We start from the raw sequence: 57671 nt of genomic DNA, 5'->3' as shown, positions 1-57671 counted from the left end.
TTTTTAGATCGTACCGGAGATGAAATGCATACCTCAATGGAAATGGGCGCAATGATTCGTAAAAATGATATGAAGTCAACAAAATGGTTGCAAGCTTATGAAACATCTAATGTGTTAACAGGGCTTTCTACCGGTTTTAAAGGGAAGGCGCAAATAGGAAAAGGTATGTGGGCGATGCCTGATTTAATGGCAGCCATGCTCGAACAAAAGGTGGCGCACCCTAAAGCTGGTGCAAATACAGCTTGGGTTCCTTCACCGACTGCAGCTACACTTCATGCCCTTCATTATCATCAAGTAGATGTGGCTAAAGTACAGCAATCATTATCAGTGAAAAAGACTGACTTAAGAGACGAGATACTTGCCATACCAGTGGCAAAGGATACTAATTGGACTGGGGAAGAAATCCAAGCAGAGTTGGATAATAATGCACAAGGGATATTAGGATATGTCGTTAGATGGGTTGATCAAGGCATCGGTTGCTCAAAAGTCCCAGATATCAACAATATTGATTTAATGGAGGACCGAGCGACTTTAAGAATTTCGAGCCAACATATGGCGAATTGGTTGCATCATGGTATTGTATCAAAGGACCAAGTGATGACTACTCTAAAAAGAATGGCGAAAGTAGTGGATGAACAAAATGCGGATGATCCATTGTATTATGCGATGGCACCGAACTTTGAGGAATCTGTTGCTTTTCAAGCTGCATGTGAACTAGTCTTTGAAGGAGTTAAACAACCAAGTGGATATACCGAGCCAATTTTACACCGTCGTAGAATTGAGGCAAAAGCAAAGTTTGCTGTAAAACAGTAATAAAATAATGAATAAAAGAGTGGTTCGTTTGCGGCCACTCTTTCTAAATATAGTAAGAAGAGTGGGACTTGAAATTGTAATTTAAAACTTAAATGATTGTAGTAGGAGGATTTTAAATGAAATTTGTAAGATTTACGATTAATAATCAATTATTACAAGGTATCATTGAAAATGGGGAGATCAAAGAAATCTCAGGTGATATATTCAATAAGTGGGAAGAGACAGGCACCTATTATGATCAAAGTGATGTTAAACTTGTTTCTCCTATTGTTCCCAACCAAATTATCGGAATCGGTGCAAACTTTGTTAGTGATAAACAAGAACTACCAGAGGAACTACCAGCAGTTCCAGTGTTTTTCTTTAAACCGGTATCATCCGTAATCGGTCCGAATGAAGAGATAATCATTCCTAAAGGGATTGATCAAGTTAAATTTGAATCAGAATTGGCAGTAGTGATTGGTAAAGAAACAAAAGATGTCGATGAAGAGGATGTGTTTGATCATATTTTTGGTTATACGATTGGTAATGATGTAACAGCTCCGCAATTTTTCCATCAAGACGGTCATTGGACGGTCGGTAAAGCATTCGATACATTTACTCCTCTTGGGCCAGTTATAGAAACAGGGCTTAAGCTAGAAGATACTCGCATTAGAGCAAATCTAAATGGTCAATTAAAGCAAGATAGCCCACCTGAGTTAATGATTATTTCTATACAAAAGATGATTGCTTTTCTATCGAAGGTAATGACTTTGAGGGCTGGAGATGTTATCCTTACTGGAAGCCCTGTAGGCGCCGAATTGATTGGTGAAGGTGATATAATTGAATGTGAGATTGAATCAATCGGTCAGTTAACAAATACAGTCGTAAGAAGTAAAGCGGAAGTAAAATCATAAATGATTTTTGTAGGTTTTGATTGAGGTGAAGGTATGGAAAGAGATAATATGGTGAAATCGGTAAGTAGAGCGCTTGATATTATTGATATGATCAGTTTAAGAAAGTACGGTATGGGTGTGACTGAAATTGCAAATGAAATGGATATCAATAAAAGCTCCGTACACCGCATATTATCAACTCTTGTGAAGTATGGTTATATCGAGCAAGTAAAAGATTCAGGCAAATATAAAGTAGGTTACAAAATATTAAATATTAGTACTAGGTTGCTTGATTCAATAGATATCCGCTCAGAAGCGAAGCTTTATTTACAGGATTTGGAGCAAAAGACGAATGAAGTCATTCATCTAGTGGTGCCAGATAATGACGAGGTTGTTTATATCGAAAAACTCGATGGGAATGAAGCATTGAGAATGCACTCATCCGTTGGCAAACGTGCGCCAATGCATTGTACATCTGTTGGTAAAGCGATTTTAGCACATCTACCAGTACAAGTAGTCAAAGATATTATACAGAGAAAAGGATTGAAACCTCATACAGAGCATACAATTACAGATGAGATGGCATTGTTAGAAAATTTAAAGATGATTAAGACAAAAGGTTTTGCCCTTGACTTAGAGGAAAATGAAACCGGAATTGTGTGTATAGCTGTCCCAATATTTGACTATCAAAATAATGTATGTGCTGCGATCAGTGTATCCGGTCCATTAATAAGAATGTCACAAGAGCGTTTGCAAGAACTCGCTCCCTTTATGGTTGATATTGGAAAAAGTGTTTCTGTACGCTTAGGGTATTTAGATGAATAGTCTCTTTCAGTTAATAAAAACGCTCCCTTATAAAAAAAAGGGAGCGTTTTTACTTTTTTTAAGTCTAGTATCGCACGCTATTCCTCATCTGTTAATCAATCATTCTACTTATTAAAAACTTTAATTATACATAAAAAATATCAATTTATAATTTTCAAAATATTGTTGTAATTGCATAATAAATAAGTATAATTAATATATATAACATTTGTTGTATAACAAAAAAATTTAGTTATATAACAACAAAGAGAATAAGGGGGAGTGTTTGTGAGTACAGGCGTTTTAGCAGTTATTTCTTTATTACCGATTATTGCTGTTGCCATTTTTCTTGTAGGACTTAAATGGCCGGCAAGTAAAGCCATGCCGATTTCCTTTCTAATTGCTGCCGCATTAGCATTATTTGTATGGAAGGTTCCATTCAATACTGTAGCTGCAGCAAGTGTAAATGGTTTAGTTGTGGCCATTACACTGTTATATATTATCTTTGGTGCAATATTATTATTGAATACTGTACAAGAAAGTGGAGCCATGAGAACCATTCGCCAAGGCTTCATAGATATTTCACCAGACCGTAGAATTCAAGTGATCATTATTGCTTGGCTCTTTGGCTCATTTATTGAAGGGGCATCAGGCTTTGGTACACCTGCTGCGGTAGCAGTTCCATTAATGGTTGGTTTAGGATTTCCTGCAATGGCAGCTGTTGTGGCTGGCATGGTCATTCAAAGTACACCTGTTACTTTTGGAGCTGTGGGTACACCTGTATTAGTAGGTGTACAAACAGGTTTATCTGCTAACCAAAGTATAACTGACAATCTCTTAAATGTTGTAACTACGATTGGTGGTCATGCCGCAATCTTGCATATGATTGCCGGTACCTTTATTCCATTATTTGTTGTTGCTTTAATGACTCGCTTTTTTGGTAAAAATAAATCTTTTGCAGAAGGAATTAAAGTATGGAAATTTGCACTGTTTGCAGCTTTTGCAATGACGATTCCATACGTGATTGTTGCAAATACACTTGGACCAGAATTCCCATCTATGACAGGGGGACTAGTTGGTTTACTGATAGTTGTACTTGCAGCTAGAAAAGGTTTTCTCCTTCCGAAAGATGAATCGTGGGATTTTGAAGAGAAATCAAAATGGGATCCTGAGTGGACAGGTAGAATAGAAGTACAATTAAATAACAATGGGAAAACAATGGGGTTACTAAAAGCATGGTCACCGTATATCCTAGTGGGAGTCTTTTTAGTTTTAACGAGATTGAAAACGCTTCCTTTAAAAGAGTGGTTACAATCTATTGTTATTAAATTGGAAAATATATTCGGCTCAAGTATTACTGCAAGCTTTGAGATTCTTTATTCACCTGGAACAGTTCTTATTTTAGTATCAATTATTACATTTTTCATCCATGGAATGAATTTTAGCTCCTATAAAAAAGCATGGAGTAGTTCGGCAAAAACAACAGCTGCAGCATCTGTTGCACTTGTATTCACTGTTCCAATGGTTCAAGTATTCATCAATACTGGGGGTGGAGCCGCAGGTTATGAACAAATGCCAATCGAATTAGCAAATGGGGCAGCGGCATTAGCTGGAGAATTCTGGCCATTTTTTGCTACCTTTATTGGTGGGATTGGTGCATTTATCGCTGGTAGTAATACGGTTAGTAATATGATGTTTTCCCTTTTCCAGTATGATGTCGGTAGCCAAATTGGGGTGAACCCAAGCTGGATTGTAGCTTTACAAGCAGTTGGTGGAGCAGCGGGTAACATGATCTGTGTCCATAATGTTGTTGCTGCTTCTGCCGTAGTAGGACTCGTCGGTAAAGAGGGAGAAGTTATTCGTAAAACACTCTTGCCATTTGTTTATTACGCTTTATTTGCAGGTGCTATAGGGTACTCTATTGTATGGTATTCAAGTAAAGGCTTATTTAACCTCGGTACACTGATTGCTGTTCTTATCATTTTGGCTGCATTTTATATTATAGCCACGAACAATAAAAGGCTTAATACGTTGCATCAATATAATCAAACAATTTCAAAGTAATAACAAAAAAGTAACCGCACTATATTTAGCGGTTACTTTTTTGTTAAAATTACCAGAAAAATAAGGGAAGAAAGACTAAGGCAGCAATAGCACCTAAAGCAATCCCTGCGCCGAATCCCCAGCCCCAACCGCCGCGACCGCAACCACCTCTGCGGTATCCGCTTGCATAACCGTAACCACCATAATTTTTGTTCATTGGACGTAAATACACTCTGTCGTTAGATACTCTTTCAATAATCCCACGATGAATTCTACCATCATTCATTTTGATTTCTACAGGCTTTCCTATTCCGTTAGAACAGCGATGATAATAACCACTCATTAAAATAACACCTCCGGGAAATAAAATGCTTTCTCTCCTTATGGTATGTCCACCTTTCTTTTTTGAATAGGTGCATGTCTTATATGAAGAGCGGAGTTTTTATCCAGTGTCAACAACTAGAACATTAGAATAATATAGATAGTATAAAAGGAGGGGAACAATGAAATATTCTTATGAAGATGCTTTAGCCTATTTTCAAGTCCCATTTGCTCACCCTGGAGGGAAACAACTTACGAGTGAGTTATTATTTAATGAGTCTATTACGACAGAAACGACTATTCTCGATGCGGGCTGTGGAACAGGAAGCACATCTTATCTTTTAAGTGATTTATATGGTGCGAGAATAGAAGCAATAGACAAACATTCAGAAATGGTAAAGGCCGCAACTAGAAAGGCGAGCATGTTAACAAAACCCTTTCACGTATCGTTAGGTAATGTGGAGAAGTTATCTTTTTCTAATCAACAATTTGATCTGATCCTATCTGAATCAGTTATCGCCTTTACTAACGTGGCAAGTACTTTAAAGGAATTTGCACGTGTATTAAAAGACAAAGGGAGACTCTATTTAATAGAGATGACAAAAGAATCATCAATGACTAGTGAAATGGAAGAAGAAATGAAGGCGTTTTATCAATTAGAAAAACTGTTAAGTGAAAAAGATTGGACGAAGGCTTTAGACACTGCCGGCTTTAAAAAGGTCGAAGTTTTAAAAGCAAGTACGATTGCAGAGATGATTGCAGAAGGAGTGAAGATGGGAGACGATAGTTCCCATCAACATATCAAGTTATTAAAAGAAGATTTATCACAAGTGTTAATTGATCATTACCAACTTAACTTACAATTAAGTAACCATCTAGGTTATCGAGTGATACGAGCGATGAAAACGTAGCTCACATTTGATCGAGGGTAAGATTTAACTTTTGATAGATTGCTAATAATTGTTTAATTTCTTCATTTGTGAGCTGTGCAAATGTATTTTTTTGCAGTTGATGTCCGTCTTCAGCTGCTTTTTTTAACACTTCTAAGCCTTCATCAGTGATTTCTAAATATGAAATTCTTTTATCATTTAAATCAGGTATTCGTTTAATATAATCCCGTTTAGATAACTTCTGAATAAGATGCGAAATAGAGGATGGTGCGATACCGAGGCTTTCTGCCAAATCGATAGGTTTCATTTTTCCATCGCGCTTTAAATGACTAAGCAGAAGAATATGAGAAATACCTAATCCCTCATTAAAAGATTGATTCCATTTAATAATCATGCGGTTGGTTACTTGTTCCATCGCATGAATAAGTTCAAAAACAGTTTGATTATTCATTTTATGCCAGGTCCTTCCCTACGTTTCATACAGTAATCATATCAAAAAAAATAATGATGCAACAAACGTTAGTATCTTTACGATGTTTTTTCCAATAATCGGATATTATCTGTCGAAATCAACTTCACGGAATCCATTTCATAATTACATATTGCTTATGTCTGAGATTGATATTAATAATATTCGAAAAAATAAGAAAAATATAATAAAATATAGAAAAGGAGGAAAAGCAAAGATGAATGATACATATATAACAGAGGAGCATGAACTTTTTAGAAAGTCCTTACGGAAATTTTTAGATAAAGAAGCTTATCCCTATTATTCACAATGGGAAAAAGATGGTATGATTCCTAGAGCTTTCTGGAGAAAAATGGGTGAGCAAGGCTTCTTGTGCCCAAACATCGACGAGGAATATGGTGGAAGTGGTGTTGATTTTGGCTACTCTGTCATTATAAATGAAGAATTAGAAAGGGTCGGATCCGGAACGATTGGTATCGGTCTTCATAATGATATTGTTATACCTTATATCACAACATATGGTACTGAAGAACAAAAGAAACGGTGGTTACCAAAGTGTGCGACAGGGGAATTCATTTCGGCGATTGCCATGACTGAGCCTGGCGCAGGTTCTGATTTGGCATCGATTAGGACGACAGCTATTAAAGTTGATGACCATTATGTACTGAATGGCGAAAAAACCTTCATTACAAATGGAATGAATGCAGATTTGGTCATTGTGGCTGTAAAAACAGATACGAAGGTGAATCCTCCATATAGAGGAATTAGCTTAGTTATAGTAGAGAAAGGAATGAAAGGGTTTACAAGAGGAAGGCAACTAAACAAGGTTGGCTTACATTGTCAGGATACAGCAGAGCTTATTTTTGATGATTGTATCGTATCTAGTGAAAATCTACTCGGTGAGGAGGGTAAAGGGTTTTACTATTTAATGGAAAAGCTTCAACAAGAACGGTTAATTGTTGCTATTGCTGCCCAAATTGCTGCCGAAGAAATGATAAGAATGACAACGGCTTTTATCAAAGAAAGAAAAGCGTTTGGAAAGGCAATTAGCTCTTTTCAAAATACGCAGTTTAAAATGGCTGAGATGGTAACAGATGTAGAGATGAGCCGTGCCTTTCTTCAAAAGTTAATTCATGACCATATGAAACAAAAGGATATTGTCACTCAAGTTTCAATGGCTAAATGGAAATGCACAGAGAATGCGAGAAGAATTGCGACAGAATGCATGCAACTTCATGGTGGATACGGCTATATGGAAGAATATGAAATAGCAAGAAGGTATAGGGACATACCTGTCGCCAGTATCTACGCAGGAACCAATGAAATGATGAAATCAATTATTGCTAAAAACTTAGGATTATAAGGGAGGATTTCTTTTGCGCGAAGTAGTTATTATTGATGGGATAAGAAGTGCAGTCGGAAAAAGGAACGGTTCTTTAAGAAATACACGTCCTGATGATTTAGCTGGTGCAGTCATTAAAAGTTTAGTAGAAAAAACAGGGTTAAATCCAACACTAGTAGATGATGTTATTTTAGGATGTGTATCACAAATAGGTGAACAAACAGGAGATATTGCTCGTGTGGCGGCTCTTATCTCTGGATTACCAATCACAGTTCCAGGAACAACGATTGACCGACAATGTGGGTCGAGTCAACAGGCGGTTCATTTTGCCGCTCAGGCGATTTCATCAGGTGATATGGATATCGTTATTGCTGGTGGCGTTGAAAGTATGTCGAGAATACCAATTGGTTCAAGTTATCAGGGTGTAAAACCGAGTGAGCAATTGACAAAGCAATATGAGATTATCCATCAAGGGTTATCGGCGGAAAGAATAGCAGAAAAATATCAGTTCACTCGTGCTCAACTAGATGAGTATGCATATCACAGTCAAGAAAAGGCACTACTTGCTCAAGCAGAAAATCGCTTTAAAAATGAAATTATGCCACTGGAGTTAGTTGACGATAGTGGGGAAACATTCAACTTTGATCAAGATGAGGGGCCAAGAAAAGGAACGAGTATAGAGAAGTTAGGCGGATTGAAACCTTCATTTAAAGAGAATGGCATCATACATGCTGGAAATGCAAGTCAAATAAGTGATGGAGCAGGTGCTTTGCTCATTATGTCAGGTGAGAAAGCACGAGAATTAGGATTGAAACCAAGATTTAAAATAATTACCCGCGTCGTTATTGGGTCAGACCCTACTTTGATGCTTACAGGTCCGATAGCTGCAACTGAAAAAGCATTGCAAAAGTCTGGATTAACCTTAGCGGATATGGATGTATTTGAAGTGAATGAAGCCTTTGCTTCTGTGCCATTAGCGTGGTTGAAAGAAACAGGAGCTAATTCGAATAAACTGAATCCGAATGGAGGTGCTATTGCCTTAGGTCATCCACTGGGTGCAAGTGGAGCTCGCTTATTATTAACAATGATGAGTGAATTAGACCGTACAGAAGGTAGATATGGGTTACAAACAATGTGTGAAGGTATGGGTATGGCAAACGCAACAATTATAGAAAAAATCTTTTAATAAAAAAGGGAGGAATAATAGATGACAATGACGATTGCAGAAATCTTTGATTTAACGGTAAGTAAGTTTCCAGAGAAGGAGGCGCTATATGATGTCAGAAAAGATTTGAGGTTTACTTATCGTGAGTGGGCAGACGAAGTCAATGGATTAGCACAGGCGTTACATGTAGCAGGAGTGAAAAAAGGAGACCGAGTTTCTACTTATTTATATAATACAGAAGAATTAGCAACGACGTTTTTTGCCTGTGCAAAAATAGGTGCAGTATTTAATCCTATTAATTTCCGGCTGATGTCAGAAGAATTGTCATTTATTATTTCTGATGCTGAACCAAAGGTGTTTATTTTTGAAGAAACTCTACAGACAGCTGTTGAAAAAGTGGCCAATAGTTTCCCCACAGTTCAATTTTGGTCAATTGATGGCAATCATCCTCCTTTTGCCAAAAGTTATCATGAGCAAATCAAAGCTGTTAATAGAGAGAACGTAGAAGTGGAACTATCATCAGATGATCTATATGCGATTATGTATACGAGTGGGACAACTGGGAGACCAAAAGGCGTGCTGCATCGCCATAAAGATATGACAGAACAGAGTCTGATTGTTATCCATGCACTAAAATACCATCAGAATGATAATGGTTTAGTCGCTGCTCCTATGTTTCATTGTGCAGAGTTACATTGCGCTTTTTTACCAAGAGTTCATATTGGAGCAAAGAGTACCATTCTCCACCAGTTTGATGCAAAAAAAGCATTAGCACTGATTGATTCAGAAAAAATTACCGCTTTCTTTGCAGCACCAACAATGTGGAATATGTTGCTTCAAGAAAATTTACAAGCGTATAATCTATCAACATTAGAAAAAGGTTTATATGGTGCAGCACCAATGGCCCCTACTCTCGTGTTTGCTTGTCGGGAGAAGTTGGGTGTTAAATTAACTCAAGCCTATGGGATGACTGAAATGGGACCAGCAATTACGTTCCTTAGTGATGAAGACCAGATTCGTAAAGCAGGCTCGGCGGGGCAAGCTTGCTTGAACCATGAGATAAGGATTGTTGCACCTAATGATAATGGTCATTCATATGATGATCAAGTCGTTCCAACTGGTACAGTAGGTGAGATCATTGTGAGAGGACCAAGTATGATGCAAGGTTATTATAAAAGAGAGGAAGCAACTAAAAAGGCACTCCATAACGGCTGGTATCACTCAGGAGATATGGGCTACCTCGATGATGAAGGCTTTCTCTATGTGAAAGACCGTGTTGATGATATGGTGATTTCAGGGGGAGAGAATATTTATCCACGGGAAGTAGAAGATGTTATCCATGCACATCCTTCCGTGTTAGATGTAGCTGTATTAGGTGTACCAGATGAGCATTGGGGAGAAGTTGTCATTGCTTACGTTGTCAAAAAAGAGGGGAATATTACTGCTGAAATTTTAGATGCATTTTGTAAACAAAGTGAAAGCCTTGCAAATTATAAAAGACCAAGAAGATATGAATTTGTGGAAAGTCTACCGAGGAATGCTAGTGGAAAAATCCAAAAATTCGTATTAAGAAATCAGGAACAATTGCAAAAATAACCGCCAGTAAATAGAAGGGATAACATATGTTAACAGGTGTGAAAATAATTGATTTTACAAACTATTTACCAGGTCCTTTTGCCACGCTTAGATTGGCAGAACTAGGAGCAGAAGTAATTAAAATAGAAGGACCCAATGGTGATCCTGCACGACATGTAGAGCCGATGGGCAAAGGTCAAGGTGTCATATTTACGAGTAATAATCGGGGTAAGCACAGTCATTTCCTCAATTTAAAAGATACAACCGATTTAAATAAGGTGAAGGAACTAATACTAGAAGCAGACGTAATCATTGAAAGTTTTCGACCGGGTGTGATGAAGCGTTTAACATTAGACTATGAAACGATCCAAACATATCATCCCACAATTGTCTATTGTTCATTGGTTGGGTATGGTGAAAATACTCTTTATTCTACCTTTGGAAGTCATGACCTGAATTATATGGCCATTAGTGGGATGTTAGCACAATGGAAGGATGATAAGGGACGTCCCATTCATCCTTCTCAACAAATAGCTGATTTAGTCGGAGGGATTGTGGCAAGCGAAAGAGTTTTAGCAGGTCTTGTTCAAAGAGGGATAAATGGAAAGGGTAGCTACCATCAAGTAAGTATGGCAGATACAATGACGGCTTTAATGGGTAACCACCATCTCGTTCATCAAGTGACCGAAATGAAACAAGGTGTAGAGGTTTTAGCAGGGACCATTGTTAACTATTGTTTATACGAAACAAGTGATGGTCGCTATATGGCATTAGGCGCATTAGAGAAGAAGTTCTGGCAATCTTTTTGTTTAGCTGTTGAACATCCCGAATGGATAGCATGTCATATGATGAAGGTAAGTGATCCTGTTTATAAACAAGTTTCTGCAGTTTTTAAGGAGCGATCATTTACTGATTGGATAGGTGTTAGCGAGCAAGTCGATTGTTGCTTAACACCTGTGTTAGAAATCGATGAAGTACCCAAAAGTAGTTATCATCAACAAAGAGGAAATTTCGTTTATGATGATAACTGGTCGTTTATTCAACAATATTCTGACTTGAGAAATCCTCAAAAAAAGAAATAGGGACAAAAGAACTTAATAATCGTCAAACATATATAGTAACAACTTAGAATATAGTGTTATAATAGATAAACCTTAAAAAGTGATTTGTGTTTAAATGAAGGTTTATTTTGCAACGTAGATCACAAAAAAGTGAGTGATGATTGTAAGTGAAATTTATTAAGATGATACCTAATATGCTTACTTTAGGCAATTTATATTGTGGATTTTTGTCTATTGGATTTGCTGCTCATGGCCAATATAATAATGCGGCGATATTGATTATTATCGGGATGATGCTTGATAGTATGGATGGTCGTGCAGCGAGAATGTTAAAAGCAGATAGTACGCTAGGCAAAGAATTAGATTCATTAGCCGATGTTGTAACTTTTGGGGTTGCACCGTCATTTCTCGTATATTATACATACTTTTACCAATTTGGTTCTATTGGATTATTAGTTTCTGGGTTATTCCCGCTATTCGGTGCATATCGCTTAGCACGATTCAATATTGGTACTAGTAAGCAGTCCATGCATTATTTTATCGGTGTTCCGATTACTGCCGCTGGTGGTATTTTAGCTATCCTAACATTGTTTGGCCATTGGGTGCCCAGTATTATTACAACAGTTGTATTTACCGCGCTTTGTTTTTTAATGGTCAGTCGTATTCGCATTCCGAGTTTAAAAGATATCCCATTACCAAAGTACGGGACAATTGTGACAATCTTTTTAGGCTGTATGCTTTTTGTTCTTTATAAAGGGACATATGGTTCCTATCCTTATTTAATTTATATTGCCACTCCATTGTACATTGCCTATTTAGCGTACCGCTTTAAAAAGAACCAAAATAATAAGACTTCCGACTAGTAAGAATCATACAGTTTGGGAGTCTTTTTTTGTTGTTAGAAAACCATTAAGTCATGAATGCAATTGATTCTTTCAGAGAGGGAAATCATTTTATAAAAAGGCTGTTTTCGTATAGATTGTTGCTTTCTTGACCATACTTATAAAGGGTTGATAAATGGGGTTTAAGGAGGCGTTCAAGTATGTGGAAAGATGTATATGAAGAGTTCAGCGAACTAACCAAATCAGAGCAAATGGCTTTATTTAATGCTATGAAACAGGATTTATTTCCAGACGAACCAGATAAGATTAATAAACTACTCAAAAGCATTCGTGAAGCCCGATTTGCTTCTGGTTTAGGGTGCGTTCATTGTGGAAGTACATCTGTAAAAAGAAACGGTAAATATCGTTCAAGACAACGCTATCTGTGTAATGATTGCGGAAAGTCCTTCAACGATATGACGAATACACCATTTTCAGGCTCTCGCTACCCTGAAAAGTGGATAAAATACATTGAACTAATGGTCGAAGGTTACACCCTACCGAAAATCGCTGAACGCTTAAAAATTCATATATCAACTGCATTCTATTGGAGACATAAAATCCTGAACGCATTAGGAAGTCTTGGTTTTAATCAACTGCAAGGTATCGTTGAAAGTGACGAGACCTTCTTTCGAGAGTCTATGAAGGGTCGTGAAATTACCCATAGAAAAGCCAAGAAACGTGGAGAAAAGGACAAGAAAAGAGGGATTTCTAATCTTAAAATAGCAGTTGTCGTGGCACAAGACCGAAATGGTAATATGATTGCTCGGAAAGCAGGAACAGGTCGTGTAAAGGCAGAAGAAATTGATACTGTGATAGGTGAGTATATTCACCCGTCTGCTTTGTTATATACAGATACAGCAACTAACTACAAGAAATTCGCCAAACTAAAAGGATTACAACACGAAACAGTTAATGAAAGCCAAAAACAACGGGTGAAAAAAGGCATATACCATATTCAACACGTCAATAACTCTCATAATCGTTTGAAAGGTTGGATGGAACGTTTTCAAGGGGTGGCAACCAAATACTTAGATAATTACCTCAACTGGTTTCGTTGGCTTGAAATAGGCAAACAAATAGCATTTGATGAACGAGTCAAACAAATGCTTGTTTCTGCCTGTCGAAAATCAAGTCACACCACAATAGAAATGTTGAGATGTGCTTAACTAATTATTAGACGTATATTTATTGCTTCCAGGGAGTTTTTTGATGTTGTTCCACGCTTCAATCGCTTCCTCACGACTTTTTCCTTGATTATTAGAGTCGGCAAAAAAATCACGAATAAATTGATTGTATTCAAATTGAGGAGCGATTTTTTTCTTGTACAATGGGTTTTTCTTTCGTTCTTCTTCTTTATACCAAGCATCTACAACATCTCGATACGTTTTTCCAATGTTAGTTTTAAAATAGTTTTGGATATAGGTAGAAAAATGAAAATTAGGGATAACTGTCTTGAAAAAGGCTCTTACATTTTGACTACAACGATGGTTTTTCGAAATGACTGTATCAAGACTTAAATCGACCTGTGGTTCTGACTTACTATTCACCTTTGATTTTCTAATTGGCTTTTTTATCTCTCCTGTTCGAAGAAATGTTTCAATTCTATCGGAAATCTCTATTTTTGAACCAGAAGCACTTATTCCATTTTCTCTGCAAAAAGATTGTAATTCTTCCTTCAACCAATAGAAATCTTTAAAACTATCTACACTAATATCTTTTGTTAGATTTGGTCTCATATTCTACACCTCAATATTCACTTATTTCTATTATAGAACAATTGTTCCTGTTAATCAAAAATAATCATAAGCAAAAACAACAAAGTTTACGAAAACAGCCTATAAAAAAAGGATGAAGGAGGTTTCTCCTTCATCCCATAGCTAAAATAAAATTAGCTTGAAAAGAAAACTTTTTCAGTATTATATTTTGCTTTTAACTTATTAATAATGTAGGTTTCGTATATTTCACGCTCAACGGGATCATCAACATACATACATGCAATTTTGGTTACTTGTTCACGGTGATTTTTAATGGGAGACACTTGGTCGTCGAAATGCTTTTTTACACGTTGTCTTAGTTTACGTGCTTTCCCAACAAAAAGAAGGTTCTCTTTTTTGTCAAAGAATAAAATCATTCCACCTCTATCTCTTGGAATCTTTGTAAAGTCCGTAAAACCATATAAATGGCTGATGGCCGTTGTTCCTTGTTCCCCGCCAGGCTTCTTTTTAGTGATAACTAAGTCTGGTTGAGGTATTTCAATATTAATCATCAATAATCACTTCCTATTCTAGCAATCATCGTACCACAACCTACATAAAAAAGCCCATACTTCCGCGTATTTTTCTTTAAATGTTTTTAAATCATATAATGTAGACAAAATAAACGTTTTCAAAAAATGAAAGTTTGAAAAATTGATAATATTTTTAGGTTGATTTTTACAATTTCTCCATAAATTTATGGGTATATTGATGAAATTTACAAAGGCTTTACAAAAGGTTAATAGAGAATTAAATATGATTCGTTATATTGGGGTTAACACAAACAAAACAGCTAAAAGCAATCTAAAGTGGAGGTTTTTCTATGCTAAAACTTCGAAAATGGAAGAGTATTTTGTTACTTTTGTCACTTACCTTAATTTTGACTGCATGCAATGGTGGTGAAGAAGAAGGAGAGGGACAAGCCAGTACAGGTAACGGAAGCACGATATCCATTTCTGGTTCTACGTCAGTTGGTCCGCTAGCGGAAAAGCTAGCTGCTAAATATATGGAAAATGCGGATGTGAATATTGAAATCAATCAAATTGGTTCTTCAGCAGGAATTACAAATGCAATAAGTGGAGTTTCCGAAATTGGTATGTCTTCTCGTAACTTAGAGTCAGGAGAAGAAGAAGAAGTAACACCTACAATCATTGCTTTTGACGGAATTGTAGTCGTTACACACGCAAACAATAAAGTAAAAGATTTAACAATGGATGAAGTGAAAAAGATCTTTACTGGTGAAATAACAAACTGGAAAGATGTGGGCGGTAAAGATATGGAGATTGTTGTCGTTTCACGTGAAGACGGGTCAGGTTCGAGAGATGCTTTTCAGGAAATTGTTGACTACTCTTCTGGTGAATTAGTGCGGAGCTCAATTATCGCTAGTGGGAACGGAAATATAAAAACGACGGTTGCAACAAATGAACATGCTATTGGGTTTATCTCTTTTGAATATATAGATGATACAATTTCAACGATTAATATTAATGGGGTAGAACCAACTGCTAAAAATGTGATTGAAGAGAAATATCCATTATCTCGTCCTTTCCTTTTCGTGCATAAAGACTTATCAGAGGAAAGCCAAGCGTTTATTGATTTCATTTTAAGTGAAGCTGGGCAGGAAATAGCTGCAGAAGCAGGGGCTATACCAATTATAGAAGAATGATGCTACATCAAACAATTAGCAAGTGACTTTGGAGGTATGTGTTTTGCCAAATCCATCAGAAGTAAAACAAACAAATAAATCTAATCGATTAAAATATATTATGGAGTTCATTTCAGAGAAGTTGTTTTTAATCTGTGCGCTAATCTCTGTGCTTAGTTTATTTCTCATTATTGGATTCGTCTTCTTTAAAGGATCGAATCCATTCATTGCAGACGGATATAGCTTTATTGATTTTATCTTTGGCTCTGATTGGATACCGAGTGAAGATAAGTATGGAATTTTTCCAATGATAGTTGCTTCCATTTATGCAACGATTGGAGCGCTTGTCATTGGAGTACCAATTGGGTTATTAACGGCGATCTTTTTATCGGAAATAGCTCCAAAACCAATTGCAAAGATTATTTCACCAGCTGTGCAATTGTTAGCGGGTATTCCCTCTGTATTATATGGTGTATTCGGCTTAGCGATTATTGTTCCTTTCTTACAAAATAATCTTGGCTTAGTAAAAGGGCAAAGTTTAATAGCGGTTATTCTCGTATTAGCGATCATGATGTTACCTACAATTGTAACCGTTGCTGAAACAGCCATTAGGGCAGTACCGAAAACGTATAGAGAAGGTTCCTTAGCATTAGGTGCCTCGCCAATCGGAACCATCTTTAAAGTCGTTGTTCCAGCAGCAAAATCAGGTATTATGGCAGCGATTGTATTAGGGCTAGGACGAGCAATTGGAGAGACAATGGCAGTCATTCTTGTTGCTGGTAATAGTTTGATTATACCAACAAGCTTAACAGATAGTGTAAGGCCACTTACAACGAATATTGCCCTTGAAATGGGTTACGCTTATGGTACACATCAGGAAATGTTATTTGCGACAGGAATAGTATTATTCTCATTCATTCTAATATTGAATTTCGTATTAGCAAAAATAAGTTCGAAAGGTGGGAAGTAAAGTGAGAAAGTTTAAAGATAATTTATTATTAGGCTTATTGTGGTTTGGCGCTTTCTTAACTGTAGCTATCCTACTTATTATCGTTGGTTATATTTTTTATAAAGGTATCGGGTTAATTAATCTTGATTTTATCTTTGGTGACTATTCACCTGTCGGCGGCGGTGGAATTTGGCCAATGATTATTACTACCATTTATACAATTGTGATATCGCTAGTCATTGCCACTCCAGTTGGGATTTTAGCAGCAGTTTATTTACAAGAGTACGCGAAACAAGGAAAGCTCGTTCGAATAATCCGGTTTGCAACAGAGAGTTTAACGGGTATTCCATCTATTATATACGGATTATTCGGTGCTGTATTTTTTGTTACCACATTGGCGATGGGGATGTCTATTATTTCAGCTTCCTTGACCTTAACAATTATTGTTTTACCAGTGATCATCCGTACAACAGAAGAAGCATTAAAAACAGTACCAGCTAGTTACCGAGAAGGTTCCCTTGCATTAGGTTCAACAAAGTTACAAACACTATATAAAGTCATTTTACCTAGCGCTATGCCAGGGATCTTATCAGGGATTATCCTCTCAATGGGACGTATCATCGGTGAATCAGCAGCAATCTTTTTAACAGCAGGTACAGTAGCAGCAATGCCTGAAGGGATTTTCTCATCAGCGAGAACATTAACGGTTCATTCGTATCTTGTTACACAAGAATCTGGTGATATTGAATTAGCAGCAGCAATTGGTATTGTGTTAATTGTAATGATTCTTGCTCTAAACTTTGCTGCAACATTTATCTCTAAAAAGCTTAATAAAGCTGACTATTAAAAAGGAGTGTTCTATTCATGAATACAACACTAGAACGTAAAGAAGTAAAAGAGTCTGCAAATGTTGAACATCAAAATGATCAGCGTTCAGTGAAAATTAGTGTAAGAGACTTAGATTTATTCTACGGTGAGAACCAAGCGCTTTATCAAGTGTCATTAGATATTCGTGAAAAAGAGGTAACAGCATTAATTGGTCCTTCTGGATGTGGAAAATCGACTTTTTTAAGAACATTGAATCGTATGAATGATTTAATTGATAGTGTGAGAATTAATGGAGATATCCACATTAATGGCAATAATATATATCAATCAAAAGATGTTATTGAACTTAGAACAAAAGTCGGTATGGTTTTCCAGAAGCCAAATCTATTTCCAATGAGCATCTATGATAATGTAGCCTATGGGCCTAGAATGCAAGGGATTAAAAATAAAAAAGAATTGAATAAAATTGTTGAAGAAAGTTTACGTGGAGCAGCGATATGGGACGAAGTAAAAGATCGTTTAAAAACTTCGGCACTTGGTTTATCAGGTGGTCAACAACAACGTGTTTGTATTGCCAGAGCAATTGCCATGAAACCAGACGTCATATTAATGGATGAGCCAACTTCAGCACTTGACCCCATTTCAACACTTAAAGTAGAAGAACTTATTGCTCATTTGAAGAAAGATTATACGATCGTCATCGTTACTCATAATATGCAACAAGCTGCTCGTGTATCCGATAAGACAGCGTTCTTCCTCAACGGAGAAGTCATTGAATTTGAACAAACCGATCAAATCTTCTCCATGCCAAAAGATAGCCGTACAGAAGATTATGTGACTGGCAGATTCGGTTAAAAAAATAAACGTGAGGTGCCGAACAAATTTCCATTGTTAAATAGGGATTTGTTCGGCTCTTTTCTTTGGGAAAATGTATGATTGATGCATAGATACCAAACTAATGAGATGTGAGAATAGCGCAAAAGGGGGGAACTAGACAACAGGTGAGCAATTTCGGATATGGGCAATGTAAATAGCTAAACATAACCAACAATAGGTCAACTTCCAATTTAATGGTTGCAAAACGGAAACTAATCTAGAGAAGTAAAACCTAAACATTGGTCTTCTTCCCTTAGCACTATAAAAAAGACTAGAACAAACGTTCAACCATACCAGTTTGTCCTAGCCATTCTGTAATTTAGACATTTGTCCATTTTCTAAAAAAGGTATTAATTACTAATGACTTTCTCAATATACACTCTGCCAGAAAAGAAAGTCGCCCCGCCTCCCATATCAGCGACTCTATCAGGTGTGAGGGTATTAACGAGATGTTTCTTACCTGGCTCATCAGCCCAAAGACCTTGACTAACAACAACCCCAGGAAGTACGTTTTCTCCGACAGCAGCGGTTAACTCACATTCACCTCGATCATTAAAGATTTTTACTAAATCTCCATCTTCAATTTGATAAGCCTGCGCGTCCTTGCTATGCAAATGGAGTTTTGGTTGTTTTTCTAATTTAATATGCTTGTCATTATTTGAAAAAGTACTATTTAAAAAATTATGGTTCGGTGCTGGAACGAATAAAAATGGCGCATCCCCTTCATCTACAATTGGATTGTAGGTCGGCAGTGGATTTAAACCGTCCTTCTCCATTAATTCAGAATAAAGTTCGATTTTTCCACTTGGTGTCTTAAGTTTGCCAGGAAGTAATGGACGTACGTCTGCTTTCATAAAGCGATTTTCTTTTAGACGCTCAAAATTAATTTCCTTCATATATTCATTCTTTGTATTCGCTAAAGCGGATGTGATTAAATCCTCTTCGGAATCCTTAAATAAATCTTCAGTATATCCCATATAATGTGCTAGCTGTTGAAAAACAAGATGATTGGACCTTGACTCACCATACGGTTCTATGACTGGTTCATGTAAATGAATATAATGGTGCCAATAAGACGTGTAAAAATCTGTATTCTCATATGATGAGGTAGACGGCAAGATAATATCGGCATATTGAGCTGTTTCCGTTAAGAACAAATCATGAACAACTAAAAATAAATCTTCTCTTTCAAGCCCTTTTTTCACTAGATTACTATTTGGCGCAATAACAGCCGGATTACTACCATAAACGTACATGGAGCGGATAGGTTCATCTTTTTGTACTAAAGCTTCACCTATGAGATTCATATTAATCGATCTTGTCTGTTTATTTGCTAATAAATCGGGACGCTGCATAGCCGCGGTATTGAAAGCTAAAAACCCAGAGTTTGATTTTAGTGCGCCACCACCTTTATGCAGCCATTGGCCTGTTAGAGCAGGAAGGCAGGATATGGCACGTACATTCATCCCACCATTATCATGATGCTGCAATCCATTGCCAATCCGGATAAATGACGGGGTACTCTGACCATACTCTCTTGCTAATTGATAAAGATCATCAATAGATACCCCTGTAATAGAAGAGACTACTTCTGGCGTATATTTTTTTACATGTGTTCGTAATTGCTCATGTCCAATGGTATACGTTTCAAGAAATTCCTCATCTACCATATGCTCAGCGAACAAGATATGCATCATCCCAAGTGCAAGCGCACTATCCGTACCTGGTTTTATGGGAATAAACCAATCAGCCATTTTGCCTGTTTGATTTTTATGGACATCAATCACGATGATTTTTGCTCCATGTTTTTTTGCTTTTCGGGCAAGGATAACTTGATGCATATTCGTACTGACAGCATTAATTCCCCAAAGGATGATGAGCTTGGCTTCACTTGTTTCTTCCGGATCTGTGCCAAAGCCTCCACCCATTGTGTAACGGTAACCTTCTTTACCTGCTGCTTGACAAACTGTTTGTTCTAGTCTACTGGCACCTAAGCGGGAAAAGAATCGGCGGTCCATTCCTTCAGCAGCCACTCTACCCATATTACCGTAAAAGCTATAGGGAAGAATGCTCTCAGGGCCGTGTGTTTTAATTAAATCTTTCCATTTATCTGTAATTATTTGTAGTGCGTCATCCCAACTGATCTCCTCAAATTGAAGACTACCTTTTGGACCAGTTCGTTTGAGAGGGTGAGTTAATCTCTTTGGGTCATATAGCCGTTCAGCCATATTTCTTACTTTATTGCAAATATTCCCTTGCGTAACAGGATGGTTAGGATCGCCTTCCACTTTAATGATTTTCCCCTCTTTTTTATGTATGAGTAAACCACATTGGTCTGGACAATCAAGTGAACAAACGGACGTGAAAATGCCCTCTTTCTCGGTGTGAATCGTCATTTTGTAATCTCCTTTATTCTTGGCAAGCTTTATTGTCTATTTAGCATGTTTTTATTAATAATTATTATAATAGGTTACTTCTCTTCATCCTGCAATGATAAAATATTTATTTCTATTGACAATTCATAATTATTAACATATGATACTTTCATATTAATTAAATTCTATTCAATTCGTTGACGAGAAAGAGTAGTTGTGCACATCTTATCCAAAGAGAGTTAGCCATTTGCTGAGAGGCTGACGTTAAGACCACAATGAAAATCCTCTCTGAGAAGCAAAGCTGAAGTGAAACTAAGCTTTGACGGCATCCAACCGATAACCTGGACGCGTATGATAGTACGTAGTGAGAGCAAATACAAACCACTACAGTTGGTTTTTTTGTTTTTTAGAGGGGATATTTTAACTCGATTCTACGTATAGGAATCGAGTTTTTTTCGTATATGAATGGATATCGAAAGGGGTCTTTATAGATGAAAGAACGAGATGTGGAAAAGGAGAGGAAGATTGCTGATTATTGGCAAGAAGCACGGATATTTCAAAAGTCCATACAGCAAAGGCAAGAGGCGCCATCCTTTGTTTTTTATGAAGGCCCGCCAACAGCAAATGGTATGCCGCATGCTGGTCATGCACTTGGTCGAACGATAAAAGATTTTGTTGCCCGTTATAAAACAATGACGGGACATCAAGTTTTAAGAAAAGCAGGGTGGGACACACATGGGCTCCCTGTAGAACTTGAAGTACAAAAGAAATTACAATTGCATAGCAAAGAGGATATTGAAGCATTTGGTGTAGAAGCATTTATCGCAGAGTGTAAGAAAAGTGTATTCACATATGAAAAAGAATGGCGACAGTTTACTGAGCTATTGGGCTATTGGGTGGATATGGATAACCCTTATATCACGCTCGATAATGAGTATATTGAATCAGTTTGGCATATATTGTCACACATTCATCAAGGTGGGCGTTTATATAAAGGACATCGAGTTGTCCCGTATTGTCCTCATTGTGAAACGTCCCTAAGCTCGCATGAAGTCGCACAAGGATATAAAGATGTGCATGATCTTTCAGCAACAGTTAAATTTAAAGTGGCTGAAAATGAATACTTACTTTGTTGGACAACAACGCCTTGGACGTTACCTGGAAATGTAGCTGTAGCGGTAAACCCTAAGCTACGTTATGTGAAAGTCGAGCAAAATAATGAACGATTGATTGTTGCAGAAAGCTTGGTTTCAACTGTACTTAAAGAAGGTTACAAAGTTATCGAGTCTGTACGAGGTGAAGAATTAATAGGAATGAAGTATGTAGCACCATTTTCATTTGTGCCGCTCAACAAGGGGCATATGGTGATTGCTGCGGATTTCGTAAAGGATGATTCAGGAACTGGGTTAGTCCATATTGCCCCTGCACATGGTGAAGATGATTATCAAGCTGTAAAAGAAAATGGATTAGATTTTCTTCAAGTTGTGAATGAGAAAGGGAGATATGTGCAACAAGTTGCCCCGCTTGCAAATAAGAGAGTGAAAGAAAGTGATGTAACAATCATTCAAATGTTAGCACAGCAAAATCTACTTTATAGCAAGAGGAAGTATGAGCACAGTTATCCGTATTGCTGGAGGTGTGACAATCCACTGATTTATTATGCGATGGAAGGATGGTTCATTCGAACAACTGATGTCAAAGAAAAAATGATAGACAATAATCAAATGGTTGAGTGGTACCCAACGCATATGAAGAATGGTCGATTCGGTCACTTTCTTGACCAACTTGTTGATTGGAATATTGGAAGAAATCGTTTTTGGGGGACGCCGTTAAATGTATGGACTTGTCAAACATGCGGATTAGAAATTGCCCCAGGTTCCATGGCACAATTAAAAGAAAGAGCGATTGAAAAAGTAAATGATCGCATCGATCTGCACAAACCGTATGTTGATCGCATTCATTTGAGATGTTCTTGTGGTGGTGAAATGAAGCGAGAGAAAGAGGTCATTGATGTATGGTTTGATAGTGGTTCAATGCCATATGCTCAATATCATTATCCTTTCGAACAGACAACGCCATTTAAAGAACAATTTCCCGCCGATATTGTAATAGAGGGAGTAGATCAAACGAGAGGATGGTTCTACAGTTTACTAGCCGTATCCACCCTTTACAAAGGTGTTGCACCTTATAAAAATGTCTTATCTCTTGGCCATATATTAGATGAGCAAGGACAAAAAATGTCTAAGAGCAAAGGGAATGCTCTAAATCCTACATCGTTGATTGAAGAGTTTGGCGCAGATGCATTAAGATGGGCTCTTCTTAGTGATAGTGCCCCTTGGAATAATAAGCGATTTTCTAAAAAGACTGTTCAACAAGCAAAATCAAAAATAGTCGATACGTTGAGGAATGTTTTTTCCTTCTATGATATGTATGCAAAGATAGATGGCTTTGATTTCAGGCAACATCGAGTCAAGGAATTTGCACTCATTGACCAATGGATACTTTCTAGATTGCATCATACGATTGCGGAGGTAAGAGAAGGGTTAGAGCGTTATGACTTTTTTAAAAGTGCTAGATTACTGGCAGAATTTTTGGATGATGTGAGTAATTGGTATGTAAGACGATCCCGGCAAAGATTCTGGAAGGAAGGGTTAGATCACGACAAAAGGGCAGCGTATACAACTCTATACGAAGTACTTCTGCAATCAACACGATTATTTGCACCATTTATGCCGTTCGTCACTGATGAGATTCACCTACAATTAGTCGGCAGTAGCGTTCATCTAACTGACTACCCTAAGCAAGAGAAAAAGAAGACAAACATCCAATTAGAATCCGAAATGAAAGCTATTCGACAAATTGTTGAACTCACTAGATCAATCAGGATGTCAGCAAATATCAAAACAAAGCAACCACTTCAAACATTAATCGTAAGTGCTGTTAATGGGAAGGTTAATTTGTCATCCTATGAACAGATCATAAAAGATGAAACAAATGTAAAAGACATTGTTTATGAAAAATATGTAAATAATTTTATGATGATTGAGTTAAAAGTTAATTACGCAATTGCCGGCAAAAAGTTCGGTAAAAGAGTAAAAATGATTGAGCAGGTAATAAAAGGATTAACTGCCCATGAAAAAGATAGGTTACTGACGGATGGAATAGTAAATATAGAAAAAGATGGAGAAATGCTCTTTTTAGAAAATGAGGATGTGTTAGTAGAGAAAAAAGCAAAACACCCATACAGGTTTGCGGAAGGAAAAGATTGTACAGTCCTACTGGATATCGGATTAACAGAAGAGCTTTTGCAGGAAGGGTTAGTGAGGGAAGTAATTAGAGAAGTGCAAAACACTCGAAAAAAGAAAGGGTTAGCGGTTGAATTACGTATTCATCTAACAATGTTTGGCAATGAAAGGGTTTTAAGTGTATTAGAGAAGTTTTCAGCGCTTTTACAAGAATCATTACTTGTCCAGACAATTACATTAGCAGAAGTTGAAGAAATGACAAATCTTGATGTAGATGGAGAAACAATCAAAATCAAAATAGACCATTAAACAATGAAAAATCACAGCCAATGGCGGATGGCTGTGATTTTTACTGGGGGATATGTTGTTTAACCATTCATCACGTATCCATGTCCCTACAAAAAGTGTAATGGTAACCTTTTAGTATAGGCTTTGATTAATAAGCTATTAAAGTTTCGTCTGATGAGAATGCGACTGAATTTGAATAGTGGATGAATGATATTTCAACAATAAGTATTTGATGTAGGCTTGTAGGTTAAATTCATTATTCTTAACAAAATACGAAAAGTTAGTTCTTTTCAAGCTTAATCACAACCTTTTATATGTACTAAATAAAATGATCACCATTGAATATACCGGCCCCACCTTCGCCAAGTACGTTGATAGCCACACTTGCTATCCGCCTAATACTTAGTATATATGAAAACGCTTACATAAACAATAAAAAATTTTCTCTTTATTTCGACAAAAAAATAAGTAAAATGAGCATACTTTATTGGAGGATTATAGGCTATAATTGCTTAGGTAGTCGAAATATAATATATTCATTTTTTTGAGGAAGAAGGTTAAACATGCATACGTTAGGAGGCAAGCTTTGGACCAGACAGTATATCATGGCCCTTATGCTTACTTTTTTATTTTTTTTAAGTTTACAATCCTTGTTAGGGGGATTTCCAATCTATGTTACTACATTAAGTAATAACCCGACATATGGAGGGTTAATGACAACAGCATTTATGATTGCTGCTGTTATATCTAGGCTTTTCTTAGGCTTATGCTTACGGTATTTGAATCAAAAAGCGTTATTAATTCTATCTTTAATAGGTATGTTGTTGTTTATTTTTGTGACAACATTCACAAATTCTATCGTTCTATTCACTATCCTTCGCATACTACAAGGAATTGCTTTCGGTTTTATTACTACTTTATTAGCAACAATAACCACAAATTTAATTCCTGACCACCGTTTAGGTGAAGGAATCGGTTATTTTGGGTTAGCTACTAGTGTAGGTACAACAAGCGGACCTTTTTTGGCTATTTCAATGATTAATGTTTATTCATTTGAATCCGTTTTGTACTTTTCTCTTATTCTTATTATAGTGATTACAATTGGTAGTCTTGCGCTTAAAACTTCTCAAAACATAAATCAGCAGGCAGTTAGTAAATTGTCAATTGTTGAATCTGCTTTTGATTCACGCGCTTTTTTACCATGCTTTTTAGTATTATTATTTTATTTTACGTTTGCTGGAGTGGTGAATTTTATTGAAGGCTTAGGAAGTTCTATTGGAGTTGGGGAACAAACCTCTTTATTCTTTCTCATCTTAGTGGCGATGCTCATTATCATTCGCCCATTTTCAGGGAAAATTTTCGATCGCTTTGGACATGCTTATTTAATATATAGCGCAACAATTGCAGCATTTATCGGGTTGTTACTGATTGCATTTGCTAAAGGTGTTTCAACATTATTTATTGCCGCTGTTTTTTATGGCATTGCATATGGTGTCATGCAACCGACATTCCAAGCTTGGGCTGTTAGCCTCGTACCAAAAGAAAAAAGAGCGACGGCTAACGCCATGAGCTTAAGTTTTATGGATATGGGTTTAGCAATGGGTGCACTACTGCTTGGTATCGCTGCAAACGAAAAGGGATACGGTTTTATGTACATCCTATCTTCTTTACTAGCCGTCGTTATCTTTCTGCTCTATTTTGTTGCTCATATAAGAAGAAAAACCAAATTAACGCCATTGCCATCTCATAACAGAAAAGCTTCGTAAATGGATAATGTCTTGGTATTCTTTGTCATTGCTTTCTTTCTTATCATGTTTCTTATCCATATTTTTGGGGGAAAGTAACGTCATAATCTTCTATAGGCTGAAAGGATAATGACAATGAACTTAAAAGCTGGTAAATTATTTTGGCCAATGACAATGAACGACGTGAAAAAGTATGGCTGCTTGCAGGAGAATAAGAACTGTGATGTGTGTATTATTGGCAGCGGTTCGAGTGGGGCTTTTCTTGCTTACCATTTAGCGAAAGAAAACATTAGAACGATCGTCATTGATAAACGAAAAATCGGTATGGGTAGTTCCTCTGCAAATACTGGATTACTACAATATAGTAATGATAAATCATTTACATCTTATATTAACTCTTTTGGCTTAAGTAAAGCGAAAAGCATTTAAAAAACTGCTTTGAATCAATATCTCATTATGAAACCAACATTCTGCCAACTTTAGAGGATAATCCAGATTTTTTTAAAAGAAAAAGCTTATATTTTGCATCTAAAAGAGAAGATATGAAAATGCTGAAAAAAGAGTTTGCCAATTTACAAGCTCATCAGTTTCCTGTGCGTTTTTTATCAAGGAGAGATATGAGAGATCGTTGGTCCTTTGAAAAAGAAGGTGCCATTGTTACTGAAGGAGATGCTGAGATTAATATATTTAACAATATTCACTATTTACTAAGTGCGGCTAGTAAAAAAGGAGTAGAGATTTTTGAAGAAAGTGAAATTGTAGGCCAAAAATGGGGAAAAGATACGGTCAAATTATATACTGATAATAAAAGCGTTATTCAAACGAAATATGTAATTTATGCGACAGGGTATGAAGCTCAGATGGATATAGCTGAAAAAAATGCAATGATTGTGAGCACATATGCTTTAGCTACAAACCCAGTTGATTATCAATGGCCAGAAGATATGTTCATTTGGGAAACTGCCAGACCCTATTTGTATTTACGCCGTACATTAGATAAAAGAATCATTATTGGAGGCCTTGATGAGTCAACTTCAGACTCTAGAAAAAGAGATAGGATGTTAGTTCAGAAAAGGGATCAATTATTAAAACAATTACTTTTGTTGTTTCCCATGTTAAAAGACAAGTTAGAACCTGCCTATTACTGGACAGGCTTTTTTGGAGAGACTCATAATGGCTTACCAATGATCAAACAACATCCGAATTACTCAAACGGGTATTATCTTCTCACATATGGTGGCAATGGCACGGTATACAGTATGATTCTATCGGATTTAATGAAGAAATTTATTGTCAATGGAGACTCAAAGGGTATGGAACTATACTATCATTAGAGCGATATAGTGAGAAAGTTCACACAGTTTGTTTAATAATAGGATTGATTGTAATCACCCTTATCGTTTTGTATAATCACAGATGAGGGTTATTCTATTCTTGACTAAAGTATCAGTCAAGGAAAAATGAAAGACGAAAGGACCAATTAAATGAGTAAACAACAAATAGGTGTTATTGGATTAGCAGTAATGGGGAAAAACCTTGCTTTGAATATAGAAAGTCGTGGCTTCTCAGTAGCTGTTTTTAACCGTTCTTATGAAAAAACAGAAGCATTCTTACAAAATGAAGCAAAGGACAAGAACTTTACTGGCGCTGAAACTATTGAAGATTTTGTTCAATCACTGGAAACACCAAGAAAAATCTTGTTAATGGTTAAAGCGGGTGCAGCGACAGATGCGACAATTGAATCGCTAAAGCCATATCTTGAAAAAGGCGATATCTTAATTGACGGTGGTAATACATATTTTGAAGATACCATCCGCCGTAATCAAGAATTAGCAGAAGAAGGCTATCATTTTATTGGTACAGGCGTTTCTGGTGGTGAAGAGGGAGCTTTAAAAGGACCTTCAATCATGCCAGGTGGTAAGAAGGAAGCATTTGACCTTGTACAACCGATTTTTGAAGCTATTTCTGCTAAAGTAAATGGCGATCCTTGCTGTACATACATTGGTCCAAACGGGGCTGGTCATTATGTGAAAATGGTTCATAATGGGATTGAATATGGTGATATGCAGTTGATTTCTGAAGCTTATTTTATTCTCAAACATGTACTTGGTTTAGAAGCGAATGAACTTCATGAGACATTTGCAGAATGGAACAAGGGTGAGTTAGATAGCTATTTAATTGAAATTACAGCTGATATCTTTACAAAAGTAGATGACGAAACTGGCAAACCACTTGTTGATGTGATTCTCGATAAAGCGGGACAAAAAGGGACAGGTAAATGGACAAGTCAAAATGCTTTAGATCTTGGGGTGCCTCTTCCGATTATTACAGAATCTGTATTTGCAAGGTTCATTTCCGCAATGAAGGAAGAAAGAGTTCATGCGAGCAAGATTCTTGCAGGACCTAAAGAGGACACCTATAGTGGAGACCGTACGGAGTTAATAGAAGCTGTTAGACAAGCATTATATATGAGTAAAATTGTCTCTTATGCACAAGGGTTTGCTCAAATGCGGGCAATGTCTGATGAACAGAATTGGGATTTGAAATATGGCGATATTGCTATGATTTTCCGCGGAGGTTGTATCATTCGTGCCCAATTCTTACAAAAAATTAAAGATGCTTATGATCGTGAACCAGCATTAGCAAATTTATTATTGGATCCTTATTTTAAGGAAATCGTTGAAAGCTACCAGTCTTCATTAAGAAAAGTTCTTTCTATTGCTATTGAACAAGGTATTCCTGTACCTGCATTCTCGAGTGCTATTGCTTATTTTGATAGCTATAGAACGGCAACATTACCAGCTAATCTACTGCAAGCACAAAGAGACTATTTTGGAGCACATACGTATCAGCGAGTAGATAAAGAAGGAACGTATCATACTAATTGGATGGAAAAGTAAAGAATGAAACTAGAAACGATTACCAGCTTTAGTATGGTATAATGTTAAAGGAAGCTAGAAAGGGAGGTATTTTACAATGAAATTTTTCATTGATACAGCAAATTTAGATGAAATTAAACAAGCATACAAGTTAGGTGTCCTTTCAGGCGTAACAACTAACCCTTCACTTGTAGCTAAAGAAGGCATTAAGTTTGAAACAAGAATTGAGGAAATCCTTCAAACTGTACCAGAATTAGAATCAGTATCTGCTGAGGTCACTCCTTCTGCAGAAACAGCTGAACAAATGATTGCAGAGGCTGAGGAACTGATTAAGATAAATAATGGTGATAAGAACATTACTATTAAAGTGCCAATGACAATGGCAGGCCTTGAAGCAACAAGATATTTATCCAAAAAAGGTGTTAAAACAAACGTCACATTAATCTTTACTGTGAACCAAGCATTACTTGCTGCAAGAGCTGGTGCTACTTATGTTTCACCATTCTTAGGCAGACTTGATGATATCTCAGAAGACGGGATTAACCTCGTTGCTAAAATAGCTGAGTTATTCCGGATTCATCAAATAGATGCTCAAATTATCGCTGCATCTGTTAGACATCCGGATCATGTCACAAGAGCTGCATTAGCAGGTGCTCATATTGCGACAATTCCGTACAAAGTAATTGAGCAGTTAACGAAGCATCCATTGACAGATCAAGGGATGGAGAAGTTCGCTGCTGATTGGAAAACAGTATAAGCTTTTTTAAACCCTCTCCTTCATTTTTAGGAGAGGGCTTTTTGATTAGTCTGTTGTTCTATACGAATTAGAAAATTATTGATTTTGCGTGCCCAACAATCTTGTGAGGAGAATGGGTTACATAGTAATTAGAGCAGAACTAAAAAGAGTATGTGCGCAAGCTTCGATAATGAAATGGGAATATATAGCTGAAAAACATCCTTTTCTCTGTCCATTCACCCTTTCTGGTAAAAGGAAATGGCAGAAAATTTATACATAACTCTTTGCCAAATAATTAAAGACACTCAACATTCGACTTGTGTTCCCCAGTAGAAGTTTGGTTATTCGACTTGTTCATCCTCTGTATGCTTTTCTCTTTCTTGAATAGTCACCCAATCATTGAAACGACCACTTCCTTCGCATCCTGGACAAAAGAGTGTATCAGAATGTAGGGAGTACATAAGGCTAGGATATAATAAAAAGCCTTGTCCGTAGCATTCTGGGCATCTATTACTTCGTTTCATCTTTTCTAAATGTTTATGTTCTCGCGCATTTTTCCATTGATTAAAAGATTTACCTAGACTCATCGGCTTCACCTCTGATCATCGCTTTTTAATGAAGCGATAAATTGTCGTGATGCTAGACAAACTACTGTTAAACTTCATGCTTCAATTATGAAAGGACTTGAATATACCCGTACATCTTATAGCGAGCAAAAGTTTTTAACCATTTCTGTTAATTATTATATTAAAAAGAATTATTTTTGCTCATACTTTATGAGAGGAAATGAAAAATATTTTGTTAGATTAACGAAACTTTCGGGCAGCGAATCTATTTGGTATAATAGAAGAGTATAATAGGTTCAATTCATTTAAAGGAGTCTTGTCAATGGAAGTATTAAATCAGTTGTTATCCACCTATGCATCATTTTTTGATTGGTCAATGTGGAAAGAGGTTCTTACAGATCCTGTTTCTTGGGGATATATAGGTACACTCATTGTCCTAGAAGGTCTATTATCAGCTGATAATGCATTGGTATTAGCCGTTATGGTTAAGCATTTGCCGAAGGAGCAGCAAAAAAAAGCACTTACTTATGGCTTAATTGGCGCTTATTTTTTCAGATTTCTCTTTATCGGTTTAGGTATGTGGCTGATTAAATTTTGGTGGATTAAAGTACTAGGAGCCGCTTATTTAGCTTACTTAGTGATTAAACAATTTTGGCTTAAAACCCCTGAAGAAGATATTGACGGAGTAAAGAAAGACGGTTGGATGATTCGTACTTTTGGTGTTTTTTGGGGAACGGTTATTTCAGTAGAGTTAATGGATTTAGCTTTTTCTGTAGATAGTATATTGGCTGCCTTTGCTGTTTCAGATAAAGTATGGATTTTGTTAATTGGAGGTATGCTGGGTATTTTAATGATGCGTACAGTAGCTAAGTTATTTTTAGTGCTAATTGATAAGATTCCTGAGTTAGAGACAACAGCTTTTATTCTTATTGGAATCATTGCAATTAAAATGTTATTAAGTGTGTTCCATATAGAGATTGGACATCTATTATTTTTTAGTATTATCATTGCAGCCTTCGTTATCACATTTTTTGTTCATATTTATCATAATAAACAAGGTGGACATGATCACGTGGCATAAGAAAAAGGCTAAGATTCCAAAAGGAAAACTTAGCCTTTTTGCTTGTCTTATTTATTAAGAATAGTTTCTTCCACATCTTCAATGATTTGTGTATTCGCTATTGTTCCAGTGTATAACCACCCTGTGTCTCTAGAGAATTCATACACATTCTCATTTTTCACTGCCGGAATATTTGCCCATAATGGATCAGATAAGACTTCTGCACCTTCACCATCGCTATTAATAAAGAATAGGTGGTCAACATCCATATCTGCTAATTTTTCTAATGAAATCGCAGACCAGTTTCCAGTAGCATCTGCTGAAATTTCTTCAACGACAGAAGGAACGGCCATACCTAAATCATTATAAATTACATCACCTGCAGAAAGATCCTTACTTACGACAAATAAACTGTTATTCACTAACCAAATAGCTGCAGCAGATTCACCAGCATGATCTTTTTGTAGCTCCTCTTCAACTTGTGCTGCTTTATCTTCGTACTCTTTAAGAACTTCAGTTGCCTTATCTTCTTTACCGAAGATTTCACCAACTGTTTCAAGTTCTGTACGCCAATCACTATTTTCTTCTTCACCAATCACGTAAGTTGGAGCAATTTTCGCATATTGATCATATTTACCACCTTCAACCATACCTGCTCCATCCATAATTATTAAATCTGGATTTTGACTAGATACAGCTTCTAAAGGTAAATCATGAGCAATTGTAGGTACATCTTTTAAATATTCTTGAAGGTATTCTTGTTTGCCGTTAGCAACTGACCATTGTACAATAGGTGTAATGCCTAAAGCGACAAGATGATCTTCTAAGTATGTAGCAACTACTCGTTCAGGATTAGCAGGAATTGTTACTTCGTTTCCTAATGCATCAGTTAATACACGATCCTCGGTTTGCTCAGCTGCTTGGTTTGAGTCATTGTTACTATTTTCAGCATCCTCATTACCACAACCAAAAAGGGCAAGAGATGTTGTAATTGTAGCAATTAATAATAAGTTTTTTTTCTTGTGAGATAAAAACAAGATGTTAACCTCCTAAATGAACTATGATATAATTAGCCTATGCAAATGATAACAATTATCACTATCGATTACAAGATATTTCTTGCACAACTTCATGAAAGAGAGATACATAATGGCTTTACTTAATGGAACAAATACGAGTAGAAATCGTTTTTTTGCGATTATGATCGTCACATTTGGTACAATCATCCTTTGTTTATCGATGGCTGTTTCCATTGCTTTTGGTGCAGTGAATATTAATCTTTCAACTGTATGGGAAAGTGTTGTATCATATGACCCATCTAAAACGACGCATCAAATTATTATTAATTTAAGGATGCCTCGAGTAGTGGCAGCAGCACTAGTTGGATCTGCACTTGCCATTGCCGGAGCAATTATGCAAGGGATGACAAGAAACCCACTAGCTTCACCATCCATTATGGGGGTTACCTCTGGGGCTACATTTGCTATTGCAATGGCTTTAGCCTTTTTTACCTCTTTAAGTCCGATTGGAACCATGTTTGCTGCGTTTATCGGTGCAAGCATTGGAGCAGGGCTTGTTTTTGGTATCGGAATGCTATCACGAAATGGGCTGACTCCTGTTAAACTGGCTCTTGCCGGTTCCGCTATTACGGCCCTTTTAAGTTCTATCTCATCTGCAATTGCCATTCACTTTAATGTCGCAAAAGATTTAAGCTTTTGGTATGCAGGTGGTGTGGCTGGTATCCAGTGGGAAAGTGTTGGCCCTGCTATTCCTGTTTTTATTATAAGTATTATCCTAGCAATTATGATTAGCAGTTCCATTACTGTCTTAAGTATGGGTGAAGATGTTGCTATCGGACTAGGGCAAAAGACAGGTTTGATCCGCACAATTGGTTTTTTAGTTGTTTTGCTCTTAACTGGAGCAGCAGTTTCTATATCGGGTACGATTGGATTTGTGGGTCTCGTGATCCCACATATGATTAGGTTTTTAGTTGGAACAGATTACCGCTTAATCATTCCTTGCTCCGCAGTATTAGGTGGTCTACTACTTGTGTTAGCGGATATTGGTGCGAGAATGATTAATCCTCCTTTTGAAACACCAGTTGGTGCTATCATGGCATTGATCGGTGTACCTTTCTTTCTTTATTTAGCAAGAAGGGAGGGTGGAAGATAATGATGTATAAATCTAGAAAACAAAAATGGAAAGTGGTTGTATTCTTTCTAACGATATTATTAGCTTTACTATTCATTGCTAGTTTGAGCTTTGGAGCCAGTTTTATTTCACCCGTTGCTATTTTCAACAGTGTATTATCTTCTACACCTGGTCAATATGATTTAGTCCTTTTCGAATTTCGTTTACCAAGGATTGTTCTAGCCATTTTAATTGGTATTGGCATGGCAGTTTCTGGTGCGATATTACAAAGTGCGACTCAAAACGGTCTAGCTGATCCGGGGATATTAGGAATTAATAGTGGTGCTGGATTTGCTGTAATTTTGTACATCTTTTTTACACAAGGTATTAGATTTGAATCTGAGTTATTACAACTGTATATTCTGCCTATATTTGCATTATGTGGGGCGCTGCTTGCAGCATTTTTGATTTATATTTTCTCGTGGAAAAAGTCTTCTGGTGTTACACCTATTAGGTTAATCTTAGTAGGTATAGGTATTAATGCGGCTTTTTCTGCGTTAATTATTATCCTCCAATTAAAAATGGACCCCCGTTCTTTTACACAAGCAACTGTTTGGTTATCGGGTAATATTTCTGGGGTGAGTTGGAGTTATAGTTATGCTCTTTTACCATGGTTAATTGTGCTGTTACCCATTGTGTTATTCAAGGCAAGGTATTTAAATGTTCTCACACTAGGGGATGCGATGTCTACTGGCTTAGGTGTCAATGTCAATCGTCAAAGAAAATGGTTATTATTACTTGCTGTTGGACTAGCTGGTTCTTGTGTGGCTGTTGGTGGTGGCATTTCATTCTTAGGTCTAGTGGCTCCTCAACTAGCAAAAAAACTCGTAGGGCCAAGAAACGAAATTTTATTACCTGTTTCAGCGTTAGTCGGTGCGGTGTTACTACTCTTTTCAGATCTTGTTTCACGTACCATTTTAGCACCTTCAGAAATTCCAATTGGCTTAGTCGTTTCTGCAATTGGCGCACCTTACTTTATTTATTTATTAATTAAAAGCTAAATCGACCATACTATCGTTAACAATAGATGAAGGGTATGAGCACATGGCTAAAACGGAAGAAAATAATAGTAAGGAAATCGACCATCTCAACTCTATGCTTGCAGCTGTAATGAATTATTTAACAGATGAAACAGTCGAGGAGATAGACTTTGATTATCTTCTTGATTCTACTGAAGGACTGAGACAGTGGTGGAATGAGTATGAAGAAAGACATAAGAAGGAAATTGCAAAAGAAATTAAACAATCTTTAGAGGGTTTATCTTTAAAAGAATTACTGCAAATCAAAAAACAAATCACACCTTAAAGTCTTCACAGTAAAAGTGGAGGCTTCTTTCTTTTTATATATGTAATAAAATTATTTAACATTATTTTTGTAATTAAGAAGCAATTAGTTGTTTTCAACATACGTCTCTGATAATATTTTTTACAGTTCTATACTTTATACATAATGTGAAGGGGAAAAATATGCTTACATTGTTCGTTGGCATTACAATGATACTTATTTACGGCTTAACTTGTTACTATATTGGCTTTAATACATGGCGTTGGTTAAGTAAAACTTTTTCTTTTCGATTCAAAAAAACATTTATCGTGGTTGTTTTTCTTCTTGCAATATCATTTTTTGTTGGATTTGCGATTCATCTGCCGGTCATTGAATGGATTGGTGGATATTGGCTTGTCATTGTTGGCTATGGTATTCTCCTATTACCGATTATCAATTTGCTTTATTTTATTTCAAAGAAAAATGCTAAATTTTTCTCTTACTCAGGTTGGGCGATTGTTGCGTTTTTTACGTTTGTCTTTGTATATGGTACATATAATGCATGGACTCCGATTGTGAGAGACTATCAAATAACAATCGATCAACCGACAGAAGCAAAAGAAGGGAAGTTAAAGGTTTTATTAGCGGCAGATTTGCATCTGGGTACGATTATAGGAAATAATCATCTTGAAAAGTTGGTGAAAATAGCGAACCAGGAGAAACCTGATATTATTCTTATACCTGGTGATATTATTAATGATGATATTACCCCATATGTAGAACAGGAAATGAATAAAACGATGGCAAAACTAGAAGCCCCACTTGGTGTTTTTGCTTCTCCTGGTAACCATGATTATTATGGTGGTGATAATGAACAGTTGAAAAAGGAATTAAATGATATCGGTATTCATTATTTAATGGATGAAGCAGAAATTGTAAATGACCAATTTGTAGTAATTGGCAGAGAGGATTTAACGAACCCAAATAGAAAAACCATAGAGGAACTTATTGCTACGAATAAAACAAAAGATTTACCCGTTATTGTATTAGATCATCAGCCTCATGAGATTACAGAAGCACAAGTGGCTGGAGCAGATGTGATATTATCTGGTCATACACATAGGGGGCAGTTATTTCCAGCAAATTTAATTACTGCGAAATTGTTCGAGAATGATTGGGGTTATATGCAAAAAGAGCAATTACATTCTTTTACTACTTCAGGATTCGGATTATGGGGGCCAACACTACGTATAGGATCTCAATCAGAAGTAATGATCATTGAAATAGATTTTCGATAAAAAACCATCTCCAGAGATAATGCTGGAGATGGTTTTCCTATGTTTGTCTATTTAAATAAATTCAGGAGGAATATCATTTAATTTGGTTACTTTCCCATATATCATACTCACCGCTGCCATTACAGCTTGCACAGTAGTAGGCATCGTCGTCCATAAACATATATTCTTGACCAGCAAAATATTGAAATCCCTTTCCACGACAATCAGGGCATTTTTCGAGATCTTTCATCTTCTCTACGTGATTAGCATATCTTGTTTCACGCCACTCGTTAAAAGCATTGAGTAATCCCATGAAAGTCCCTCCTTACTTTTTCTACTAGTTTGCATCAAAGTGTGGAGAGATATACCTACTTTATTTTTTTAATGTGTCTTCACAATTAGAAGTAATCTTTCTCTTTTTAGTAGTCCAAACAAGAAGTGTGGGTAATAAGAAACCACGAACAACAAAAGTATCCAGTAAGATACCAATAGCCATCGTCATTCCGAAAAGATATAATTCGTGTAGAGGTTGTGTGATAAGCACTGCAAAAGTTGCTGCTAATATAACCCCTGCAGACGAGATGACCCCACCTGTTAGCGTCACTCCTTCTTTCACAGCTTGAATCCATTCAACTTCTTGTGCTCTTTCCTTAATTCTTGCTAGCAACATAATATTATAATCAATTCCAAGGGCTACCATAAAAACAAATGTATAGACGGGTATTCGATAGCTGATGGCATCTAGCCCTAGTAAGTATTTAAATATCAACCAACTGAAGCCTAATGAGGCAAAATAAGATAGTAAAATAGTTGCTACCATAAGGAACGCCAATTTAAATGATTTGGTTTGAATTAATAGTAGCCCTATCAGCAGTAGGGTAACAAGTGTTATCAAAACGATAGTATCCCGTTGATTCATCGATTGGATATCAACTAATTTAGCCGTTTGTCCGATTAAATATAGTTGAGTTTCTTCAGAATCAAAACCAGCATTTTTCATTAACTCATCTTTTTGTTGCAACAAGCTTTCCACCGTATCCATACTCGATTGTTCATAAGGGTGATCATCTAGTATAATTTGAAAGGAAAAACTATTTAGAGAATCTGATTGAAAACCTTTTGGTAATGATACTTGTTCAGATACCATCTCATCTGTAATGGAAGGCGAAATAGTTGATATTCTTTCTGTTTCTTCTATACTTTTTGCCAACGCCTGCAAACTTGCTACATTTTCTCCAACATTGTTTGTCGCAATTTGATCTTGATGTACTAACACTGTTAACGGCGCTAATTGTCCGGCTGGATAGTTCTCTTCTAAGATTTCGAAACCTACACGTGAGGATAAATCTTCGGGAAACGATTTTAATAAATTATAAGAAGGACTAATCGTGCTGAATTGATAAGCACTAAGCCCAAAAATAATTAATAGTAAAACAGCCATTCTTTTTGGGTATGTCACAATCAATTGACTAGCTTTTTCCCAAAACGGATGCTTATTAGTATCTGCTGCATCCATTTGAGGAATAAATGGCCAAAAGGCTTTTCTTCCAAATAAGGCAAACATGCTGGGAATCAAGGTTAAACCTGCTAATAAGATTAATATGACAGCTACAGCAAACACTGGTGCAAAATGATTATAGGGCTTAAAAACAGTAAAAAATAATGTCAGCATTGCCATTAAAATAGTACCGCCACTAAAGAAAATAGGCTCAGCTAAAGGTGTAGCGGCATGGTGCATCGCTTCATAATGAGACGGATATTTCTTCAATTCACTTCGATACCTAGAAAAAATAAAAAGACTATAATCAGTTATGACAGCAAATAGAAGGACGAGCATAATAGAGATACTGGCACTATCGACAGTAAACCAATCCCATTTTCCTGCTATACCAAGGATGCGGTCAATCACACCATATGCGATTAAGGCAATTATTACTGGTATGATTGCAATGATTGGTGAACGGTAAATAACCATCAGTAAAAAGAATATTAGTAAGATGGTTGTAATCATAAGCACAAAGTCTTCATTTTTAAAAAGGGTCACTGTATCAGCGGATATACCTGCTGGTCCTGTTATTTCGAACTGAATATCTGTTGCTCCCATTCGTGTGAATTGTTTACGTAAAGAGTCAAATGCCTGATTAGCGACATCAGAATCTATATTTTCTTTTAAAGATGCATTTATAATTAAAGTGGATTGATCTTTAGAAAACATTTGATTTTGTATAGATTCATTAAATTGATGAAAAGGGAGGGCAGAAGAAAATGCTTCTGGCTTGTCATCAGTTGTTAACCATTCACTAAAAGAAGTAATTTTATCTCGATCTTCAACTTTAAGACCACCTTCACGGTGGAAAACGAGTAAAGCAGTTAATCCATCATCTGATGGATATTCTTCTTCATATAAGTCTTGAGCGATTTCTGATGGCATTTTGCCAGATATACTGCTTTCACTACTATTTGAAGCATATTCTTTAGAACCAGGTGCAGTAAAACTTAATAGGATCATAATGACGATCCAAAAGAATATGACCCATTTAGCTCCTTTTTTACTGCTGGAAAATTGCACGATTTTTTTTAATGATTTCATTATTCGTTTCATCTCCTTCAAAATCAATCCTATCTAGCTAATTTGAACGGAGAATGAACATTAGATGACATTTGATTTAGCCTAAGCCAACGTAAGCAAAGAAAATAAAAAAACATGTTAGATTATTTAACAAAATAGATGCAGAACGAAAAGAATCATAATATAGTAAGTATATGATCCTAAGCCCCACTTGGGAGGAAGCCTGATAACTATTGTTATCAGGCTTTTTTTGATCGTTGTGGTTACCGTCTGAAAAATTTAGTCATTTTAGAAATGAAATGATGGAAATATGACAATTTTGATAGTGGGGAAGTTCTCTTATGAGAATGAAGAAAAAATTAATTATATGCCTACATGAATCCAAACGCGAAGATGAGCTTAACCGAGGTAAAACAACGTGTTCTAAATAGAAGGAATGAACGAATGATTTTTATTACAAAGTAGAATATATAACGCTCGTTTAATATGTTATATCGAATTTTCTTAAATTAAATGCTATGTAATTGTTGATCCACAGCGGATAATACTTCTCCAATCTTCCTCTCATTAATGACTAAGTCAGCATAATGATCGAGATCGGTTGATTCTTCATTAATGATTATTAACTTTGCTCCTGCTTCTTTTGCGATTAAAGGAAATTGATTGGCTGGAGCTACAGAAAGAGAGGAACCTAAAACAATAAAAAGATCGCAGGATGAAGAGAGATGTGACGCATCTTCGAAAGCTTTATTTGGTAACTGCTCACCGAATAGTACGATAGAGGGTCTTATCTTACCACCACAGTGACATTTGATTTGTTGCTTTATAAAATCGTCTCTATCCTTTGTCTCCCCACAGCTTTGACAGTGAAATCTTTTTAAAGTACCGTGCAGTTCTGCTACATGTGTAGAACCTGCTTCTTGATGTAGACCATCAACATTTTGCGTAATAATACCTTCAATTAACCCTTGTTTTTCCCATTGTGCAAGAATGCTATGCCCTTTATGAGGCTTTACAAGCTGTACACTGTTCACTCTTTCTTGATAAAATTGCATAAAATCACTGAGCTGATTGTTCAATGCGTCAATACTAGCTAATTGCTTTGGGTCGAATTGCTTCCATAATCCTGTAGATGAGCGGAAATCTGGTAAACCACTTTCTGTAGACATACCAGCCCCGGTAAAAACAACTGTTGCATGTGCATTTTTCAGCCACTTTGTTAACATATCCAATTTCATCTCCGCCTTTCATTACTTTTTATTATTATAGACAATCAAGTATCGAAGGAAAAGAAATTCAGACTATGGCTAGTTTTTAGATGATGATATTTGATATTAACTATAGCGTTTGTTTAAAAATTTGATGATATAATGGCCATACACACCACAGATCAATCAATGTGAAAGCTTCATAAGAGTTAATAGATTGGGGGATTTGTAAAATGATAAAAACAATTGATATTACTGACTTTGAGTCAGCTCAAGAGGTGTTCTCCATTCAAATCGCAGCATATAAAATAGAAGCTTCGATTATTGGTTCATATGATTTACCCCCATTAAAAGAGACAATAGAAACGCTGCAAAATTGTGGGGAAACTTTTTTTGGTTATTACAGCGAAGAACGGTTATATGGGGTTATATCAATCGAAATTGATAGGCATGTGATAGAGGTTTGTCGTTTAGTGGTCTACCCAATCTTTTTTAAAAAGGGCGTTGCACAAGCACTATTAAACTTTATTGAGGATGCAAACAAGTCAAAAAAACTGAAGGTTTCGACAGCAACTAAAAATACACCAGCAGTCAATTTTTATAAAAAAAATCGTTTTCAATTGGTGGACGAGAAGATAGTAAGTGAGCATATTACTTTGGCTTTTTTTGAAAAAAGCGAGAAAAAGCTTGATAGATAAAACGAGTTTGAAATTGAAAACTAATAAAGTCGCCCACCGAGCAGACTTTGTCACTAGGTGGGCTACAAGGCGAAGCAAACTGGTTTTAGCGGGAAAGAAATTTTTATTCGTTAATATCTTATGATATCAGGACAAGTATGTGCATCATACGAATAAAAAAAATAAGAAAAATCGGTATGTAAAACAATAAGAAAGGGATTGAACAATGTTCAATCCCTATTTCAAAAGGGGGGGGAATTTGTTTATGTCCTAGCTGTATTATTAATATACACATAAAATATGAATAACCTATGAACGCAAGATGAAAAAAGCGTTAACTTTTTGGAGGGGGAAGAGAATGACGACGATTTGTTTGATTAGACATGGAGAAACCGATTGGAATGCTGCGAGAAGAATTCAAGGTAGAACGGATATTATGCTAAACGAAAAAGGAAAGCAACAAGCGAAGCAATGTGGAAACTATTTTTCTGGAACGGATGCAGATGTAATGATTGTAAGTCCCTTGAAAAGAGCCCGACAAACAGCAGAAATTATAAATGAGAAGCTGCAATTACCCATTGTTATCATGGATGAATTTATTGAAAGATGTTTTGGAGAAGCAGAGGGAATGACTTATGAAGAAAGAAAAGAGCAGTTTCCATCACATAATATCCCGGGGTATGAAAGTGATAAAATATTAATGGAAAGAATAAAAATCGGTTTATCAACCATTCATTATCAATATCCTTATAAAAAAGTCCTTCTTGTTGCACATGGTGCGGTGATTGGCACACTACTAAATCATTATTCAAAAGGTGAAATTCACCAAAAAAGAGACAGGTTATTAAATGGTTGCATTAATACAATTACTTTAAATAAAAAAGACTGGCTCATAAAAGAATATAATATAACCCATCATCTATATGATTGAAATGACTTTGAAAAGGATATAAACCTTAAATAAAAATAGTTGTTCATTTTTCGAAAGAAATCTTGCTTAGTCTCGCTATAATTATAGTAGCGATTAACCGAAATAAAGGAGGGGGCAACTATGGTTATAGGCGAGGAAAAGGCAAGGGAGTTTTATCAAGCTTTAGTTGACAGAAATCCAAAATATGATGGTATTTTCTTTGTAGGCATAAAAACAACCGGTATCTTTTGTCACGCGACCTGTTCGGCAAGAAAGCCTAAGTATGAGAATTGTGAATTCTTCTTAACTGCAGAGGAAGCATTATTAGCAGGATATCGCCCTTGCAAGCGGTGCACACCATTATTCTATCCAAATAGTATTCCTAAAGAAATTGAGAAATTAGTTGTAGCCGTTGAGGCAAGCCCGGAAAAAAGATGGAAGGAAGCAGATTTTCGAGAAATTGGTATCCATTCGGCAACTGCCAGAAGAAAGTTTAAAGAAATTTATGGTATGACATTTGTGCAGTACGCCCGCTCAAGAAGAATGGGTATCGCCTTTAAAGAAATATTAAATGGAAAAAAAGTCATAGATCAACAAGTATCACTCGGGTATGATTCATCGAGTGCGTTTAATGATGCATTCTCAAAGATTATCGGTAGATCACCTAAGAGAGCTTCTTTATCGATATTATATGCAAATATTTTATCAACACCTCTAGGGCGGATGATCAGTATTAGTGATGAAAAGTATTTATATTTATTGGAATTTGTTGATAGACGTGGACTTGAAAAAGAGATAGAAAACTTAAGAAACAAGCAAAATGCGCGAATTCTACCAGGGTATACAACGATTAATAGAAACCTAGAAGAGCAGCTCAAGCTTTATTATGCTAAACAACTTCGACAATTTACAATCCCTCTTTTCCTTCAAGGAACTCCTTTTCAACTGGAAGTATGGTCTCTTTTGCAAAAGATTCCTTATGGACAAACTGTATCTTATCAGGATATTGGTCAGCTATTAGGAAGTAGCAATTACGTGAGGGCTGTCGGAAATGCGAACGGAGCCAATCAAATAGCCATTATAATACCGTGTCATCGCGTGATTAAAGCAGACGGTAAATTAGGTGGGTATGGCGGAGGAATAGAAAGGAAGGAGCATCTTTTACGTCTAGAGACCGAGAGTGAAATAAAATGAGTAACTGATTGGATATTTTTCTATTCACAAAAGAAATTTACGTAAATTTTTAAAAAATTCTCGGATTTCCCTCAAATTTGATTCATTTTAGTGTATTATCGGAATTGATAAGGAATTTTTCCTTAATGATTTGATAGAGGGAGAGATCATTATGACCGTTTCTTTTAAAGGCGAAGCAAAAGAAATAGCTACTGAATTAACACTGTTTAGACGTGAGCTTCATGAGTATCCAGAGCTAAGTGGCGAAGAAGTACAAACATCTTCGAAAATACAACAGAAATTAAACGATTATCAAATACCATATCAAACTGGTTTTGCTAAAACTGGAATTCTAGCAATTATTAAAGGGGCAAAACAGGGACCGACAGTATGTTTAAGAGCGGATATTGATGCCCTACCGATTGAAGAACAAAGTGGTGTCTCTTATTCTTCGAAAGTAAAAGGTGTGATGCATGCTTGTGGTCACGATAGCCATGCAGCAATGTTATTAGGAGCTGGAATTATTTTAAATAAACATAAAGGTAACATATCCGGCACAATCTTGCTCTTATTTCAACCAGCGGAAGAAAAGTCTCCAATAGGTGGAGCGAAAATCATGATGGAAGATGGTGTATTTGATGAATATAAACCGTCTGTTATTATTGGTCAGCATGTGTGGCCAGACCTTCCGCCAGGTCAAATAGGAGTTAGACCGGGACCAATGATGGGTAACTCTGATCGATTTTCTTTGAAAATCACTGGTTCAGGCGGGCATGCAAGTATGCCCCATACGACAATAGATGCAATTATTATAGCGAATCAAGTAATTACAATGTTGCAAACGATCGTAAGCCGAAACATTGATCCGCTAGAATCGGCGGTAGTCACAGTTGGTAAGGTGTCTGGCGGTGTTGCCCATAACGTCATTGCTGAAGAAGTAATTATTGAAGGTACAGTAAGGACTTTAACAGATAAGGTAAAGACACAAGTGAAGAATCGTTTTCATCAAATCGTAACAGACACTGTTAAGGCGCTAGGTGGACGTGTCGAAATCACATACCTTGATGGTTATCCTTCCACAGTAAACACTCCGGAATGGGCTGAAAGAGTAAAGGAAACAGCGGCAAAATTTGTAGGTAAGGAAAATGTCCCAGAAGTCGCACCCTCAATGGCAGGAGAGGATTTTGGCCGCTTTTTAAAAGAATATCCAGGTGTATATTATTGGCTAGGTTGTTCAATAGGAAATAATCAAAAGCCGCTTCACAACCCTTCTTTTCAACTTGATGAAAACATTTTGCCGATCGGTATGGAATTAATGGCTCAAGTTGCCATTGATACAATTGAACAATTACAAAGTAAGGGTTTATAGGAGGAATTTTTTTCAATGGAAGCATTCATAAAAGACATCACCCCGTATTTAACTAAAATGAGAAGAATGTTTCATGCATATCCAGAGGTAGCGTGGACAGAGTATGTGACAACTACAAAAATTGCTGAAGAGATAGAAAAGCTTGATTTTGAAGTAGAGATGGGACAAGCGATTCTCCATCCACATACAAGAATGGGGTTGCCAACAGAAGATCAGATAGAAAAAGAAGAACAAAGAGCGATGGAAGCGGGCATAAATAAAGCGTATTTATATTTAATGAAAGGTGCTTTTACCGGACTTAAAGCTTATTTCGACACTGGTCGAAAAGGAAAACATATTGTTCTACGATTTGATATTGATGCCCTGCCGATTAATGAAGCAGAGGATGAAGCACATTTTCCTTTTGTGCATGGGTTTCATAGTAACAGAGCGGGCTATATGCATGCGTGCGGTCATGATGGGCATACCGCCATTGGTTTAGGTGTGGCGCATTTTATTCATGAAAATCGCCATCAATTAAACGGCCGTTTCACCTTGTTATTTCAACCTGGAGAAGAAGGCGGACGAGGGGCAAAGCCGATGGTGGATAAAGGCTTGTTAGATGATGCCGATGTCTTTTTAAGCGGACATATAGGGATCCACTCGTTAAACATTGGTGACATCGTTGCAACAACAGATCAGTTCTTAGCGAGTACCAAGATAAACGTTGAATACTTTGGCAAATCAGCACATGCTGGATTAGAGCCAAATGAAGGCAGGAATGCTCTATTAGCCGCTGCAGCCTCTTCATTACATTTAAATGGTATTACGAGACACGCAAGTGGTGCGACGCGCATCAATATAGGAACACTAGAGGCTGGAAGTGGCCGAAATATTATTGCTGATTATGCGAAAATGCAATTAGAAACCCGAGGTGCTTCAACTGAACTTAATGAAGAGTACATGGTCCTCGAAGCCATGAGAATTATTCAAGCCAGTGCAGCACTATATGATGTCACAACAAATGTTGAAATCGTTGGGCAAGCGCCAAGTGCAGAGTGTCAAGAAGAATGGGTGGATTTTATTAATGTGGCAGTGAAAGCCAGTACAAATATTAAAAATGTGATTCCAAAATTACCTCTAGGGGCTTCTGAAGACGCTGCCTTTATGTTAGAGAAGGTGAGGAATAATGGGGGAGCGGCGAACTATATGTTATTTGGAACACCGCTAGCTGCTGGACATCATCATCCATGTTTTGATTATGATGAAGAGGTACTGCCTATCGCCGTTGAATCAATTTGTCGCGTGATTTTAGGATGGCAATAAGTTAAAAAAGAACGAACCTTAACCAGTCATGTTAAAATAAGGCTATATTGTTTAATTTGTTGGAGGCAGGTGCGTTGAATGAAAATTCGAGTGGGGGTTATTGGACCAAAAGATTCAGTTAAAATGATTATAGATACAGGGACGGACTACGGCGAACTTCACTTTATTCCCTTTGTGTATGAATCGACTGAAGAAACTGAGCAAATTATTATTAGAAATAGAGAATGGGTTGACCAGTGGCTTTTTTCAGGACAGGCGCCATATTTTTATGCATTATCCAAGAAAGTGATTACAAAAAAAGAAGCGAGTTATATTCCTTTAAGTGGTGCGAGCCTGCTTGCTGTCTTAGTAAAGGTTTTTTTAGATAGCGATCAAGTGCAAAAGCGTTTTAGCTTGGACACTATTCAAGAAGAAGAAATGGATAGAGGACTCGATCCGTTAGTGAGGAATCGAGTCCTTTTCCAGATGAATTCTTACGATGGATATATGCCAGCTGAAGAAATTATTGCTTTTCATAAAGAATTATATGAAAGTAACAAAGTCGATGTGGCTATTACTTGTTTGAATAAGGTGTATAAAGAATTAACGAAGATGAATATCCCAACTTATCGCATTGAGCAATCTGAACTAACGGTCAGACGGTCTTTAGAAACGATTAAAGAAAAGGGGCAAGCATCATGGTACCGGAAATCACAGCTTGTCATTATTGGTGTCGAACGCATCGTTACTTCTTCTGAAAGTGAAGAAAGAAGGCGATCCTTCCGGTTAAAGCATCAAGAACTAGAACTAAAAAAAGTCTTGCTTGACGTTGGTGAACAAATGAATGGTTCGATAGTCCAGATGGATGATGGCGTTCACTATATTTTTACTACGCGAGGAGAACTTGAGCTATTTATGCGAGACCAATCGATGTTGACGATCAGTGAAGAGATTTTTGTTCATAGTCGGTTACGTGTTCGCATAGGTGTAGGCTTTGGATTAACGGTATTAGAGGCTGAGGAAAATGTGAGCATGGCTTTCTCTCATGCTCGTGAATTTAAGGGTCCTATCGTTATCTCTGTTAATGAAGAAAAAGAATTAACGATTATTAATAATGAAAAAGAAGAAATAAGTTTTCATTCAAGGATTTACGGAAATGATTGGGAAAAAATATTTAAAGATGCAGGTATAAGTAGTAAGGTTGTTGCAAAAATTGAGTCTTTATCATTACACTACCAAAAAAATAAGATTACTTCTCAAGATTTATCTCATTGGCTAAAAAGCACTGATCGCAACGCAAGAAGAATCTTGATGGAGATGGAAAAGATAGGTTTAGCTGAAATTATTGGAGAAGAGACAGGTCATAGAGGGAGACCACGAAAAATTTATCAATTAAACTTTAAACAGTTAGCCAAACTATAAGAAATTAAAACCGTATGATTTGAACCTAAACCCTGGAGATATCACTTATTTACAGTTGTTTAGGTTTTTATTATCGTTTATTTTAAATAACATCTAACAAAAGCCGAACATTGAGAATAATTATCAACCATAAAATTCCTATATATTCTTTTATTTGTAAATAAAAATGATATTTATTAGAAAATTACTAAAAAAGACAAAAAAGATTAAAAAAAGACTATTCACAATATAGATGTGATGATATAATAACGGAAATGTTAAGGATAAATTCCGATAAATTCTGACATAAGGAGAGTGAAATGATTTGCAAGCAAATGTAAACAACGAACCAGAAAAGAAGGGCTTGATGTCCAAGTTTTTGTCAGGCATTGAAACGATAGGGAACAAGCTACCAGATCCATTTTTTATTTTCGTTTATCTCGCAGCGTTTGTAATGATATTAACGTTCATAGTTAATCAATTTGATGTTACTGTTGAGCACCCAGGAACCGGGGAAGAGTTGGCAATAAAAAGTTTAATTTCTGGTGAAGGATTGCAGTTTATATTAACTGAGATGCTGTCTAACTTTACTGGCTTCGCCCCACTAGGTCTTGTGTTAGCTATGATGCTTGGTGTAGGCTTAGCTGATAAGGTTGGTTTACTAGAAACAGCCATTAAAAAGTCGATCTTAAGTACACCAAAGTCATTAGTCACTTATGCTGTTTTCTTTATTGGTATTATGGGGAATATTGCTTCAGATGCGGCGTTTGTACTTGTACCACCTTTAGCTGCGATGGTTTTCTACACTGTTGGTAGGCATCCATTAGCTGGTTTAGCAGCCGGCTTTGCTGGAGTAGGTGCAGGTTTTTCAGCTAATGTCTTAATCGCTGGAACAGATGCATTATTGGCGGGAATTACTACTGAGGCTGCTAAAGCAATCGATCCTTCATTTGTTGTATCACCTGTTGATAATTGGTATTTTATGTCGATTTCTACTGTTCTCTTAACTTTAGTCGGTGGATTCTTAACTGAAAAGGTAATTGAACCAAGATTAGGAAAATATGATGGGGATTTGAAAAAGAATTTTGAACCGGTTTCAGCTATCGAGTCAAAAGGGTTAAGAAATGCCGTTATAGCGGGTCTAGCATATATTGCTATTTTACTTACAATTATCTTCTGGCCAGACTCCCCTCTTAGAAACGAAGAAGGTCGTATGATTCCTTCCCCATTTTTAAGTGGAATTATCCCAATTGTTTTATTATTCTTTATAACGATGGGAACAGCATACGGAGTAACAGTAAAGAAAATCACAAAAAGTGCTGATATTCCAAAGTATATGGCAGATTCGATGAAAGATATGGCAGGCTATATCGTCCTTATATTTGCTGCGTCACAATTTATTGCTTATTTTAACTGGTCCAATTTAGGTACTTGGATTGCAGTCAATGGTGCGGAATTCTTATCTTCCATCAATTTAACTGGTATTCCTGTTATTATTGGATTTATTATTTTCGTCTCTATTCTGAATTTATTAATCTTTAGTGGGTCTGCTCAATGGGCATTATTAGCCCCAATTTTTATTCCATTGTTTATGTTACTTGATTATAACCCTGCTTTTATTCAAGCAGCGTATAGAATTGCCGATTCAACTACAAATATTATTACACCACTAAATCCGTATATCCTTGTAGTTCTTGCTTTTATGAGAGAATACGATAAAAAAGCAGGTTTAGGCACGCTTATTTCCTTAATGATTCCATATTCAATGGTTTTCTTAGTTATTTGGGTAGTCATGCTATTCATTTTTGGATTATTCGGTATTCCGATTGGACCCGGTATCGAAATGTATTTGTAATAACGAGGTATTGTTGCCCGAACATTTATGTTCGGGCTTCTTTATTGCGAAAAATGATAAAATAGATAGAGGTATTTTTTTGAGAGTGAGGAATATTAATCGTTAAACTTAAGAGCTAGAAGTAGGGGAGAGATAGGCATTGGTTAGTTTCAGAGATATACACCATGATGGTAATCTAATAGCAGAGAAAGCCAACTTTGATCACTATGGCACAAAACAGTTCTATTTTAAATATGATGCAAACTTTATTCAATTTAAAATAAATCCTAGTTTGCAAGATTTTCAACTGGCACAGAGGTATTTAGAAGACTATCAGAAAGAGCATAAACAAGAACATTTGAAGTTTTATTTACCAGCAGACGAAATGATTAAAGAGGATGTTTTATTATACCTTTATCAACAATTTTATACGATCGGGTGTCAGGAGTTATATGAAATTAAACCTCTTCAATTTATCTATAAAGATAGAAAGAACGAAATCGTGGTTGAGGAAGTGACAAATGATAATTTACGAGAATATCTACTATTGCAGAGAAACTTTGATCAAGATTATGGTGAGGAATATGTGAATCTTAATAGAAGCATGCATTCCTATCATTATAATGCAAAAGATACGTTACAGTTACTCGCATATGATCATGGTATGCCAGCAGGTTCATTACAAGTATTTTTTAATAAGTGTACAGCTGAAATTGATAATGTAGGTGTGTTACCAGCTCACCGATTAAAGGGGATTGCTGCAAGTTTGCAAGATGAAGTAATGAAGCGATTTAGCAATCATAGGGTTATACTTGTAGCCGACAGCAATGACACGCCAAAGGATATGTATCGCAAACAAGGGTATAAAAAAGTGAGTTTTCGCTATGAAGTAATGAAGTTATTATAAGTAGTAGTTTTTTTAGCTTAAAACACGTATTGTGATAAAAACTCAACAAACGGATATTAATAAATCTGCAGGCGGTGAGAGTAGCCATCTGCAGATCATTTATAAAGATGTAAATTTTGATCATGGTAGAAGCGAGAGAACAGCAAAAAAATGCATAATCGAACCAGCGAGAACAAAAACATGCCACAATGCGTGATGGTACTTAAATCCTCTCCATACATAAAATATTGAACCAGCAGTGTATAGTACGCCACCGATAATGAGGAAAATCATTCCTTGTGTGGGTAAGTGTGTAACCAAGGGCTCCCAGGCAAATATAATTAGCCAGCCCATCAAAACATATAGTAATGTCGAGAAGACTAAAAACTTTTTAACAAAAAAACATTTGAAAACCGTACCAGCAATCGCTAGCCCCCAAACAAGACCAAATAAAGTCCATCCTAAGGGTCCTTTAACTGTTATAAATAGAAACGGTGTGAACGTTCCAGCAATAAAAAAGTAAATGGAAGAATGATCGAGAATCTCAAATACATCCTTTGCTTTTCCAGCAGGTAAACTATGTAGCAAAGTTGATGAGAAATATAAAATAACCATCGTTGTACCAAAAAGAACAAAGCTGACAATATGCCAAGCTGTTCCATATAAGGATGAGAAAACAGTTAAAATGACCAGAGCCGCAATACTTAATAGCGCACCAATTCCGTGTACGATCGCGTTGGCGATTTCTTCTCCCTTTGAAAAAATATGTGTTTCCAAGTAGTATTCACCCATTCTTTATCCAAAATCATAATTCTAGTATAAACATATTTTAAGCTGATAAAAAGTCGAAAGCTTTCATTATAAAGAAAAACTTCACCGAACGAAAAGGGGGAAGGGTCTGGTCTAACGGCAGAGAGTTTAAATGCTTGGAGAATATTTGGTGTTATCCATCCTTGAGTCAATGCCAATTTATGCCGCGGTATTACGTCAGTTGAAGCATTCATCCAACTTATTTCATAATGGTTACTGAAAGAGAAGCTCGACATTGCTTATTTACTAAACTTGCAGTTTCCATTTAGGTTGACATTTATTGATAAGATGATAACATAACTTTGAAAGCATAATTGAATAAATCCACTAGGGGTGCCTTTAAAAGGCTGAGATTAAAGTGTAATAACTTTAAGACTCTTAGAACCTGATCTGGTTGATACCAGCGTAGGGAAGTGGCGTATATAAATTTAGTTAACATTATAACTATAACTAAATGAATAATGTATACAGTAACCACTTTCTTATAGGAAGTGGTTTTTCGCTTTTCTGGATTTTTTATGCTCGATAAAAAAAAGAGAAGAGGTAGAAATGATGACAACAAAAGAAACGTTTACACAATCGTTAAGGAAAGAAGTCCATGATATATGGGAAGCGAATTTTGAACACCCTTTCGTTAAAGGAATTGCTAAGGGAGATTTACCAATTGAGTGTTTCCGCTTTTATGTGTTACAAGATTCTTACTATTTATCACATTTTGCTCGTGTGCAAGCAATCGCTGCTTCTAAAGCAGAGAATTTATATATGACCTCAAGAATGGCCTCGCATGCGCAAGGTACCTATGAAGCTGAACTAGGGTTACATAACAAATTTATGGAGGTATTAAAAGTTTCTGAAGAAGAGTTAAACCAGTTTAGACCCGCTCCTACTGCCTATGCATATACATCCCATTTATATCGTGTAGCAGAGACAGGCACAGTTGGCGAGGTCATCGCTAGTTTGCTTCCGTGTTATTGGATTTATTATGATATTGGGCAGAGCTTTAAAGGGGCAAAACCAAAAGAAGAAATCTATCGTACCTGGATTGATACATACGGTGGAGAATGGTTTGTTAAACTTGTACTGGAACAAATTCATCATCTTGATCGGCTTGCTGAAATTGCATCTGAAACAGAAAAAGAAAAAATGAAAATGGCATTTACCATTAGCTGTCAATATGAATTAGCTTTTTGGGAAATGGCTTATACCCAAGAAAAGTGGCTAAGTGATAAAACATATGCATAAAACTTCATAAATGAAAGCGGGAATAGTGTTAACAGAATAAGGTTAGTTCATACTAACTCAATTCTGTTAACATCATACCCTTTATAATCGTTGTAGTATCAGGGTTGTTTATGGAATAAAGACAATTTGCCGTATCGGATTTTCCTAAAAAGAAGTTCGGACTTCAAAAACTACTCATCTAGTCAATAGAAATGACTTCTACTTCTCCACCCTCATAGACATATAAACTTCCTATATATATATAATGACAATAAGCGTATAATGAGAGACGAATGTTAAATTGAGGAAGGCGTTTTAAAAATGAATAAACAACAAAGTAAGTACAGATGGGTTGTATTTGGTGTTTTACTTTTAGCCTATTTATTTATGGTTAGTCAAAGAACAGCACCTGGTTTAATTACTGATCAATTAATGGAAGAATTTCATTTAACTGCAGCAACGATTGGGCTGATAACGAGTATTCAATTTTTTGCTTATGCTGGATTGCAAATTCCCATCGGATTATTCTCTGATAGATTTGGTCCCAATGTATTTCTAGTCGCTGGAACACTGCTAAACGGGCTAGGTACCATCCTGTATAGTTCGGTAGATAATAGTTATATGCTCATCTTTGCTAGGTTATTATGTGGAATTGGCGATGCTACTATATGGGTCAATTTAGTTCTTGTATTGAGCATTTGGTTCAAGCAGCAGGAGTTTTCGATGCTAGTGGGATTTGCCGGAATGACCGGAAGTTTAGGATTCTTATTAGCAACAGTTCCTTTTAGTTCGACCATTTCTCTATTAGGGTGGCGACTTCCATTTTTAATTGTTGGCATTGTAATATTCACCCTTGGTATGGGGCTTTATGTTGTTTTAATAAAATATCCTAAGAAGAAATTTCAAATGGAAGAAGAAAAAAATCAAAAAGAAACAAATGAACCGTTATTAGTCATCATAAGAAGATTACTTGTCAATCGCCAAGCTTGGGCGACATTCCTTTGTCACTTTGGTGTGGTGGGCACATATATCGGCTTTATTGGCTCTTGGGCAGTTCCCTATGGTATGGACATTTACGGTTTATCACGATCAAGTGCAAGTGAAGTAATTATGTACGGCTTATTTGGTGCCATTATCGGAGCACCATTAACAACCTATCTATCTACTTTTTTTGACAGAGTCAAAGCACCGTATGTCATTGTGCAGATGCTGTCGGTTTCTGCTTGGATCACTTTAGTATTGATGGGTGGAGAGCCACCATATTTATTATTCATTCTTTTATTCGTAATCATAGGTTATGCAAATGGTGCAAGTGCTCTAACCTTTACAGTTGTTAGACAGTCCTTTCATATAAAGGAAGTGGGGCTTATTTCCGGTTTCGCTAATACGGGAGGCTTTCTTAGCGCAGTGTTGCTGCCAGCAATTTTTGGAAAAGTATTGGACCATTTTGCTAATTTTGACGTTACAACCGCTTATCAATATGGACTTTATATTCCTTTAAGCTTTGCGATTATTGGGTTAATTGGAGTATTCATGTTATATGAGCCAACAGTGTATCGTCAAAAACTTCAAATGAGTCAAATGAAAAAATCGGTTGGTTAACAATCGATTTTTTTATTTAGCTAATAAAAAATGAAGAACAATCATCACTTAAAAGGCAGTCGAGTGGATACCTGATTTGTTCACCATCTATCGTCTTTAGAGAAATGTTACTGAAAGTGTAAAATTGATCTTTTTTTATCAAATATTTCTTCATAACAATTGAAAAAATTGGATATTTGTTGTAAGATAGTTTATATTATTAATCTAATTTTAATAGATAACATATTTGTGAAATATAATAGTTACATATAGTAATAATTAAGAACATTCATACTTTGATGATTGGTTGTGTTGACGATGGCGGGAGAACAGAGAAGAAAAAAACGAAATAAAAAAATGGTTTTTCGGATTAATTTAATGTTTTTTGCAGTATTTATACTCTTTTCGATTCTAATCTTCCGCTTAGGTATTGTTCAAATTGTTTACGGAGAGAATTATAAAAAAGAGATTGAACGGGAAGTGGAGGTGCCAGTAGCAAGCACGGCACCTAGGGGGCAGATCTATGATAGTAAAGGTAGACTGGTTGTAGGGAATAAACCCCAATTAGCCATAAGTTATACTCGCTCCCAATCTACAACACAAGAAGAAATGATTCAGACATCAGAGCTTTTAGCGAAGATGATTAAAAAAGACACGGAAGAAGACTTGAAGGCGATTACTGAAAGAGATAAACAAGACTTTTGGATAATAAAGTATCCGAATGAAGCAGCAGAAAAAGTATCGGATAAAGAAAAAGATAAATTGCTAGCAAGTGATATGTCATCAAAAGAAGTAGATGACGAAATATATAAACGAACGCGGGAACGAATAACAGAAGAAGAACTGAATGCTTTTAAGAAGGATGAACTAGAAGTTTTAGCGATATTTCGAGAAATGGCAAGTAGTCGAATGTTGACACCTCATTTTATAAAGAACAAAAATGTCAATGAAGATGAATTTGCTCTTGTTAGTGAGAATCTTCATCTATTACCTGGCATTGATACAACGGTAGACTGGGAACGTTATAATGCTTTGAAAGACGAAGACGGCGAAGTGACATTAAGTTCTGTACTTGGAAATGTTTCAAGTTCAAAAGAGGGCTTACCTAGTGAAATGCTCGAATATTATCAATCTAAAGGTTATAGTCGTAATGATCGTGTCGGCAAGAGTTATTTAGAATTGCAATACGAGTCTGTTTTACAAGGGCAAAAGAAAATCATGAAAAATTACACAGATAAAACAGGTGAAGTAACAAAGCAAGATGTGGTAAGAGAAGGACAAGCAGGAAAAGACCTTGTCTTAACAACTGACATCGAATTCCAACAAGAGGTAGAAAAAATTATTGAAAAGCATGTTCGAAGTCTGAGGGGAAGTAATTACTTTTTAGATCGTGGCTTCGTTTCAGCGATGAACCCACAAACAGGTGAGGTTCTCGCAATGGCTGGCAAACAATTTGTCAAAGATGAAAAAACAGGTGAAACAGAAGTCATGGATTACGCCTTAGGTAATATGACAAGTCAATATTCAATGGGTTCCACTATAAAAGGCGCAACAGTGTTAGCAGGTTACCAAGAAGGGGTAATCTCACCTTGGAGTGTTTTGGTGGATAGACCTTTGTATTTTGACGGAACACAACCTAAACGATCTTGGAATACGGCAGGATTTGGTGCCATTAATGATCTAACGGCCCTTAGGAAATCGTCAAATGTTTATATGTTTTTAATAGCGATGAGAATTGGTGGGCAACAAGAATACATTCCGCGAGGTAAACTTCGTATTGATAAAGATGAAGGTATTAGAAAGTTACGATATAATTTTCACCAGTTCGGTCTTGGGGTGAAAACGGGTATCGACTTACCAGGTGAAGTAACAGGACAATCACCCATTCCTCCTAATGGAGGGAATACGCTTGATTTTGCCATTGGACAATTCGATACTTATAGTCCGCTACAATTGGCACAATATGTATCAACGATAGCAAATGGTGGTTACCGTATGCAACCACAGATTGTGAAGGAAATTCGTGAACCGAATCTCGAGAATAATCAACTTGGTGCGGTTTATCAATCCATTGAGCCAAATGTTTTGAATAAAATTACGATGAAGGATGCATGGATTGAACATGTACAGGATGGGTTTATCCAAGTAGTCAACCATCCGCAGGGAACAGCAAATAGTGGGATTACAAATAAAAAGTACAAGATTGCAGGTAAAACAGGAACAGCCCAAGCTTACTACGGGGGGCCGCTTAAGGTGCAATCAAATCCGGATACTTGGAATTTAACCTTTGTCGGTTACGCGCCGTATGATAACCCTGAAATTGCCATTTCAGTCGTCATTCCATGGTTGTCTTCAGATAAATCCAAGATTAACCTTCATATTGCTGATGAGGTATTTGATGCTTATTTTAAAATGAAGACTAAACAAAAAGACGAAGAAAATGAAGAACTTTAAATAAAAAAGAATAGAGCTTTTGATGTACACCCCGAAAGTCTAACACTCGGGGTGTTTTTTATGGTGAATGATGATGGCGCTATTAAGCAAAAAATTGTTATTCTCTCTTGCTAGGGAAGGTGATTACGCTTCCTTAGCAAAGGTAGTTGGAATCCGTAGTAAAACGATTGTAAGATAATGGGTGTGTGCTTTAAAAAGAGAGGGTGGTTCCCTTAGAAGGACTAACAAAACAAGTCATTCTATTCAATTTAAGGTAAATGTCCTACACTAGAAATTTAAACAGGAGAATCTTTTGACACAGTTGGTTTTTAAAATTTGGCATTCGAAATGAAAAAAATAAAGAAAATGAGTGTAAATGCATTCAACTCTTTTAATTTTCCAAAAAACCGGTTCTCTTTTCCTGATTTTTCTTTTTTCTACTTCCGTATAATTACAATAAATATTTAGAAATATTAATAAGAATATTTCTTGAAAAAACTGATTGTATTTTTTTACAAAAATGCTATGATATTAATAGTTTTCTATTCTTTTAAATACATTTTTTAACATCTGTAATACGGAAAACATAATTGAATAATGAAGGTGAATGAATCAATGAAAATTGTTTCTTTTAATGCATTTCGCACGATTGGTATGCCCAATGTGCACTATATAAAGCCAGAACATATGTTTAAGGAAATAGATGCAATAAAGCAAGCAGACATCGTGTTATTTCCTGAAACGTGGCAAGTACCGTCACTTGTGTATGGGTTGAAGAAAAAGATTTTTCCTAGCATAGAAACAATGCAGTTAGGTTTTAGTAAAATTGAAATGACAAGGGCCCTTTGGTCGGTGAGTCCTGAGCATGCTCCCTATACTGAAATCCTTGCTAATACAAGGAGCAATATTGAGTATGTGTTAGATACTTTTCCCTTTCCTTTTGTAGCAAAAGAATCACGAAACTCTATGGGAAAAGGTGTTTTCCTTATCCAATCGAGAGAAGACTTTCTAACGTATTGTGAGAAAGTGGACGCTTTATATATCCAAGAATATTTACCGAATGATGGCAAAGATTTACGTATATGTGTGGTTGGGAATGAAGTACTGGGCGCCTACTGGAGAGTGGGACTAGAAGGAGAGTTTCTTCATAATATTGCACAAGGTGGAGAACTATGTGCCGATTTTATTCCACAAGAAGCAATCGACCTTGTTTTAGATATCGCCGGTCAATTAGGTATTAATCATGCAGGGTTTGATGTCATGGTAAGCGAAGGGAAATACTATATTATCGAATTTAATGTGTTATTTGGGAATCAAGGGTTAAATAAACTAGGAAAATCAGTGGAACAAACGATTTATCAATATTTATTATCACAATTTCTACCACCATTTCCAACATCGCCAACACCAGGAAATAAAGTTGTTTCTTAATGGTAAAAGCCTAATTTCTTTCAGTGGAAACTAGGCTTTTACTTATTTATACATTGCGTATTTTTCTTTTTGTACCATATTAATTAAGAGGTCGAGTTCCTCGCTTATTTGAATAGTGAACGGGTCTGATAGTCCAAAAATATCCCCGATAATTAAAAGCATTTCTCTTGTATCTTTTATCTGACTCTCTATGTCTATAGAAGTTACCTGCATCTGTCATTACCTCGAATTCAAAATATCATAACTAATTATATTATCACATATTTTTACATATTATACAATCAATAGTTATCTCTTTAAGTTATAACAGAGCTGCAGTTTTTATAGCCTGAATCAAAATGCTATAAATCTAGTAAAAGGATAAATTGTGTCATGCCCAGTATTTTGCTTTCGTTTTAGCAACGAGATGAAAAAGAAGAAAAAGAGAGAAATTAAAAAAATCATTGAAGAGCATCAGATAGTTATGGAGAGCGATAAATAGATGATTCATAAATGGCACAAACAAAAACGATTTTTTAGGAGTTTTTGTTTGTGCTTATTCACTGGGTACAACGAATGATTATAAATCTTGTAAAGCTTTTTCGAATATCTCCAAGGTTCTATTAATTTCTAAATCAGTGTGTGCTGTAGATAGACTGAAACGATTCATTGGTTTTGTATATAAACCATTAATTAATAATAATAGATCTAATCTTTTTCGTAAGGCAAAATTCGCTTCCTGTAAGTCGCGATAATTCCATATTTCTTTATCAGTAAATACGATGTTAAAAATGGACCCGAGTCCAATGGTTTGCATCGTTAATCCTTTTCTCTCAAAAAGACTTGTTAGTTCTTGTTTTAAACAATGCGTTCTAGCTATTACAGTAGAGATTTCATTTTGTAATACGTCAATGGTTGCCATACCTGCTGCAAGGATTGAAGGGTGACCATTATATGTCCCGCTATGGAAAAGAACATCTTTGGCACTGG

Annotated in this window: 51 protein-coding genes and 1 riboswitch (2 of these 52 cut by a window edge); of the genes, 38 read left to right on the top strand and 13 right to left on the bottom strand. The window is 36.3% G+C overall.

Features of this window, described 5'->3' with window-relative positions; translation table 11 throughout:
* The 4 genes from LG276_RS13595 to LG276_RS13580 form a co-directional block, all read left to right on the top strand.
* Positions 1 to 813: the final stretch of a malate synthase G gene (locus LG276_RS13595; RefSeq protein WP_251161782.1), read on the top strand. 1365 nt of this gene lie to the left of the window's left edge; 813 of the gene's 2178 nt are visible here — the last part of the coding sequence; its start codon lies off the left edge, out of view; its stop codon occupies positions 811 to 813.
* Between the two features lie 116 nt (positions 814 to 929).
* Positions 930 to 1706 (top strand): fumarylacetoacetate hydrolase family protein, encoded by a 777-nt coding sequence (locus LG276_RS13590; protein ID WP_251161781.1) that lies wholly within the window; start codon positions 930 to 932, stop codon positions 1704 to 1706.
* 33 nt (positions 1707 to 1739) lie between these two features.
* Positions 1740 to 2510: an IclR family transcriptional regulator gene (locus LG276_RS13585; RefSeq protein ID WP_224938433.1), complete on the top strand. Its 771-nt coding sequence runs from the start codon at positions 1740 to 1742 to the stop codon at positions 2508 to 2510.
* A gap of 267 nt (positions 2511 to 2777) precedes the next feature.
* Positions 2778 to 4553: an L-lactate permease gene (locus LG276_RS13580; RefSeq protein ID WP_251161780.1), complete on the top strand. Its 1776-nt coding sequence runs from the start codon at positions 2778 to 2780 to the stop codon at positions 4551 to 4553.
* A gap of 49 nt (positions 4554 to 4602) precedes the next feature.
* On the opposite strand, the gene LG276_RS13575 is transcribed toward LG276_RS13580, so the two are convergent.
* Positions 4603 to 4875, bottom strand: a complete 273-nt coding sequence (locus LG276_RS13575; RefSeq protein ID WP_251161779.1) for a hypothetical protein — start codon at positions 4873 to 4875, stop codon at positions 4603 to 4605.
* 160 nt (positions 4876 to 5035) lie between these two features.
* Between LG276_RS13575 and LG276_RS13570 the strand changes: the two genes are divergently transcribed.
* A complete protein-coding gene (locus LG276_RS13570; RefSeq protein ID WP_251161778.1) occupies positions 5036 to 5764 on the top strand; it encodes a class I SAM-dependent methyltransferase in 729 nt (242 codons plus the stop codon).
* Between the two features lies 1 nt (position 5765).
* Here the strand turns inward: LG276_RS13570 and LG276_RS13565 are convergent, their stop codons facing one another.
* Complete coding sequence (locus tag LG276_RS13565; protein WP_251161777.1) at positions 5766 to 6194, bottom strand: MarR family winged helix-turn-helix transcriptional regulator; 429 nt, start codon at positions 6192 to 6194, stop codon at positions 5766 to 5768.
* Positions 6195 to 6429: 235 nt separating this feature from the next.
* Here LG276_RS13565 and LG276_RS13560 point away from each other — a divergent pair, with 235 nt between their 5' ends.
* The 6 genes from LG276_RS13560 (at position 6430) to LG276_RS13535 (ending at position 13405) form a co-directional block, all read left to right on the top strand.
* A complete protein-coding gene (locus LG276_RS13560) occupies positions 6430 to 7575 on the top strand; it encodes an acyl-CoA dehydrogenase family protein (protein ID WP_251161776.1) in 1146 nt (381 codons plus the stop codon).
* A gap of 13 nt (positions 7576 to 7588) precedes the next feature.
* Entirely contained in the window at positions 7589 to 8740 is a 1152-nt protein-coding gene (locus LG276_RS13555; RefSeq protein ID WP_251161775.1) for a thiolase family protein, read from the top strand.
* A 21-nt stretch (positions 8741 to 8761) separates the two neighbouring features.
* Positions 8762 to 10315: a fatty acid--CoA ligase gene (locus tag LG276_RS13550; RefSeq protein ID WP_251161774.1), complete on the top strand. Its 1554-nt coding sequence runs from the start codon at positions 8762 to 8764 to the stop codon at positions 10313 to 10315.
* Between the two features lie 26 nt (positions 10316 to 10341).
* Positions 10342 to 11376: a CaiB/BaiF CoA-transferase family protein gene (locus LG276_RS13545; RefSeq protein WP_251161773.1), complete on the top strand. Its 1035-nt coding sequence runs from the start codon at positions 10342 to 10344 to the stop codon at positions 11374 to 11376.
* A gap of 146 nt (positions 11377 to 11522) precedes the next feature.
* Complete coding sequence (gene pssA / locus LG276_RS13540; protein ID WP_095373020.1) at positions 11523 to 12218, top strand: CDP-diacylglycerol--serine O-phosphatidyltransferase; 696 nt, start codon at positions 11523 to 11525, stop codon at positions 12216 to 12218.
* Positions 12219 to 12397: 179 nt separating this feature from the next.
* Entirely contained in the window at positions 12398 to 13405 is a 1008-nt protein-coding gene (locus LG276_RS13535) for an IS1595 family transposase (RefSeq protein ID WP_251161772.1), read from the top strand.
* Here LG276_RS13535 and LG276_RS13530 read toward each other — a convergent pair whose 3' ends face one another.
* Both LG276_RS13530 and LG276_RS13525 read right to left on the bottom strand, forming a co-directional pair.
* A complete protein-coding gene (locus LG276_RS13530; protein WP_224939361.1) occupies positions 13406 to 13975 on the bottom strand; it encodes a DUF6434 domain-containing protein in 570 nt (189 codons plus the stop codon).
* A gap of 152 nt (positions 13976 to 14127) precedes the next feature.
* Positions 14128 to 14505 carry a nucleotide excision repair endonuclease gene (locus LG276_RS13525; RefSeq protein WP_224938424.1) on the bottom strand — a complete coding sequence of 126 codons (378 nt, stop codon included), beginning with the start codon at positions 14503 to 14505 and terminating at the stop codon, positions 14128 to 14130.
* A gap of 311 nt (positions 14506 to 14816) precedes the next feature.
* Here LG276_RS13525 and LG276_RS13520 point away from each other — a divergent pair, with 311 nt between their 5' ends.
* From LG276_RS13520 to pstB, 4 genes are read left to right on the top strand one after another with little or no spacing between them, the layout of a single operon-like run.
* The gene (locus LG276_RS13520; RefSeq protein WP_224938423.1) at positions 14817 to 15659 is read left to right on the top strand and encodes a phosphate ABC transporter substrate-binding protein; all 843 of its coding nucleotides are present in this window, start codon (positions 14817 to 14819) and stop codon (positions 15657 to 15659) included.
* Between the two features lie 43 nt (positions 15660 to 15702).
* The gene (gene pstC / locus LG276_RS13515; protein WP_224938422.1) at positions 15703 to 16608 is read left to right on the top strand and encodes a phosphate ABC transporter permease subunit PstC; all 906 of its coding nucleotides are present in this window, start codon (positions 15703 to 15705) and stop codon (positions 16606 to 16608) included.
* A gap of 1 nt (position 16609) precedes the next feature.
* Complete coding sequence (pstA, locus tag LG276_RS13510) at positions 16610 to 17434, top strand: phosphate ABC transporter permease PstA (protein ID WP_251161771.1); 825 nt, start codon at positions 16610 to 16612, stop codon at positions 17432 to 17434.
* Between the two features lie 17 nt (positions 17435 to 17451).
* Positions 17452 to 18270, top strand: a complete 819-nt coding sequence (gene pstB / locus LG276_RS13505; RefSeq protein ID WP_224938420.1) for a phosphate ABC transporter ATP-binding protein PstB — start codon at positions 17452 to 17454, stop codon at positions 18268 to 18270.
* 371 nt (positions 18271 to 18641) lie between these two features.
* Here pstB and LG276_RS13500 read toward each other — a convergent pair whose 3' ends face one another.
* Positions 18642 to 20687, bottom strand: a complete 2046-nt coding sequence (locus LG276_RS13500) for a molybdopterin-dependent oxidoreductase (RefSeq protein ID WP_251161770.1) — start codon at positions 20685 to 20687, stop codon at positions 18642 to 18644.
* Positions 20688 to 21157: 470 nt separating this feature from the next.
* On the opposite strand from LG276_RS13500, the gene ileS reads away from it, so the two are divergent.
* The 6 genes from ileS to fsa all read left to right on the top strand — a co-directional run bounded on the left by ileS (position 21158) and on the right by fsa (position 29580).
* Complete coding sequence (gene ileS, locus LG276_RS13495) at positions 21158 to 24220, top strand: isoleucine--tRNA ligase (RefSeq protein ID WP_251161769.1); 3063 nt, start codon at positions 21158 to 21160, stop codon at positions 24218 to 24220.
* 542 nt (positions 24221 to 24762) lie between these two features.
* On the top strand, positions 24763 to 25965 hold the full coding sequence (locus LG276_RS13490) for an MFS transporter (protein ID WP_251161768.1): 1203 nt from the start codon (positions 24763 to 24765) through the stop codon (positions 25963 to 25965).
* Positions 25966 to 26079: 114 nt separating this feature from the next.
* Positions 26080 to 26373, top strand: coding sequence for an FAD-dependent oxidoreductase (locus LG276_RS13485; RefSeq protein WP_251161767.1), 294 nt, complete (start codon positions 26080 to 26082; stop codon positions 26371 to 26373).
* 17 nt (positions 26374 to 26390) lie between these two features.
* A complete protein-coding gene (locus LG276_RS13480; protein ID WP_308937071.1) occupies positions 26391 to 27278 on the top strand; it encodes an FAD-dependent oxidoreductase in 888 nt (295 codons plus the stop codon).
* A gap of 150 nt (positions 27279 to 27428) precedes the next feature.
* Positions 27429 to 28844 carry an NADP-dependent phosphogluconate dehydrogenase gene (gene gndA / locus LG276_RS13475; protein ID WP_224938415.1) on the top strand — a complete coding sequence of 472 codons (1416 nt, stop codon included), beginning with the start codon at positions 27429 to 27431 and terminating at the stop codon, positions 28842 to 28844.
* 76 nt (positions 28845 to 28920) lie between these two features.
* Positions 28921 to 29580 (top strand): fructose-6-phosphate aldolase, encoded by a 660-nt coding sequence (gene fsa / locus LG276_RS13470; RefSeq protein ID WP_224938414.1) that lies wholly within the window; start codon positions 28921 to 28923, stop codon positions 29578 to 29580.
* A gap of 320 nt (positions 29581 to 29900) precedes the next feature.
* Here the strand turns inward: fsa and LG276_RS13465 are convergent, their stop codons facing one another.
* On the bottom strand, positions 29901 to 30146 hold the full coding sequence (locus LG276_RS13465; RefSeq protein ID WP_095373030.1) for a methionine aminopeptidase: 246 nt from the start codon (positions 30144 to 30146) through the stop codon (positions 29901 to 29903).
* 301 nt (positions 30147 to 30447) lie between these two features.
* On the opposite strand from LG276_RS13465, the gene LG276_RS13460 reads away from it, so the two are divergent.
* Positions 30448 to 31206 carry a TerC family protein gene (locus LG276_RS13460; RefSeq protein WP_224938413.1) on the top strand — a complete coding sequence of 253 codons (759 nt, stop codon included), beginning with the start codon at positions 30448 to 30450 and terminating at the stop codon, positions 31204 to 31206.
* 47 nt (positions 31207 to 31253) lie between these two features.
* On the opposite strand, the gene LG276_RS13455 is transcribed toward LG276_RS13460, so the two are convergent.
* Positions 31254 to 32222, bottom strand: a complete 969-nt coding sequence (locus tag LG276_RS13455) for an ABC transporter substrate-binding protein (protein WP_251161765.1) — start codon at positions 32220 to 32222, stop codon at positions 31254 to 31256.
* A gap of 112 nt (positions 32223 to 32334) precedes the next feature.
* Here LG276_RS13455 and LG276_RS13450 point away from each other — a divergent pair, with 112 nt between their 5' ends.
* The 4 genes from LG276_RS13450 (at position 32335) to LG276_RS13435 (ending at position 35936) form a co-directional block, all read left to right on the top strand.
* Positions 32335 to 33357, top strand: a complete 1023-nt coding sequence (locus LG276_RS13450) for an iron ABC transporter permease (protein WP_224938411.1) — start codon at positions 32335 to 32337, stop codon at positions 33355 to 33357.
* A 2-nt stretch (positions 33358 to 33359) separates the two neighbouring features.
* On the top strand, positions 33360 to 34376 hold the full coding sequence (locus tag LG276_RS13445) for a FecCD family ABC transporter permease (RefSeq protein ID WP_373370916.1): 1017 nt from the start codon (positions 33360 to 33362) through the stop codon (positions 34374 to 34376).
* A 43-nt stretch (positions 34377 to 34419) separates the two neighbouring features.
* A complete protein-coding gene (locus LG276_RS13440) occupies positions 34420 to 34680 on the top strand; it encodes a hypothetical protein (protein WP_251161763.1) in 261 nt (86 codons plus the stop codon).
* Positions 34681 to 34841: 161 nt separating this feature from the next.
* Positions 34842 to 35936, top strand: coding sequence for a metallophosphoesterase (locus LG276_RS13435; protein ID WP_251161762.1), 1095 nt, complete (start codon positions 34842 to 34844; stop codon positions 35934 to 35936).
* Positions 35937 to 36009: 73 nt separating this feature from the next.
* On the opposite strand, the gene LG276_RS13430 is transcribed toward LG276_RS13435, so the two are convergent.
* The 3 genes from LG276_RS13430 to LG276_RS13420 form a co-directional block, all read right to left on the bottom strand.
* Positions 36010 to 36228, bottom strand: coding sequence for a methionine aminopeptidase (locus tag LG276_RS13430; RefSeq protein ID WP_095373037.1), 219 nt, complete (start codon positions 36226 to 36228; stop codon positions 36010 to 36012).
* A 60-nt stretch (positions 36229 to 36288) separates the two neighbouring features.
* Entirely contained in the window at positions 36289 to 38505 is a 2217-nt protein-coding gene (locus LG276_RS13425; protein ID WP_404292153.1) for an MMPL family transporter, read from the bottom strand.
* A gap of 488 nt (positions 38506 to 38993) precedes the next feature.
* The gene (locus LG276_RS13420; RefSeq protein WP_224938504.1) at positions 38994 to 39710 is read right to left on the bottom strand and encodes an NAD-dependent protein deacylase; all 717 of its coding nucleotides are present in this window, start codon (positions 39708 to 39710) and stop codon (positions 38994 to 38996) included.
* A 215-nt stretch (positions 39711 to 39925) separates the two neighbouring features.
* Here LG276_RS13420 and LG276_RS13415 point away from each other — a divergent pair, with 215 nt between their 5' ends.
* The 8 genes from LG276_RS13415 to LG276_RS13380 all read left to right on the top strand — a co-directional run bounded on the left by LG276_RS13415 (position 39926) and on the right by LG276_RS13380 (position 49247).
* The gene (locus LG276_RS13415; protein WP_251161760.1) at positions 39926 to 40390 is read left to right on the top strand and encodes an N-acetyltransferase; all 465 of its coding nucleotides are present in this window, start codon (positions 39926 to 39928) and stop codon (positions 40388 to 40390) included.
* Between the two features lie 337 nt (positions 40391 to 40727).
* Positions 40728 to 41300 (top strand): histidine phosphatase family protein, encoded by a 573-nt coding sequence (locus LG276_RS13410; RefSeq protein ID WP_251161759.1) that lies wholly within the window; start codon positions 40728 to 40730, stop codon positions 41298 to 41300.
* A 120-nt stretch (positions 41301 to 41420) separates the two neighbouring features.
* Positions 41421 to 42473: a bifunctional transcriptional activator/DNA repair enzyme AdaA gene (locus LG276_RS13405; RefSeq protein ID WP_224938404.1), complete on the top strand. Its 1053-nt coding sequence runs from the start codon at positions 41421 to 41423 to the stop codon at positions 42471 to 42473.
* 151 nt (positions 42474 to 42624) lie between these two features.
* Positions 42625 to 43821: a M20 family metallopeptidase gene (locus LG276_RS13400; protein WP_095373041.1), complete on the top strand. Its 1197-nt coding sequence runs from the start codon at positions 42625 to 42627 to the stop codon at positions 43819 to 43821.
* A gap of 15 nt (positions 43822 to 43836) precedes the next feature.
* The gene (locus LG276_RS13395) at positions 43837 to 45126 is read left to right on the top strand and encodes an amidohydrolase (protein WP_251161758.1); all 1290 of its coding nucleotides are present in this window, start codon (positions 43837 to 43839) and stop codon (positions 45124 to 45126) included.
* Between the two features lie 78 nt (positions 45127 to 45204).
* Positions 45205 to 46527 (top strand): hypothetical protein, encoded by a 1323-nt coding sequence (locus tag LG276_RS13390; RefSeq protein ID WP_251161757.1) that lies wholly within the window; start codon positions 45205 to 45207, stop codon positions 46525 to 46527.
* Between the two features lie 346 nt (positions 46528 to 46873).
* A complete protein-coding gene (locus LG276_RS13385; RefSeq protein ID WP_251162016.1) occupies positions 46874 to 48361 on the top strand; it encodes an AbgT family transporter in 1488 nt (495 codons plus the stop codon).
* Between the two features lie 139 nt (positions 48362 to 48500).
* On the top strand, positions 48501 to 49247 hold the full coding sequence (locus LG276_RS13380; RefSeq protein WP_251161756.1) for a GNAT family N-acetyltransferase: 747 nt from the start codon (positions 48501 to 48503) through the stop codon (positions 49245 to 49247).
* Positions 49248 to 49367: 120 nt separating this feature from the next.
* On the opposite strand, the gene LG276_RS13375 is transcribed toward LG276_RS13380, so the two are convergent.
* Complete coding sequence (locus tag LG276_RS13375; RefSeq protein ID WP_251161755.1) at positions 49368 to 50003, bottom strand: PAQR family membrane homeostasis protein TrhA; 636 nt, start codon at positions 50001 to 50003, stop codon at positions 49368 to 49370.
* Positions 50004 to 50355: 352 nt separating this feature from the next.
* Positions 50356 to 50465, top strand: a riboswitch (TPP riboswitch).
* Positions 50466 to 50588: 123 nt separating this feature from the next.
* On the opposite strand from LG276_RS13375, the gene tenA reads away from it, so the two are divergent.
* From tenA to LG276_RS13355, 4 genes are all read left to right on the top strand, one after another.
* Positions 50589 to 51278: a thiaminase II gene (tenA, locus tag LG276_RS13370; protein WP_095373668.1), complete on the top strand. Its 690-nt coding sequence runs from the start codon at positions 50589 to 50591 to the stop codon at positions 51276 to 51278.
* Between the two features lie 300 nt (positions 51279 to 51578).
* The gene (locus LG276_RS13365; RefSeq protein ID WP_251161754.1) at positions 51579 to 52859 is read left to right on the top strand and encodes a nitrate/nitrite transporter; all 1281 of its coding nucleotides are present in this window, start codon (positions 51579 to 51581) and stop codon (positions 52857 to 52859) included.
* Positions 52860 to 53156: 297 nt separating this feature from the next.
* On the top strand, positions 53157 to 55292 hold the full coding sequence (locus LG276_RS13360) for a penicillin-binding protein 2 (protein WP_251161753.1): 2136 nt from the start codon (positions 53157 to 53159) through the stop codon (positions 55290 to 55292).
* 594 nt (positions 55293 to 55886) lie between these two features.
* Complete coding sequence (locus LG276_RS13355; RefSeq protein ID WP_224938395.1) at positions 55887 to 56702, top strand: RimK family alpha-L-glutamate ligase; 816 nt, start codon at positions 55887 to 55889, stop codon at positions 56700 to 56702.
* Positions 56703 to 56744: 42 nt separating this feature from the next.
* Here the strand turns inward: LG276_RS13355 and LG276_RS13350 are convergent, their stop codons facing one another.
* Both LG276_RS13350 and LG276_RS13345 read right to left on the bottom strand, forming a co-directional pair.
* Positions 56745 to 56915, bottom strand: coding sequence for an aspartyl-phosphate phosphatase Spo0E family protein (locus tag LG276_RS13350; protein ID WP_224938394.1), 171 nt, complete (start codon positions 56913 to 56915; stop codon positions 56745 to 56747).
* Positions 56916 to 57261: 346 nt separating this feature from the next.
* A protein-coding gene (locus LG276_RS13345) for an aspartate aminotransferase family protein (RefSeq protein WP_251161752.1) crosses the window boundary here: on the bottom strand, positions 57262 to 57671 show its end. Its footprint extends 967 nt past the window's final position; the window shows 410 of its 1377 coding nt (coding positions 968-1377); its start codon lies beyond the right edge, outside the window — the gene reads right to left on this strand; its stop codon occupies positions 57262 to 57264.

Origin of the sequence: Cytobacillus kochii (genome assembly GCF_044790165.1) — a bacterium.
Taxonomy (GTDB): domain Bacteria; phylum Bacillota; class Bacilli; order Bacillales; family Cytobacillaceae; genus Cytobacillus; species Cytobacillus kochii.
The sequence above is the reverse complement of the archived record's forward strand: the minus strand, read 5'-3'. Positions and strand labels throughout refer to the sequence as shown.

Bases quoted from the DNA above. Each gene is read 5' to 3' on its own strand.
- gndA (WP_224938415.1), top strand. From the start codon at position 27,429: ATGAGTAAACAACAAATAGGTGTTATTGGATTAGCAGTAATGGGGAAA.
- LG276_RS13590 (WP_251161781.1), top strand. From the start codon at position 930: ATGAAATTTGTAAGATTTACGATTAATAATCAATTATTACAAGGTATC.
- LG276_RS13415 (WP_251161760.1), top strand. From the start codon at position 39,926: ATGATAAAAACAATTGATATTACTGACTTTGAGTCAGCTCAAGAGGTG.
- LG276_RS13440 (WP_251161763.1), top strand. From the start codon at position 34,420: ATGGCTAAAACGGAAGAAAATAATAGTAAGGAAATCGACCATCTCAAC.
- LG276_RS13400 (WP_095373041.1), top strand. From the start codon at position 42,625: ATGACCGTTTCTTTTAAAGGCGAAGCAAAAGAAATAGCTACTGAATTA.
- pstB (WP_224938420.1), top strand. From the start codon at position 17,452: ATGAATACAACACTAGAACGTAAAGAAGTAAAAGAGTCTGCAAATGTT.
- LG276_RS13500 (WP_251161770.1), bottom strand. From the start codon at position 20,687: ATGACGATTCACACCGAGAAAGAGGGCATTTTCACGTCCGTTTGTTCA.
- LG276_RS13525 (WP_224938424.1), bottom strand. From the start codon at position 14,505: ATGATTAATATTGAAATACCTCAACCAGACTTAGTTATCACTAAAAAG.
- LG276_RS13560 (WP_251161776.1), top strand. From the start codon at position 6,430: ATGAATGATACATATATAACAGAGGAGCATGAACTTTTTAGAAAGTCC.
- tenA (WP_095373668.1), top strand. From the start codon at position 50,589: ATGACAACAAAAGAAACGTTTACACAATCGTTAAGGAAAGAAGTCCAT.
- LG276_RS13390 (WP_251161757.1), top strand. From the start codon at position 45,205: ATGAAAATTCGAGTGGGGGTTATTGGACCAAAAGATTCAGTTAAAATG.
- LG276_RS13570 (WP_251161778.1), top strand. From the start codon at position 5,036: ATGAAATATTCTTATGAAGATGCTTTAGCCTATTTTCAAGTCCCATTT.
- LG276_RS13395 (WP_251161758.1), top strand. From the start codon at position 43,837: ATGGAAGCATTCATAAAAGACATCACCCCGTATTTAACTAAAATGAGA.
- LG276_RS13545 (WP_251161773.1), top strand. From the start codon at position 10,342: ATGTTAACAGGTGTGAAAATAATTGATTTTACAAACTATTTACCAGGT.
- LG276_RS13405 (WP_224938404.1), top strand. From the start codon at position 41,421: ATGGTTATAGGCGAGGAAAAGGCAAGGGAGTTTTATCAAGCTTTAGTT.
- LG276_RS13465 (WP_095373030.1), bottom strand. From the start codon at position 30,146: ATGAGTCTAGGTAAATCTTTTAATCAATGGAAAAATGCGCGAGAACAT.
- LG276_RS13350 (WP_224938394.1), bottom strand. From the start codon at position 56,915: ATGCAGGTAACTTCTATAGACATAGAGAGTCAGATAAAAGATACAAGA.
- LG276_RS13520 (WP_224938423.1), top strand. From the start codon at position 14,817: ATGCTAAAACTTCGAAAATGGAAGAGTATTTTGTTACTTTTGTCACTT.
- LG276_RS13490 (WP_251161768.1), top strand. From the start codon at position 24,763: ATGCATACGTTAGGAGGCAAGCTTTGGACCAGACAGTATATCATGGCC.
- LG276_RS13355 (WP_224938395.1), top strand. From the start codon at position 55,887: ATGAAAATTGTTTCTTTTAATGCATTTCGCACGATTGGTATGCCCAAT.
- LG276_RS13535 (WP_251161772.1), top strand. From the start codon at position 12,398: ATGTGGAAAGATGTATATGAAGAGTTCAGCGAACTAACCAAATCAGAG.
- LG276_RS13385 (WP_251162016.1), top strand. From the start codon at position 46,874: ATGTCCAAGTTTTTGTCAGGCATTGAAACGATAGGGAACAAGCTACCA.
- LG276_RS13360 (WP_251161753.1), top strand. From the start codon at position 53,157: ATGGCGGGAGAACAGAGAAGAAAAAAACGAAATAAAAAAATGGTTTTT.
- LG276_RS13530 (WP_224939361.1), bottom strand. From the start codon at position 13,975: ATGAGACCAAATCTAACAAAAGATATTAGTGTAGATAGTTTTAAAGAT.
- LG276_RS13575 (WP_251161779.1), bottom strand. From the start codon at position 4,875: ATGAGTGGTTATTATCATCGCTGTTCTAACGGAATAGGAAAGCCTGTA.
- LG276_RS13365 (WP_251161754.1), top strand. From the start codon at position 51,579: ATGAATAAACAACAAAGTAAGTACAGATGGGTTGTATTTGGTGTTTTA.
- ileS (WP_251161769.1), top strand. From the start codon at position 21,158: ATGAAAGAACGAGATGTGGAAAAGGAGAGGAAGATTGCTGATTATTGG.
- LG276_RS13585 (WP_224938433.1), top strand. From the start codon at position 1,740: ATGGAAAGAGATAATATGGTGAAATCGGTAAGTAGAGCGCTTGATATT.
- LG276_RS13420 (WP_224938504.1), bottom strand. From the start codon at position 39,710: ATGTTAACAAAGTGGCTGAAAAATGCACATGCAACAGTTGTTTTTACC.
- LG276_RS13410 (WP_251161759.1), top strand. From the start codon at position 40,728: ATGACGACGATTTGTTTGATTAGACATGGAGAAACCGATTGGAATGCT.
- LG276_RS13445 (WP_373370916.1), top strand. From the start codon at position 33,360: ATGTATAAATCTAGAAAACAAAAATGGAAAGTGGTTGTATTCTTTCTA.
- LG276_RS13435 (WP_251161762.1), top strand. From the start codon at position 34,842: ATGCTTACATTGTTCGTTGGCATTACAATGATACTTATTTACGGCTTA.
- LG276_RS13460 (WP_224938413.1), top strand. From the start codon at position 30,448: ATGGAAGTATTAAATCAGTTGTTATCCACCTATGCATCATTTTTTGAT.
- LG276_RS13430 (WP_095373037.1), bottom strand. From the start codon at position 36,228: ATGGGATTACTCAATGCTTTTAACGAGTGGCGTGAAACAAGATATGCT.
- fsa (WP_224938414.1), top strand. From the start codon at position 28,921: ATGAAATTTTTCATTGATACAGCAAATTTAGATGAAATTAAACAAGCA.
- LG276_RS13550 (WP_251161774.1), top strand. From the start codon at position 8,762: ATGACAATGACGATTGCAGAAATCTTTGATTTAACGGTAAGTAAGTTT.
- LG276_RS13565 (WP_251161777.1), bottom strand. From the start codon at position 6,194: ATGAATAATCAAACTGTTTTTGAACTTATTCATGCGATGGAACAAGTA.
- LG276_RS13425 (WP_404292153.1), bottom strand. From the start codon at position 38,505: ATGAAATCATTAAAAAAAATCGTGCAATTTTCCAGCAGTAAAAAAGGA.
- LG276_RS13485 (WP_251161767.1), top strand. From the start codon at position 26,080: ATGAACTTAAAAGCTGGTAAATTATTTTGGCCAATGACAATGAACGAC.
- LG276_RS13450 (WP_224938411.1), top strand. From the start codon at position 32,335: ATGGCTTTACTTAATGGAACAAATACGAGTAGAAATCGTTTTTTTGCG.